Source organism: Pseudomonas spelaei, assembly GCF_009724245.1.
In the GTDB taxonomy this organism is placed as follows: domain Bacteria; phylum Pseudomonadota; class Gammaproteobacteria; order Pseudomonadales; family Pseudomonadaceae; genus Aquipseudomonas; species Aquipseudomonas spelaei.
This window is the reverse complement of the sequence record NZ_WNNK01000008.1, coordinates 1-56998: the sequence shown is the minus strand read 5'-3', so window position 1 is coordinate 56998 and position 56998 is coordinate 1. Positions and strand designations below refer to the sequence as shown.

At 59.2% G+C, this 56998-nt stretch carries 51 protein-coding genes and 1 pseudogene (1 of these 52 cut by a window edge); 29 read left to right on the top strand and 23 right to left on the bottom strand.

Going from position 1 to position 56998, the window contains the following annotated elements; translation table 11 throughout:
* Window positions 1-233: the 5' portion of an MFS transporter gene (locus GNF76_RS11360; protein ID WP_155583255.1), read on the bottom strand. The gene continues 964 nt to the left of window position 1, outside the view; only the first 233 of its 1197 coding nucleotides appear in the window; its start codon is at window positions 231-233; the stop codon falls past the left edge of the window.
* Between the two features lie 176 nt (window positions 234-409).
* Here GNF76_RS11360 and GNF76_RS11355 point away from each other — a divergent pair, with 176 nt between their 5' ends.
* On the top strand, window positions 410-1024 hold the full coding sequence (locus GNF76_RS11355) for a DUF5666 domain-containing protein (RefSeq protein ID WP_155583254.1): 615 nt from the start codon (window positions 410-412) through the stop codon (window positions 1022-1024).
* 133 nt (window positions 1025-1157) lie between these two features.
* Here GNF76_RS11355 and GNF76_RS11350 read toward each other — a convergent pair whose 3' ends face one another.
* The 8 genes from GNF76_RS11350 to gcl all read right to left on the bottom strand — a co-directional run bounded on the left by GNF76_RS11350 (window position 1158) and on the right by gcl (window position 10684).
* Entirely contained in the window at window positions 1158-2162 is a 1005-nt protein-coding gene (locus GNF76_RS11350) for a sulfate ABC transporter substrate-binding protein (protein WP_178123285.1), read from the bottom strand.
* 93 nt (window positions 2163-2255) lie between these two features.
* Entirely contained in the window at window positions 2256-3080 is an 825-nt protein-coding gene (locus GNF76_RS11345) for an ion transporter (protein WP_155583253.1), read from the bottom strand.
* A gap of 31 nt (window positions 3081-3111) precedes the next feature.
* Complete coding sequence (locus GNF76_RS11340) at window positions 3112-3987, bottom strand: urea transporter (protein WP_155583252.1); 876 nt, start codon at window positions 3985-3987, stop codon at window positions 3112-3114.
* A gap of 121 nt (window positions 3988-4108) precedes the next feature.
* Entirely contained in the window at window positions 4109-5524 is a 1416-nt protein-coding gene (gene pyk, locus GNF76_RS11335; protein ID WP_155583251.1) for a pyruvate kinase, read from the bottom strand.
* Entirely contained in the window at window positions 5514-6809 is a 1296-nt protein-coding gene (locus GNF76_RS11330) for a glycerate kinase type-2 family protein (RefSeq protein WP_155583250.1), read from the bottom strand. The genes pyk and GNF76_RS11330 overlap by 11 nt, the downstream gene beginning before the upstream one ends.
* 178 nt (window positions 6810-6987) lie before the next feature.
* Complete coding sequence (locus GNF76_RS11325; RefSeq protein WP_155583249.1) at window positions 6988-7878, bottom strand: 2-hydroxy-3-oxopropionate reductase; 891 nt, start codon at window positions 7876-7878, stop codon at window positions 6988-6990.
* 176 nt (window positions 7879-8054) lie between these two features.
* Window positions 8055-8837, bottom strand: a complete 783-nt coding sequence (gene hyi / locus GNF76_RS11320) for a hydroxypyruvate isomerase (RefSeq protein ID WP_155583248.1) — start codon at window positions 8835-8837, stop codon at window positions 8055-8057.
* 71 nt (window positions 8838-8908) lie between these two features.
* Window positions 8909-10684, bottom strand: a complete 1776-nt coding sequence (gcl, locus tag GNF76_RS11315) for a glyoxylate carboligase (RefSeq protein WP_155583247.1) — start codon at window positions 10682-10684, stop codon at window positions 8909-8911.
* Between the two features lie 268 nt (window positions 10685-10952).
* Here gcl and GNF76_RS11310 point away from each other — a divergent pair, with 268 nt between their 5' ends.
* A complete protein-coding gene (locus GNF76_RS11310; protein WP_155583246.1) occupies window positions 10953-11393 on the top strand; it encodes a GlcG/HbpS family heme-binding protein in 441 nt (146 codons plus the stop codon).
* 129 nt (window positions 11394-11522) lie between these two features.
* On the opposite strand, the gene GNF76_RS11305 is transcribed toward GNF76_RS11310, so the two are convergent.
* Complete coding sequence (locus GNF76_RS11305; RefSeq protein ID WP_155583245.1) at window positions 11523-11984, bottom strand: REP-associated tyrosine transposase; 462 nt, start codon at window positions 11982-11984, stop codon at window positions 11523-11525.
* Window positions 11985-12189: 205 nt separating this feature from the next.
* Window positions 12190-12795: a TetR/AcrR family transcriptional regulator gene (locus GNF76_RS11300; RefSeq protein WP_155583244.1), complete on the bottom strand. Its 606-nt coding sequence runs from the start codon at window positions 12793-12795 to the stop codon at window positions 12190-12192.
* 135 nt (window positions 12796-12930) lie between these two features.
* Here GNF76_RS11300 and GNF76_RS11295 point away from each other — a divergent pair, with 135 nt between their 5' ends.
* Window positions 12931-13845, top strand: coding sequence for a DUF808 domain-containing protein (locus GNF76_RS11295; RefSeq protein WP_155583243.1), 915 nt, complete (start codon window positions 12931-12933; stop codon window positions 13843-13845).
* A gap of 66 nt (window positions 13846-13911) precedes the next feature.
* Complete coding sequence (locus GNF76_RS11290) at window positions 13912-15921, top strand: FUSC family protein (RefSeq protein ID WP_155583242.1); 2010 nt, start codon at window positions 13912-13914, stop codon at window positions 15919-15921.
* 31 nt (window positions 15922-15952) lie between these two features.
* On the opposite strand, the gene GNF76_RS11285 is transcribed toward GNF76_RS11290, so the two are convergent.
* Entirely contained in the window at window positions 15953-16741 is a 789-nt protein-coding gene (locus GNF76_RS11285; protein ID WP_178123284.1) for an MlaA family lipoprotein, read from the bottom strand.
* Window positions 16734-18032 (bottom strand): serine/threonine protein kinase, encoded by a 1299-nt coding sequence (locus tag GNF76_RS11280; RefSeq protein WP_155583241.1) that lies wholly within the window; start codon window positions 18030-18032, stop codon window positions 16734-16736. Before GNF76_RS11280 ends, GNF76_RS11285 begins: the two co-directional genes overlap by 8 nt.
* A gap of 236 nt (window positions 18033-18268) precedes the next feature.
* On the opposite strand from GNF76_RS11280, the gene GNF76_RS11275 reads away from it, so the two are divergent.
* Window positions 18269-18637 carry a hypothetical protein gene (locus GNF76_RS11275; protein ID WP_155583240.1) on the top strand — a complete coding sequence of 123 codons (369 nt, stop codon included), beginning with the start codon at window positions 18269-18271 and terminating at the stop codon, window positions 18635-18637.
* A 60-nt stretch (window positions 18638-18697) separates the two neighbouring features.
* Here the strand turns inward: GNF76_RS11275 and GNF76_RS11270 are convergent, their stop codons facing one another.
* A complete protein-coding gene (locus GNF76_RS11270) occupies window positions 18698-20251 on the bottom strand; it encodes a glycoside hydrolase family 17 protein (RefSeq protein WP_155583239.1) in 1554 nt (517 codons plus the stop codon).
* Window positions 20252-20583: 332 nt separating this feature from the next.
* Between GNF76_RS11270 and GNF76_RS11265 the strand changes: the two genes are divergently transcribed.
* The 3 genes from GNF76_RS11265 (at window position 20584) to GNF76_RS11255 (ending at window position 23675) form a co-directional block, all read left to right on the top strand.
* Complete coding sequence (locus tag GNF76_RS11265; protein ID WP_155583238.1) at window positions 20584-21435, top strand: glycine betaine ABC transporter substrate-binding protein; 852 nt, start codon at window positions 20584-20586, stop codon at window positions 21433-21435.
* Between the two features lie 273 nt (window positions 21436-21708).
* Window positions 21709-22020: a DUF485 domain-containing protein gene (locus tag GNF76_RS11260; RefSeq protein WP_155583237.1), complete on the top strand. Its 312-nt coding sequence runs from the start codon at window positions 21709-21711 to the stop codon at window positions 22018-22020.
* Window positions 22017-23675 carry a cation acetate symporter gene (locus GNF76_RS11255; RefSeq protein ID WP_155583236.1) on the top strand — a complete coding sequence of 553 codons (1659 nt, stop codon included), beginning with the start codon at window positions 22017-22019 and terminating at the stop codon, window positions 23673-23675. The genes GNF76_RS11260 and GNF76_RS11255 overlap by 4 nt, the downstream gene beginning before the upstream one ends.
* A 273-nt stretch (window positions 23676-23948) precedes the next feature.
* Here the strand turns inward: GNF76_RS11255 and gltA are convergent, their stop codons facing one another.
* Window positions 23949-25238: a citrate synthase gene (gltA, locus tag GNF76_RS11250; RefSeq protein WP_110624989.1), complete on the bottom strand. Its 1290-nt coding sequence runs from the start codon at window positions 25236-25238 to the stop codon at window positions 23949-23951.
* Between the two features lie 364 nt (window positions 25239-25602).
* Between gltA and sdhC the strand changes: the two genes are divergently transcribed.
* The 11 genes from sdhC (at window position 25603) to GNF76_RS11195 (ending at window position 39742) form a co-directional block, all read left to right on the top strand.
* On the top strand, window positions 25603-25977 hold the full coding sequence (sdhC, locus tag GNF76_RS11245; protein ID WP_008433998.1) for a succinate dehydrogenase, cytochrome b556 subunit: 375 nt from the start codon (window positions 25603-25605) through the stop codon (window positions 25975-25977).
* Window positions 25971-26339: a succinate dehydrogenase, hydrophobic membrane anchor protein gene (sdhD, locus tag GNF76_RS11240; RefSeq protein ID WP_003210573.1), complete on the top strand. Its 369-nt coding sequence runs from the start codon at window positions 25971-25973 to the stop codon at window positions 26337-26339. The genes sdhC and sdhD overlap by 7 nt, the downstream gene beginning before the upstream one ends.
* A gap of 3 nt (window positions 26340-26342) precedes the next feature.
* Entirely contained in the window at window positions 26343-28118 is a 1776-nt protein-coding gene (sdhA, locus tag GNF76_RS11235) for a succinate dehydrogenase flavoprotein subunit (protein ID WP_155583235.1), read from the top strand.
* 11 nt (window positions 28119-28129) lie between these two features.
* On the top strand, window positions 28130-28834 hold the full coding sequence (locus GNF76_RS11230) for a succinate dehydrogenase iron-sulfur subunit (protein ID WP_155583234.1): 705 nt from the start codon (window positions 28130-28132) through the stop codon (window positions 28832-28834).
* A gap of 260 nt (window positions 28835-29094) precedes the next feature.
* The gene (locus GNF76_RS11225; RefSeq protein ID WP_155583233.1) at window positions 29095-31926 is read left to right on the top strand and encodes a 2-oxoglutarate dehydrogenase E1 component; all 2832 of its coding nucleotides are present in this window, start codon (window positions 29095-29097) and stop codon (window positions 31924-31926) included.
* Between the two features lie 44 nt (window positions 31927-31970).
* Window positions 31971-33197 (top strand): 2-oxoglutarate dehydrogenase complex dihydrolipoyllysine-residue succinyltransferase, encoded by a 1227-nt coding sequence (gene odhB, locus GNF76_RS11220; RefSeq protein WP_155583232.1) that lies wholly within the window; start codon window positions 31971-31973, stop codon window positions 33195-33197.
* A 95-nt stretch (window positions 33198-33292) separates the two neighbouring features.
* Window positions 33293-34729 carry a dihydrolipoyl dehydrogenase gene (gene lpdA, locus GNF76_RS11215; RefSeq protein WP_155583231.1) on the top strand — a complete coding sequence of 479 codons (1437 nt, stop codon included), beginning with the start codon at window positions 33293-33295 and terminating at the stop codon, window positions 34727-34729.
* 213 nt (window positions 34730-34942) lie between these two features.
* Complete coding sequence (gene sucC / locus GNF76_RS11210; RefSeq protein ID WP_155583230.1) at window positions 34943-36109, top strand: ADP-forming succinate--CoA ligase subunit beta; 1167 nt, start codon at window positions 34943-34945, stop codon at window positions 36107-36109.
* On the top strand, window positions 36109-36990 hold the full coding sequence (gene sucD, locus GNF76_RS11205) for a succinate--CoA ligase subunit alpha (RefSeq protein ID WP_010166265.1): 882 nt from the start codon (window positions 36109-36111) through the stop codon (window positions 36988-36990). The genes sucC and sucD overlap by 1 nt, the downstream gene beginning before the upstream one ends.
* Before the next feature lie 432 nt (window positions 36991-37422).
* Window positions 37423-38736, top strand: coding sequence for a branched-chain amino acid transport system II carrier protein (gene brnQ, locus GNF76_RS11200; RefSeq protein ID WP_155583229.1), 1314 nt, complete (start codon window positions 37423-37425; stop codon window positions 38734-38736).
* A 265-nt stretch (window positions 38737-39001) separates the two neighbouring features.
* Window positions 39002-39742, top strand: a complete 741-nt coding sequence (locus GNF76_RS11195; RefSeq protein WP_155583228.1) for a DUF599 domain-containing protein — start codon at window positions 39002-39004, stop codon at window positions 39740-39742.
* Between the two features lie 115 nt (window positions 39743-39857).
* Here the strand turns inward: GNF76_RS11195 and GNF76_RS11190 are convergent, their stop codons facing one another.
* A complete protein-coding gene (locus GNF76_RS11190) occupies window positions 39858-40109 on the bottom strand; it encodes a hypothetical protein (protein ID WP_155583227.1) in 252 nt (83 codons plus the stop codon).
* Window positions 40110-40266: 157 nt separating this feature from the next.
* Here GNF76_RS11190 and GNF76_RS11185 point away from each other — a divergent pair, with 157 nt between their 5' ends.
* From GNF76_RS11185 to GNF76_RS11170, 4 genes are all read left to right on the top strand, one after another.
* Window positions 40267-40743 (top strand): PaaI family thioesterase, encoded by a 477-nt coding sequence (locus GNF76_RS11185; RefSeq protein ID WP_155583226.1) that lies wholly within the window; start codon window positions 40267-40269, stop codon window positions 40741-40743.
* Window positions 40740-41192, top strand: a complete 453-nt coding sequence (locus GNF76_RS11180) for a PaaI family thioesterase (protein ID WP_155583225.1) — start codon at window positions 40740-40742, stop codon at window positions 41190-41192. The genes GNF76_RS11185 and GNF76_RS11180 overlap by 4 nt, the downstream gene beginning before the upstream one ends.
* An 89-nt stretch (window positions 41193-41281) precedes the next feature.
* Window positions 41282-43186 carry a molecular chaperone HtpG gene (htpG, locus tag GNF76_RS11175; protein ID WP_155583224.1) on the top strand — a complete coding sequence of 635 codons (1905 nt, stop codon included), beginning with the start codon at window positions 41282-41284 and terminating at the stop codon, window positions 43184-43186.
* 66 nt (window positions 43187-43252) lie between these two features.
* Window positions 43253-43981 (top strand): dienelactone hydrolase family protein, encoded by a 729-nt coding sequence (locus tag GNF76_RS11170; protein WP_155583223.1) that lies wholly within the window; start codon window positions 43253-43255, stop codon window positions 43979-43981.
* Between the two features lie 116 nt (window positions 43982-44097).
* Here GNF76_RS11170 and GNF76_RS11165 read toward each other — a convergent pair whose 3' ends face one another.
* Complete coding sequence (locus tag GNF76_RS11165; protein ID WP_155583222.1) at window positions 44098-44970, bottom strand: pirin family protein; 873 nt, start codon at window positions 44968-44970, stop codon at window positions 44098-44100.
* A gap of 62 nt (window positions 44971-45032) precedes the next feature.
* On the bottom strand, window positions 45033-45449 hold the full coding sequence (locus GNF76_RS11160) for an OsmC family protein (RefSeq protein WP_155583221.1): 417 nt from the start codon (window positions 45447-45449) through the stop codon (window positions 45033-45035).
* A 150-nt stretch (window positions 45450-45599) separates the two neighbouring features.
* Here GNF76_RS11160 and GNF76_RS11155 point away from each other — a divergent pair, with 150 nt between their 5' ends.
* The 3 genes and pseudogenes from GNF76_RS11155 (at window position 45600) to GNF76_RS29930 (ending at window position 47817) form a co-directional block, all read left to right on the top strand.
* A complete protein-coding gene (locus GNF76_RS11155; RefSeq protein WP_155583220.1) occupies window positions 45600-46064 on the top strand; it encodes a DUF3859 domain-containing protein in 465 nt (154 codons plus the stop codon).
* 127 nt (window positions 46065-46191) lie between these two features.
* Window positions 46192-46962: pseudogene (locus tag GNF76_RS29935) on the top strand (MCP four helix bundle domain-containing protein); the annotation flags it as partial.
* Window positions 46954-47817, top strand: a complete 864-nt coding sequence (locus GNF76_RS29930) for a methyl-accepting chemotaxis protein (RefSeq protein ID WP_425502831.1) — start codon at window positions 46954-46956, stop codon at window positions 47815-47817. The pseudogene GNF76_RS29935 and the gene GNF76_RS29930, both read left to right, overlap by 9 nt.
* Before the next feature lie 116 nt (window positions 47818-47933).
* Here GNF76_RS29930 and fabB read toward each other — a convergent pair whose 3' ends face one another.
* The 5 genes from fabB to GNF76_RS11125 all read right to left on the bottom strand — a co-directional run bounded on the left by fabB (window position 47934) and on the right by GNF76_RS11125 (window position 54878).
* A complete protein-coding gene (fabB, locus tag GNF76_RS11145; protein WP_155583218.1) occupies window positions 47934-49154 on the bottom strand; it encodes a beta-ketoacyl-ACP synthase I in 1221 nt (406 codons plus the stop codon).
* A gap of 11 nt (window positions 49155-49165) precedes the next feature.
* The gene (gene fabA / locus GNF76_RS11140; protein ID WP_003210552.1) at window positions 49166-49681 is read right to left on the bottom strand and encodes a 3-hydroxyacyl-[acyl-carrier-protein] dehydratase FabA; all 516 of its coding nucleotides are present in this window, start codon (window positions 49679-49681) and stop codon (window positions 49166-49168) included.
* A gap of 248 nt (window positions 49682-49929) precedes the next feature.
* Complete coding sequence (locus GNF76_RS11135; RefSeq protein WP_155583217.1) at window positions 49930-51831, bottom strand: ATP-binding protein; 1902 nt, start codon at window positions 51829-51831, stop codon at window positions 49930-49932.
* Entirely contained in the window at window positions 51828-52760 is a 933-nt protein-coding gene (locus tag GNF76_RS11130; RefSeq protein ID WP_246211897.1) for an ABC transporter substrate-binding protein, read from the bottom strand. The genes GNF76_RS11135 and GNF76_RS11130 overlap by 4 nt, the downstream gene beginning before the upstream one ends.
* Window positions 52761-54878, bottom strand: coding sequence for a TonB-dependent receptor domain-containing protein (locus GNF76_RS11125; RefSeq protein WP_178123283.1), 2118 nt, complete (start codon window positions 54876-54878; stop codon window positions 52761-52763). It abuts the gene before it with no gap.
* A 195-nt stretch (window positions 54879-55073) separates the two neighbouring features.
* Between GNF76_RS11125 and GNF76_RS11120 the strand changes: the two genes are divergently transcribed.
* From GNF76_RS11120 to sixA, 3 genes are read left to right on the top strand one after another with little or no spacing between them, the layout of a single operon-like run.
* Window positions 55074-56099 (top strand): NAD(P)H-dependent glycerol-3-phosphate dehydrogenase, encoded by a 1026-nt coding sequence (locus GNF76_RS11120; RefSeq protein WP_155583216.1) that lies wholly within the window; start codon window positions 55074-55076, stop codon window positions 56097-56099.
* A gap of 7 nt (window positions 56100-56106) precedes the next feature.
* Window positions 56107-56457: a DUF4389 domain-containing protein gene (locus GNF76_RS11115; protein ID WP_178123297.1), complete on the top strand. Its 351-nt coding sequence runs from the start codon at window positions 56107-56109 to the stop codon at window positions 56455-56457.
* Window positions 56454-56903 (top strand): phosphohistidine phosphatase SixA, encoded by a 450-nt coding sequence (gene sixA, locus GNF76_RS11110; protein ID WP_155583215.1) that lies wholly within the window; start codon window positions 56454-56456, stop codon window positions 56901-56903. The genes GNF76_RS11115 and sixA overlap by 4 nt, the downstream gene beginning before the upstream one ends.
* The last annotated feature ends 95 nt before the right edge of the window (window positions 56904-56998 follow it).

Below are 56998 nucleotides of genomic sequence, written 5' to 3'. Positions count from 1 at the left end.
TTTTCCAGCAAGTCACCCAACGGCACCAGGAAGAACAGGCCCAGGGCATAACCGATCTGCGTCAGGGACACGATCAAACTAGCCAAAGCCGGACTGATACCAATGTCCGGAGCGATCAGTTCGATGATTGGTTGTGCGTAATAGATGTTGGCGACGATGGCGCCGCAACAGAACGCAAACAGCATCACCATACCCCGGGTCATGGTGCTTGCAGCGTGAGGCGTAGCGTTCATGGCGTTCTCATAAAAAGCGGAAGATGGCGAGCGAGAGTAGAGACCAAACCCTGGAGGGAGTAGGCCGTTTACGGTGATAACACTCATGCCGGGCATTAATGACTGAAACGTTAACTTTCAAGCCGAGGCTCAATGATACATTCAGTCACAACTGCAAAAACAGGAAATCGACTGCCATGAAGATGACATTCAACACAATGCTCCTGGCCTCAAGCCTGGCCGCGTTCATGACCCTGGGCGTGGCCCAGGCTCAGGACGCCCCGCGTATCGGCGTGCGCGGCGCCATTACGGCAATGGACGGCGATGCCATGCACGTCAAGGTCAATAGCGGTGAAGACGTCACCGTGCACCTGACCAAGGACACCCAGGTCCGCGCCGTGACCCTGGCCAAAATCGAAGACATCAAGCCCGGCAGCTATATCGGCTCGGCGGCCATGCCTAACGCAGATGGCACCCTGACCGCGCTGGAAATTCATGTGTTCCCCCCCGCGATGGCGGGCACGGGTGATGGGCATCGGGCCTTCGACCTGAAAGAGGGCAGCAGTATGACCAACGGCACCGTGGGTGATCTGGTGATCAGCCATGGCCGGACCCTGACGGTCAAATACAAGGGGGGCGAGCAGAAAATCGTGGTGCCGGATGATGTGCCGATCGTCAACCTGGAACCAGGGGATCGCAGTTTGTTGAAGGCGGGAGTGAAGGTGGTGATGTTTGCGGCCAAGGGCGCTGATGGGACGATTACGGCCCAGGCGATTTCGGCAGGCAAGGATGGCGTGACACCGCCGATGTAACGGCAGAACACAGAAATAAATGTGGGAGCTGGCTTGCCTGCGATGCGAACAACTCGGTCTTTCAGTAAAGTCGAGGTGATGCCATCGCAGGCAAGCCAGCTCCCACACTGACCACATTCTTTCAGCTCAGGCTTTATTGCCCGGTGTAGATCTGGTCAAACACCCCGCCATCATTGAAGTGGGTCTTCTGCACGGTGCGCCAGTCACCAAAGGTCTTCTCTACCGACAGGAAGTCGACTTTCGGGAAACGGTCGGTGTACTTGGCCAGCACGGCCGGGTCACGTGGACGCAGGTAGTTGTTGGCAGCAATTTCCTGGCCTTCCGGCGACCACAGGTATTTCAGGTAGTCCTCGGCAGCTGCGCGGGTGCCTTTCTTGTCGACCACCTTATCGACCACCGACACCGGCGGTTCGGCTTCGGCGGAGACGCTTGGGTAGATCACTTCGAACTGATCACGGCCGAATTCACGGGCAATCATTTCCGCTTCGTTCTCAAAGGTCACCAGCACGTCGCCGATCTGGTTGGTCATGAAGGTGGTGGTGGCTGCACGGCCGCCGGTATCCAGCACGGGAGCCTGTTTGAACAGCTTGCCGACAAAGGCCTTGGCCTTGTTTTCGTCGCCGCCGTTCTTCAGCACGTAGCCCCAGGCTGACAGGTAGGTGTAGCGGCCGTTACCGGACGTCTTCGGGTTAGGCACGATGACTTGCACGCCATCCTTGAGCAGGTCCGGCCAGTCTTTGAGCGCCTTGGGGTTGCCCTTGCGCACGATGAATACGGTGGCCGAGGTGAACGGCGCACTGTTGTTCGGCAGGCGGGTGACCCAGTTGTCGGGCACCAGTTTGCCGTTGTCCACCAGGGCGTTGATGTCGGTGGCCATGTTCATGGTAATGACGTCAGCCGGCAGGCCGTCGATTACCGAGCGTGCCTGTTTACTGGAGCCGCCAAAGGACATCTGCAAGGTGAGCTTGTCGTCCGGGTGCTCGGCTGCCCAGTGCTTCTGGAAGGCGGCGTTGTAGTCTTTGTAGAAGTCACGCATCACGTCGTAGGAGACGTTGAGCAGGGTGGTCGGTGCGGCCTGGACGGCGCCAGCCAGGGCGAGGCCGGCGGTCAGAAGAGAGGCGCTAAGGAGTTTTTTCACTGCTCATTCCTTGTTGTTGGGTTACGTGAGGGCAATATGCCACCGACTATAGCTGTACCCGTTTAGTCGTTTAAAGATTAAAAAGAACTTTGCTTATTCCATTTTCTTGAAAAGCCCGTTGCCGCAGCGCGAACAAAATGCTGCATTCGGTTCATGGGTGTCTTTCTTGCACACCGGGCAGTCATGTTGCAGCAGTTCGCCGCGCATGGCGTTGGCCAGTTCGGCGGTGAAGATCCCGGTAGGCACGGCGATGATCGAGTAACCGGTGATCATCACCAGCGACGAAATCACCTGGCCTAGTGGGGTGACGGGCACGATGTCGCCAAAACCCACGGTGGTCAGGGTCACGATTGCCCAATAGATGCCCTTGGGGATGCTGGTAAAGCCATGTTCCGGGCCTTCGATCACGTACATCAACGTGCCGAACACCGTCACCAGGGTGCAGACGCTGAGCAGGAACACCACGATTTTCTGCTTGCTGCCCCGCAGCGCCGACATCAGGTAGTTGGCCTGTTTGAGGTACGGGCCGAGCTTGAGCACGCGGAAAATCCGCAGCATCCGGATGATACGGATGATCAGCAGGTACTGGGCATCGCTGTAATACAGCGCAAGGATCCCGGGGACGATGGCCAGCAGGTCCACCAGGCCATAAAAGCTGAAGGCATAGCGCAACGGCTTGGGCGAGCAATACAGCCGCAGCCCGTACTCGATGGCGAAGATGACGGTGAAGCCCCACTCGATGTAGGCCAGCACGTCGGCGTAGTTATCGTGGACCGACTGGATGCTGTCGAGGATCACGATCACCAGGCTTGCGAGGATGATCAGCAGCAGGGTGCTGTCGAAACGGCGGCCGGCCGGGGTGTCGCTTTGGAACACCATCACGTAGAGCCGTTCACGCCAATGTTTGTTGCTGTCCATGAAAATCGCCTGAACCGAAGATCCGGGAAGCCTAGGGGGATTCGAACGGGCTGTCCACGCTGGTCCGTTGCATCAGCCTGCGGCCGGTGTGGACGAGCCAGCAGGCAAGAATAAACGGTGCGGTCAGCGCGGGCAGATTCAGGGCGGCAAAACCAGGGGTGATGAGGATCGACAGCACGATGCCGATCAGCGGCAACCAGGGTCGGCGGCGGTACTGACAGAGGGCCAGGGCCGCCAGCGCCGGGTTATAGCTGTTCAGGCCGAGCAAGGCGCTGGCGGGTTCGCCCGATAGCAGGGCGATCAGTACGCCGAGGCTGGCACCGAGCAGTGCCCACAACGCGGCGCGGCGGTTGGCGAGGAACAGGCCGAGGGCGATCAACAGCCCGGCCAATGGATGGTCGAGCAGGATGACTTGCGCCAGTCCGGTGAATGGCGCACTGAGCAATGCCCAGGTGCCAGGTTCAATCGCTGCCAAAGCCGTTGCCGCAGGAGCGCCGAGCAGCAACCAGACCAATACGACAAAGGGCAAGGTATAGGCGGGCAGGTCATCGGGACGGGTGGCGCGTTTGAGCCATTGGCGGATGAGGATCGCACTGAGGCCGCCGCTGGCGAGAATCAACGGTGGCAACAGGGCGGACCAGGCGAAATGCTGGCTGATCAGCAAACCCAGCAGCACACCGTTGTAGCTGTAGAGCCCGGCCTGGCGCTCAGCCTTGGGATAACCCCGGCGCTGGGCCGTGAGCAGGCCGGCAACCCCGCCCAGCAGTGCGCCGCCGAGCAAGCCCGGGGCGCCTGTCAGGATGGCCAACAGGCAGAGCAGGCCGCACAGTGGGTGACGCTGGAGGAAGATTTGGCTGAAGCCGTTGAGCAAAGCTTCGGCCCAGTCGGGGCAGGATTGGTTGGGCATGATGGTGAGTCTGTGAGACCGAGTTGTCCCCAATCGCGGGCAAGCCCGGCTCCCACATTTTGATGTGTGAACCCAGTCAAATGTGGGAGCTGGCTTGCCTGCGATGAGGCCTGAACAGGCGCTAAATCAATGTCTCTATGCGCAACGAATTGGTCGACCCCGGCTGCCCAAACGGCACACCCGCTGTAATCACCAACGTATCCCCACGCTTCGCCATACCTTGGGCCTGGGCAATCTCCAGCGCGGTGGAACACACCTCGTCCACCTGCCGCAGCCGATCATTGACCACCGAATGCACACCCCACGCCACGCTCAAGCGACGCGCCGTCGACAGGTTCGGTGTCAGGTTGAGGATTGGCACCGACGGTCGTTCCCGTGCCGCTCGCAGGCTGGAGGCGCCGGACTCGCTGTAGTTCACCAGCACCGCCACCGGCAGAATGCTGCTGATACGACGGATCGCACAGCTGATGGCGTCGGACACCGTGGCCTCGGCCTTGGGTCGGCTGACATCGAGTTGGGTCTGGTAGTCCGGGCCACCCTCGACCTGGCGGATGATCTTGCTCATCATTTCCACTGCTTCCAACGGGTAATCCCCGGAAGCAGTTTCCGCCGACAGCATCACCGTGTCGGCGCCTTCGGCCACGGCGTTGGCCACGTCGGTGACTTCGGCACGGGTCGGGGCTGGCGAGAAACGCATGGACTCGAGCATCTGAGTCGCCACCACCACCGGTTTGCCCAACTGGCGGCAGGTGCTGATGATGTCTTTCTGGATCTGCGGCACGCTTTCGGCCGGAACCTCCACGCCGAGATCCCCTCTGGCGACCATGATCGCGTCGCTCAGTTCGGCGATTTGTTGCAGGTGTTGAACCGCCGAGGGCTTCTCGATCTTCGCCATCAAGAAGGCCTTGTCGCCGATCAATCCACGGGCCTCACGAATATCTTCCGGACGCTGCACAAATGACAGCGCCACCCAGTCCACGCCCAGCTCCAGGCCGAAGCTCAGGTCGCGACGGTCCTTGGCGGTCAGCGGGCTTAATTCCAGCAAGGCCTGGGGCACGTTCACCCCTTTGCGGTCCGACAGCTCGCCGCCGTTGAGCACCGTAGTGTCGATGGCGTCGGCATATTTGGTGATCACCCGCAGGCGCAACTTGCCGTCGTCCAGCAGCAGGTCCATGCCGGGTTCGAGGGCAGCGATGATTTCCGGGTGGGGCAGGTTGACCCGGCGCTGGTCGCCGGGTGTTTCGTCCAGATCCAGGCGCAGGGCCTGGCCACGAATCAGTTGCACCTTGCCGGCGGCAAAACGCCCGACCCGCAGCTTTGGCCCTTGCAGGTCCATCAAGATGCCGAGGGGGTAGTTGAGCTGTTTCTCCACCTCGCGAATCCATTGAAAGCGCTGGGCATGGTCGGCGTGTTCGCCATGGCTGAAGTTGAGGCGAAAGATGTTCACCCCGGCTTTTACCAGGTCGCGAATGTCTTCAAGGCTGTCGGTGGCCGGGCCCAGGGTGGCGAGGATTTTGACTTTCTTGTCAGGCGTCATGTTCAGGGGACTCTCTTTCAGGGCTCTCGAGGATCAGAATGGCGCGGAAGTCGTTGACGTTGGTACGGGTCGGCTCGGTGATGATCAACCCGTCGAGTGCGGCGAAGTAGCCGTAGCCATTGTTGTTGTCCAGCTCGTCGCTGGCCGACAGGCCAAGGGCTTCGGCACGGGCGTAGCTGGTTGGGGTCATGATTGCTCCGGCGTTGTCTTCGGAGCCGTCGATGCCGTCGGTATCACCGGCCAGGGCGTAGACGCCGGGCAGGCCCTTGAGGCTGTCGGTCAGGCTCAGCAGGAATTCGGCGTTACGCCCGCCACGGCCGTTGCCGCGCACGGTGACCGTGGTTTCGCCGCCGGACAGAATCACGCAAGGTGCCGCCAGAGGCTGGCCGTGCAGGATGATTTGCCGGGCAATACCGGCATGAACCTTGGCCACATCCCGGGCTTCACCTTCCAGGTCGCCGAGGATCAACGGGCTGAACCCGGCCTGGCGGACTTTGACCGCCACCGCCTCCAGAGACTGTTGCGGGCGGGCGATCAATTGGAAGTGACTGCGCGCCAGGCACGGGTCGCCGGGTTTGACGGTTTCCGATTCCGGGCTCTGCAACCAAGTGCGCACGGACGCGGGGATTTCGATCTGGTAGCGCTTGAGAATCGCCAGGGCTTGTTGCGAAGTGCTCGGGTCGCCGACGGTGGGACCGGAAGCGATGACCGTGGCCTGGTCGCCCGGCACGTCGGAAATCGCGTAGGTGTAGACCGTTGCCGGCCAGCAGGCCTTGGCCAGTCGACCCCCTTTGATTGCCGAGAGGTGCTTGCGCACGCAATTCATCTCGCCGATGGTGGCGCCGGATTTGAGCAGGGCTTTGTTGATGGCTTGCTTGTCGGCCAGGGTGATGCCTTGTGCCGGAAGGGCGAGCAGTGCAGAGCCACCGCCGGAGAGCAGGAAGATCACCCGGTCGTCTTCCTCAAGGTGGCTGATCAGCTCCAGTACACGCTTGGCGACGGCCAGGCCGGCAGCATCCGGTACCGGATGCGCGGCTTCGACCACTTCGATTTTCTTGCAGGGTGCGCCGTGGCCGTAGCGGGTGACCACCAGGCCTGAGACTTCGCCTTGCCAGGCGTTTTCCACCACTTGCGCCATGGCTGCTGCGGCTTTGCCGGCACCGATGACGATCACACGACCGGTACGGTCGGCGGGCAGATAAGGTTCGAGGACTTGCCGGGGGTGGGCGGCGTCGATGGCTGTGGCAAACAGCTCGCGAAGCAGGTGTTGCGGATCGACCGACATGAGCGGGCTCCCGGGGAATTCTTGTTATTAGGTTTCAGGCGTGGAACGCGATCAAAAATGTGGGAGCTGGCTTGCCTGCGATAGCGGTGTGTCAGGCAATGAAGGTGCATCTGGAAGACCGCTATCGCAGGCAAGCCAGCTCCCACACTTGACTGCATTTCAAGTCAGGAGCCGCGGATTACTTATCGCGAATCGAAAAATTCGCCATATGTTCCAGGCCCTTGATCAGCGCCGAGTGGTCCCAGTTACCGCCGCCCAGGCCTACGCAGGTGCTGAACACTTGCTGGGTGCCGGCGGTGTTCGGCAGGTTGATCCCCAGCTCCTTCGCACCGGCCAGGGCCAGGTTCAGATCCTTCTGGTGCAGGTTGATGCGGAAACCCGGGTCAAAGGTGCCCTTGATCATCCGCTCGCCATGCACTTCCAGGATTTTCGATGAGGCGAAGCCGCCCATCAGCGCCTCACGTACCTTGGCCGGGTCCGCGCCGTTTTTCGAGGCGAACAGCAGCGCTTCGGCCACCGCCTGGATGTTCAGCGCAACGATGATCTGGTTGGCCACTTTGGCGGTCTGGCCGTCGCCGTTGCCACCCACCAGCGTGATGTTCTTGCCCATGCTCTGGAACAGCGGCAGGGCACGTTCAAAGGTCTGTGGCTCGCCGCCGACCATGATGCTCAAGGTCCCGGCCTTGGCGCCGACTTCGCCACCGGACACCGGGGCGTCAAGATACTGCGCGCCGGTTGCGTTGATTTTGGCCGCAAAGGCCTTGGTGGCGGTAGGCGAGATCGAGCTCATGTCGATCACTACTTTGTTTGGCGACAGGCCGGCTGCAATGCCATCGGCGCGGAACAACACATCGTCGACCTGCGGGGTGTCAGGCACCATGACGATGATGAATTCGGCTTCCTGGGCCACCTGCTGCGGGTTGGCCAGGGCTACTGCGCCGGCAGCGACCAGTGCTTCTGACGCTTTGCCGTAGTGCTCGGACAGGAACAGTTGATGACCTGCCTTTTGCAGGTTCGCTGCCATGGGTTCACCCATGATGCCGGTGCCGATAAATCCGATTTTAGCCATGAAGAAATCCTCTTGTTTTTAGGTGTGCAGACCTGGCACGGCCTGCTGAACACAGGAGATCCAAATGTGGGAGCGGGCTTGCTCGCGAATGCGGTCTGACATTCAGAATTGATGTCGACTGATGCACGGCTTTCGCGAGCAAGCCCGCTCCCACATTGGTTCCTGTGTTTGTTCAATTAGATGGCATTGTGGCTTTTCATCCAGCCCAACCCGGCTTCGGTGGTGGTCAGTGGCTTGTACTCACACCCAACCCAACCCTGATAACCAATGCGGTCCAAGTGTTCGAACAGGAAGCGGTAGTTGATCTCACCAGTACCCGGCTCATTACGCCCAGGGTTGTCCGCCAACTGGATATGGTTGATCTCACCCAGGTGCGCCGCCATGGTCCGGGCCAGGTCGCCTTCCATGATTTGCATGTGATAGATGTCGTATTGCAGGAACAGGTTGGCGCTGCCCACCTGCTCGCGAATCGACAGGGCTTGCGCCGTGTTGTTGAGGTAGAAACCTGGGATGTCGCGGGTGTTGATGGCTTCCATCACCAGCTTGATGCCCACCGCTTGCAGCTTGTCGGCGGCGTATTTGAGGTTGGCGACGAAGGTTTTTTCCAGGGTGGCCTCGTCCACGCCTGGTGGACGGATACCCGCCAGGCAGTTGATCTGGGTATTGCCCAGCACTTGGGCGTAGGCGATGGCCAGGTTCACACCGGCACGGAATTCCTCGACCCGATCCGGGTGGCAGGCCAGGCCGCGTTCACCCTTGGCCCAGTCACTGGCCGGCAGGTTGAACAGTACTTGAGTCAGGCCGTTGGCATCGAGTTGTGCCTTGATCTCGGCAGAGCTGAATTCGTAGGGAAACAGGTATTCCACACCAGTGAAGCCGGCGTCGGCGGCAGCTTTGAAACGGGCAAGGAAGTCCTGTTCAGTGAACAGCATGGACAGGTTGGCAGCAAAACGCGGCATGGGAGTCTCCTCAAAAGCGCCAGCGTTCCCGCGCGTTGCGCGGGAACGCATACTCTTTAATCAAGCATCATTTAATCGAGCAGCGAAATCGCGGTGGGGGCGTCGTTACCCACCAGCGCCAGGTCTTCGAACTCGTTGACGGCGTTGATCTCGGTGCCCATGGAAATATTGGTCACCCGCTCCAGAATAATCTCAACGATCACCGGGACCTTGAACTCTTCCATCATTTCCTGGGCACGGCGCAAGGCCGGCTGGATCTGATCCGGCTCGAAAACGCGCAGGGCCTTGCAACCCAGGCCTTCAGCGACGGCTATGTGGTCGACGCCATAACCGTTGAGTTCCGGGGCATTGAGGTTATCGAAGGACAGCTGCACGCAGTAGTCCATCTCAAAACCGCGTTGCGCCTGGCGAATCAGCCCCAGGTAGGAGTTGTTCACCACCACGTGGATGTACGGCAGCTTGAACTGCGCGCCCACGGCCAACTCTTCGATCATGAACTGGAAATCATAGTCGCCAGACAGCGCGACAACCTTGCGCGTCGGGTCGGCCTTGACCACACCGAGTGCTGCCGGAATGGTCCAGCCCAACGGGCCAGCCTGGCCGCAGTTGATCCAGTGCCGCGGCTTGTAGACGTGCAGGAATTGCGCGCCGGCAATCTGCGACAGGCCGATAGTGCTGACGTAGCAGGTGTCTTTGCCGAACACCTGGTTCATCTCTTCGTACACCCGTTGCGGTTTGACCGGCACGTTGTCGAAGTGGGTCTTGCGGTGCAGGGTGGCCTTGCGCTGCTGGCAATCGTTGAGCCAGGCGCTGCGGTCCTTGAGCTTGCCGGCAGCTTTCCACTCGCGGGCCACTTCAATGAACATCGTCAGGGCTGCTCCGGCGTCGGAGACAATGCCCAGGTCCGGGGTAAACACGCGGCCGATTTGCGTCGGCTCGATGTCGACGTGGATGAACTTGCGGCCAGCGGTGTAGACATCTACCGAACCGGTGTGACGGTTGGCCCAGCGGTTACCAATGCCCAGCACCACGTCCGATTTGAGCATCGTCGCGTTGCCATAACGGTGGGAGGTTTGCAGGCCAACCATGCCCACCATCAGCGGGTGATCGTCGGGGATAGTGCCCCAGCCCATCAGGGTCGGGATCACCGGTATACCGGTCAGTTCGGCAAACTCCACCAGCAACTCGCTGGCGTCGGCATTGATCACGCCACCACCGCTGACCAGCAGTGGGCGCTCGGCCTGGTCCAGCAGGGCCAGGGCTTTTTCCACCTGGATGCGGGTGGCCAGCGGTTTGGCCAGAGGCAGAGGCTGATAGGCGTCGATATCGAATTCGATCTCGGCCATTTGCACGTCGAATGGCAAATCGATCAGCACTGGGCCGGGACGGCCGGAACGCATTTCATAAAAGGCTTTCTGGAACGCGTAGGGCACTTGGCCGGGTTCCATCACCATGGTCGCCCACTTGGTCACCGGCTTGACGATGCTGGTGATGTCGACGGCCTGGAAGTCTTCCTTGTGCATCCGGGCCCGCGGCGCCTGGCCGGTAATGCACAGGATCGGGATCGAGTCGGCCCAGGCGCTGTACAGGCCCGTGACCATATCGGTACCGGCCGGGCCGGAAGTCCCGATGCACACACCGATATTGCCGGCCTTGGTGCGGGTGTAACCCTCGGCCATGTGCGAAGCGCCTTCAACGTGGCGAGCAAGGACGTGATCGATGCCACCGACCTTCTGCAAGGCCGAATACAGCGGGTTGATCGCGGCGCCCGGGATGCCGAAGGCGGTGTCGACCCCTTCACGGCGCATCACCAGAACGGCGGCTTCGATTGCTCTCATTTTGCTCATGGTTTTGGTGCCTCTTGCGTTTTGTAATTGTATACAAGTGGTGTTGCGTCGAAGTGTATTCACGGCGAGCTGCACAGGTCAATCCATTTTCTTCGTTGGCCTATGCGTTCGTCGGAAGCCTTTTAGACGGGATTATTTAGACGTGTGGCGTGTGTGTTTCGAAATATTGTATACAAAAAATAAATCTATTGTGTTCTATTTGTTTTATCCGGCTTCTGATCAATCAGAGCCCCACGGCTTTCTCAATAACAAGATAAGGACGGCACCCATGAGCGCTTTAACCTTGAAAGTCGCAGTTAACCTGGCCAGCCAGGCCATCGCCGCAGGTCGCACGATTTCGGCGGCACCGCTGACCATTGCGGTACTCGACAGCGGCGGGCACTTGATCACGTTGCAGCGCGAAGACGGCGCCAGTCTGCTGCGCCCGCAAATCGCCATTGGCAAGGCCTGGGGCGCGATAGCCCTGGGTAAGGGGTCACGGCTGTTGGCGCTGGATGCGCAGCAGCGGCCGGCGTTTATCGCGGCGTTGAACAGCCTGGGGCAGGGCAGCGTGGTGCCGGCGCCGGGTGGGGTACTGATTCGGGATCAGGATGGGAAGGTGCTGGGGGCGATCGGGATCAGCGGGGATACATCGGACATTGACGAGCAGTGTGCGATCAGCGCGATTGAAGGGCAGGGGTTGTTGGCGGATGCGGGGGTGTCTGCTTGATGTGAGGTGATTGGTCGATAGCTATCGCGGGCAAGCCCGCTCCCACACTGTCTTGCGTCGGGCTTGTTTTGTGAATGACATAGGACTCCTGTGGGAGCGGGCTTGCCCGCGATGGCGGCGACTCGTTCTTCAGTCAAGCCAGATTGCATCCCACAGTGGATAGTCGCCGTATTTCTTTACAAGACCGGCTCTCAAGGGGTTGGCAACGATGTACCGAGCGATACCCTCAAGGCTTTCTTCCCGACGCACGGCATGATCATGAAAGCCTGGTTGCCAAAGACGCCCTTGGCGTCCGGCAACAGCATTAATGATTCGAGTGCTTTTGGATTTGACCTGGCGCATCAAATCGGCCAAAGAGCCATTTTCAAGTGATATCAGCCAATGGAAATGATCAGGCATCACTACCCAGGCCAGTGATATTGCCAGCCCTTGGTTTTGGGCCATTCTGAATTGCTGTACCACCAGCCGGCCTAGTTTGAAGTCGCTGAATATCGGCTCGCGATGAAGTGTGTTGCTGGTCAGAAGATAAATTTGGTTGGGTTCGTTGTAGCGGCCTGTGCGCAGACGGTTTGATGCAGGTAGATCAGGCATTCCATTGCCCCTTTGCAGAATGAGTTCTGAAAGGCTAGTCCGGATGATTTCAGAAACAGGGCAGGCTTTTGGCAGGATGTGTCTGGAAGATAGCTATCGCGGGCAAGCCCGCTCCCACATTGGGCTGATGGTGTTCATACAATCTGTGTCCGGTACAAGTCCAGTGTGGGAGCTGGCTTGCCTGCGATGGCCACACCACGGTCCATCAGTCCGGCTCACATCCCTTGAGCACCAACCGAATAATCGTCTGCGCCGCCGCCTCGTAGTCGGCCTCATCCAGCTTGGCCTTGCCCGTTATCGCCGAAATCTGCCAATCAAAATCAGCATACGTCTGCGTCGCCGCCCAGATGCTGAACATCAGGTGATTGGGATCAATTGCCGCAATCAGCCCTTTATCCACCCAGCTCTGGATGCAATCGATGTTGTGTTTGGCCTGGGCGTTGAGTTGCTCGACCTGCTCGGGGCTCAGGTGCGGGGCGCCGTGCATGATTTCGCTGGCGAACACTTTGGAGGCGAAGGGCAGGTCGCGGGAGATGCAGATTTTCGAGCGGATGTACCCGCTCAGTACCTCCTTGGGATCGCCGTCGGGATTGAATGGCGTGGAGGCTGCCAGGATCGGCTCGATGATGCTTTCGAGCACCTCGCGGTAGAGGTTGTCCTTGGACTTGAAGTAGTAGTAGACGTTGGGCTTGGGCAGCCCGGCCTTGGCGGCGATGTCGCTGGTTTTGGTCGCGGCGAAGCCCTTGTCGGCAAACTCCTCACTGGCAGCCCGCAGGATCAGTTCTTTGTTGCGCTCGCGAATGGTGCTCATGGACCAGATGATTCCTTGCCGAGACAGGCGGTTGCGCATGGTAGCACCGGCCATCCGCGGGTCTCAAGAATGTGTCCGAAAAGCCTTGCGCCGCGCTATGCTCGTCAGTCTCTCACTCTCAAGGACATCTGATTCATGGCAGGAAGCAGTTTGCTGGTGCTGATTGACGACATTGCGGCAGTGCTGGATGACGTCGCGCTGATGACCAAAATGGCCGCCAAGAAAACCGCCGGCGTGCTCGGCGACGACTTGGCGCTCAATGCCCAGCAAGTCTCCGGTGTGCGCGCCGAACGAGAGATTCCGGTGGTCTGGGCGGTAGCCAAGGGCTCGTTCCTCAACAAGCTGATCCTGGTGCCCGCTGCTTTGCTGATCAGTGCTTTCGCCCCGTGGGCGGTGACGCCGTTGCTGATGCTGGGTGGCGCGTACTTGTGTTTCGAAGGCTTCGAAAAGCTGGCGCACAAATTCCTTCACAGCAAGGCCGAAGACCAGGCCGGGCATACCCAGTTGGTCGAGGCTGTAGCGGACCCGGCGACGGACTTGGTGGCTTTTGAGAAGGACAAGATCAAAGGCGCGATCCGTACCGACTTCATTCTCTCGGCAGAAATCATCGCCATCACTCTGGGTACCGTGGCCGATGTGCCGTTGATGCAACAGGTGATCGTGCTGTCGGGCATTGCCATTGTCATGACCATCGGCGTCTATGGTTTGGTGGCCGGTATCGTCAAGCTGGATGACCTTGGTCTGTGGCTGACGCAGAAGCCTGGGCAAATGGCGCGCAGCATCGGCGGCGGAATTTTGCGGACAGCCCCGTACATGATGAAAAGCCTGTCGGTGATCGGGACGGCGGCGATGTTCCTGGTGGGCGGTGGAATTCTGACCCACGGTGTGCCGGTGGTGCATCACTGGATCGAGACCGTGAGTCAAAGCGCTGGTGGCCTGGCGTGGTTGCTGCCGAGCGTGCTCAACGCGGTAGCGGGGATTATTGCCGGAGCAGTGGTGTTGGCGGTGGTATTACTGTTCAGCAAAGTGTGGCGCACCGCCAAAGGCTAGGATTGGCATTCAACGCAAATATAGATACGATACTAATCATTAGCTTGCTATCTATGTGTTCGTTGAATGAAACCGCTCACCTTTCAACTCCCTGATTTCTGGCAAGCCACCCTCGCGCCCTCGCGTAGCGATCTGTTGTTTGCCCTGCGCAACATCATCGCCGGCGGGGTCGCGTTGTATCTGGCCTTTTGCTTCGACCTGGAGCAGCCGCAATGGGCCTTGACCACCGTATTTATCGTCGGCCAGTCCACCAGCGGCATGGTGCTGGCCAAGGGCGCCTATCGACTGGTGGGCACTTTGGTGGGGGCTGTGGCATCCGTCGCCATGGTCGCGGTCTTCGGTCAGGCACCGCTGTTGTTCCTGCTGTGCATGGCGCTGTGGCTGGCGTTCTGCACCACCGGCGCCTCATTGCTGCGTAATCACACTTCTTATGGTTTTGTGCTGGCGGGTTATACCGCCGCAATCATTGCGCTGCCCGCCACCTCGGCGCCGTTGACGGTGTTCGATCAGGCGTCTGCCCGTTGTCTGGAGATCGGCCTGGGGCTCGTCTGTGCCTCGGTGGCGAGCACGGTGTTGTGGCCGCGGCATGTAGAGCGGGCGCTGGCCGCACAAGGCCGGGCCGCTTGGCTGGCGGGAATGCGTGCGGCGGCTTCGGAGCTGTTGGGCACTGATCAACGTAAAGGTTTATTGGAGGCCTTGGGGCGGCTCGTGGCGGTGGACACCCAGCGCGATCACGCCTGGTTCGAAGGCCCCAAGGGGCGCCGTCGCTCCCAGGCGTTGCGGGTGCTTAGCCGCGACTTGCTCAGTTTGCTGCGCGCGGCGCGCGGGGTGGCGCGGCAACGGTTGATGCTCGATGAGACGGCACGGGTTCTACCGTTGGTGGAAGAGGTGGCCGCCACCTTGCAGCAAGAACGACACCAGGATCTGCCTGACCTGGCTCGTCGCCTTGGCCTGGCGCTGGAGGATCCGGCCCTGAGTCAGGAGGCGCACTTTTGCCTGATGCAATTGGCGCAGGTGCTGCGTTTGATCGATCAAGGTGCCCTGACGTTGGTGGACGTTGAGCAGGGCAGGGTGCCATCGGGGGCGCCGGGGGCAATGTCCTGGCACCGGGATATTGAACAGGGCCTGCTTGGCGGCTTGCGCAGTGCCTTGGCGTTTCTGGCTGTTGCGGCCTTTTGGATTTTTACCGCCTGGCCATCGGGGCTGGGCGCGGTGTCGATTTGCGGCGTGGTCCTGAGCCTGTTTGCAGCGCGGGAAGATCCCTCGGCGTCCAGCCTGAACTTCTTCAAGGGCATCGCTTTATCGGTCCCGGTGGCCGCTGTTGTGCGCTTCGGCCTACTGCCCGGTTTTGATGCGTTTCCGTTGCTGTGCCTGGGGCTGGGTGTGCCGCTGTTTTTCGCCTCGCTGTGCATGAGTCGCGTCAAACTGGCAGCCACGGCCTCGGCGTTCTGCATCTTCTTCGTTAACAACGTCGGGCCCAGCAACCTGATGACCTATGACTTCGCGGCCTTTCTCAATAAAGCCATCGCGACGCTGGTGGGGGTCGGTATTGCGGTGGTGGTGTTCCGTCTGATCCAGCTCAGGCCGGGTGAACACCATTATCGGCGGATGTTCAAGGCGTCACTGTTTGACCTCGCGCAACTGACCGTGCGCCCATTGGAGCAGGTCGAAAGCTGGTTTGGCGGGCGCATGGCAGACCGCTTGATTCGCCTGTCGCGCTACAGCGAAACCTTACCGTCCGAGCGCCACGCCCATTGGGATAACGGGTTGTTGGGGTTGGATCTTGGGGATGAGTTACTGGAGCTGCGGGCGTGCCTGGCGAGCAGTCAGGGCGGGTTGGCGGTTGCGCGTGATCACTATTTGCGGGGCTTGGCGGCTGCCCTCAAACAGGGTGGGCCGACGTTGGCGAGCGTATCGGTGATGGATGGGTCGAGCGTGGCGTTGCTCAAGGCACTTGAGCAGCCTTCCAGATTGCCGGAGCCGGAAAGGGAGATGGCGAGGGCGGCGATCCTGCAATTGCAGTTCACCTGGCAGCAGTGGTGTCGACGGGGAACTGATTTGAACCCCGGTCGGTAGGAGCCGGCAAGCCAGCTCCTACCGCACAGGGTTACTCGGCAATCTGCAACTTGCGCGACTCGGTATACACGTACCGCACCTTTTCATACTCGAACGGCGAGTTCATCTGGCCATAGCGGAAGCTGGTCTGGTAGCGCTTGTCGACAGCGCGCAGGGCCCAGATTTCCGGGTGGTTTTCGCTGACCTTGGACACGTTGAGGAAGTTGATCTGGGATTCGGCTGTGTAGTCGACGGCCAGGCCGGCGGTGTCCCGCAGGTTGGAAGGGCCGAAGATCGGCAGCACCAGGTAGGCGCCGCCCGGCACGCCGTAGAAGCCCAGGGTCTGACCGAAGTCTTCGCTCTGGCGCGGCAGGCCCATGGCGGTAGCCGGGTCCCACAGGCCGGCGATGCCGATGGTGGTATTAAGCAGCAGGCGTCCGGTGGTTTCCAGGGAGCGGTGACCCTTGAGCTGCAGCAGGCTGTTCACCAGGTTGGGCACGTCGCCCAGGTTGTTGAAGAAGTTGCTCACGCCGGTGCGCAGGAAGCTTGGGGTCACATAGCGGTAACCGTCGACCACCGGCAGGAAGACCCATTGGTCAAACCGATAGTTGAAGTGATAGACCCGACGGTTCCACGATTCCAGCGGGTCGTAAATGTTGAGGGCGGTGAGGGTCGAACGTTCGAATTCACGCTGGTCCAGGCCCGGGTTGAATTTGAGTTTGCTCAGTGGCTCCTTGAAACCGTCGGAGTCCACCACCGTCGGCGCGTGGGCCTTGCTGTTATCGGCATTGGCCACACCGGCGCAGAGTAACGCAGCGATAAGCAGGAGATATTTAGCCACGGAAGAACTCCAGCATGGCGTCGGCGTTGACGCGGTAGTTGAGGTTGCCGCAATGGCCGCCCAGGGGGTAGACGGTCAAGCGATCGCCGAAGGTTTTACGCAGGAAACCGAGGTCGCCAGGGCCGAGGATCACGTCGTCGGCGTTGTGCATGACCGCGATTTTCGGGCTGTCGTGCAGGTAGTCCTTGAGGGCATAGAGGCTGACCTGATCAATCAACTGCAACAGGCTGCCGCCGTCGGAGCGGGCACGCCACATCGGGATCACTTGTTCGGTGAGGTAGCAGTCGAAGTCGCATTGCAGCGCACGTTTGAGGAACGGCGTGAGGCTGGTGCCTTCGGTGATCGGGTATTTCGGCGGGGTGATCAGGCCGCGACGGTTGATCAGGTCCGAGGTGAAGGCAATGTCGGCCGCCGAGAAGCGGAACGAGGTGCCGATCAGCATGGCCATCTGTTCGTTGGTCAGGTGTTCCTTGGAGTTCTGGAAGTCGTAGAGCAGGGCGTCGTTAAGGTCGATATAGCCCTTTTGCTGGAAGTAGCGGGTCAGCTTGTTCAACACCAACTCATAGAAAGTGGTGCTGTTGTTGATGCCCTTGACCTCGGTTTGCACCAGCTTGTCGAGATTGGTGATCGAGGTGTAGAGGTTGACCGGCGGGTTGAGCAGCAGCACTTTCTTGAAGTTGAAACTGCGCCGGGTTTCGTCCAGCTTACTGACGAAGGCCGCGTCCAGTGCACCGAGGCTGTAGCCGGTCAGATAGAAATCGGTGACCGGCAGCGTCGCGTTTTGCGCACGCACGGCCTGCATCACGCGGTACATGTCCTCGGCATCTTCCGAGGTCACGCCCGGGGTGGCGAAGCGCGACGCGGCGCTGATGAAGTCAAAGCTGGTGGGCGATGACAGCTGCACCACGTGGTAGCCGGCCTTGTAATAGAGCTTTTTCAGGTACTCGTTGATGGTGCTGTCAAAGCGCGCGCCGGTACCGGAGATCAGAAAGATCAGCGGTGCGGCGTGGTCCTGCTTGGCGATGCGGTAGGTGAGTTTCTTCACCGCCCAGAAATTGTCCGGCAGGCTGAATTGGCGCTCCGGGCGCATGGTCAGGCTGTAGTCGGACTGATTGATCTCGTCATCGCTCGGCAGTTCCGGCCGAAGATTGGGTGGGGTAGTGGCGATGGTCGCTTCAAACGGATTGGTCAAAGGGTAGCCATAGCTGGCTTGGTCGACGTCGACCGCCAGTGCTGACGCACTCAAAAAAAGGCCGCCCAACAGGGCCGCACAGCGCAAGGAACGGAGCATGACTAAATCCCTAAGAGGAAAACGTACTGAATGAAGTTCGCAGGCTATGACCACCGCGTTGCCACCGAAGTGCCAGCGCTCGGCACGAAAAGTCGGAAATAACCGCAGGAATCAGGGTAATAGTAGCCAGACGATACACTTTGGCACGCATTGATGAACAGTTATCTGCGTACAAGCCTTGCCAACGGCCACCGGGGGATTAAGCTGGGCGCCGTTTTCGCCTATCGGAGTGCCCCATGTCCCGCCGTTTGCCGCTGATCCTGCTGCTCATTGCCTTACCGTTGTGGTTGGCCGCCAGTTATGGCGCGCGTTACGGCTTTATGGAGGATGGCCAGTGGGTTGGCCTCTGTGCTGATGAGGCCAGCCGCTGGGAATGTCAGGTGCGCTCGAACCTGGGGCTGATGATTCACTTCAAGGTGATGGGGTGGGCAGCTTTGGTGACGTCGGTACTGGCGTTTTTTGTGCCGGGACGAGCTGGGTGGGCGTTGGCGGTATTGGGGTTGGTGTTCGGGTTTCCGGCGTTGGCGTTGTACAACACCACGTTTGCGGTGTTTGCCGTGGTGATTGCCGGGTTGCGGTTGGTCAGGGCGCCTCGGGTCACCTGATTTCTATGAGCCTGTAGCCGCAGCCTCGTACCTCGGCAGCGGCTACAGGTTTGCGGTGTCCTAGGTCTTGCGGACCCGCAAGCACCGCCACAACGCTGCAACCATCAACACGCTCACCAGCGCCCAACCCAGGGCCTGTTGGTTCATCAAGCCTTCGCTGTACAGCTGCGGCGCAATGCCGGCACCGATGATGAAGGTCAGCAAGGCGATCTCCCGACGAGGACCGATGACCGGGCGTACCAGGTACACAAGCGCCGGCAGCAACAGCGCTGCGCTCGGGAAGCTGCGATAACGCGGATCAAACACCAGCGCCAGCATCATTACCGCGCCAGCAAATCCGGCCACGGCCACCAGCCAGCCGGCGCGTTGCTCAAGCCAGTTGAAACTGCGTTCGCGCCAGCCTTCTCGGGCACTCAGGGCCAGGGCGGCATGCGCCAGCACCAAAAGATTCAAGACCACCAGTAAGCCGGCCCAGACCCATTCGTCGGTAAAGCGCGCCGTCACCCGGGTCAATTCAGCCCAGGTGCCAATCGAGCAGGCCGCAACCGCGCCAAGCAATGGCAAGAGCAGGGCGGTACGGGTGCTGCGAACACGACCGCCGAGCAGCAGTGTGCCCAGCAGGATAATCCCGCCAACCCCCAGCCATGTCGGCCAGTACGGCACGTTGGTCACAGGCCCGGCCAGCACGCCCTTGTCCTGGCGATCCGCATCAAACAAGCCCCAGTAGCCGCCAACGGCACCTTCACTGGCGCGTTTCCACGGTTGGTCGAAGGCTTCGATCAGGTTGTAGTGCCAGCCGTTCTGTTCGGCCATTTCCACAAAACCACGGATGAACTTGGCTTCGTTGACGCGACTCGGCACGGCAGTTTCGCGCTGGCGGCCTTCGCTCGGCCAGCCGGTCTCACCGATCATGATGTCTTTGGGGGCAAATTGGTTGCCAAAGGTCTGGCGAATGTCACCTACATGCTTGAGGGCCTTGTCGATCCCTGCGGGGTCATTTTCCCAATACGGCAGCAGGTGAATGGTCAGGAAGTCCACCGCCGGGGCGATTTGCGGGTGTTGCAGCCAGAACTCCCAAACGTCGGCATAGGTGACGGGCTGTTTGATATGGCTTTTGACCTGATGGATCAACTTCACCAACTGCGTGGCGGTGATTTCCTTGCGCAGCAGGGTTTCGTTGCCGACGATCACCGAGGTCACGACGTCGGGGTTGGCGTTGGCCGAGGCGATCAATGCATCGATTTCCTTGGCGGTGTCCACCGGATTGCTGTTGACCCAGGCGCCGATCATCAGCTTCAGGCCGTGCTTGCGTGCCAGGTCCGGCAGGGCTTCGAGGCCGGTCATGGAGTAGGTGCGAATGCACTCAAAGCGGGTAGACAGCAACGCCAGGTCGGCGTCCATGCGTTCGGGGCGCAGTTTGAACGGCTGGTCGAAGGGCGATTGATCCTTGTCGAAGGGCGTGTAGGACGCGCATTGCAGCTTGTGCGTGGCACTGGCCACATCGGGCAGCACCACCGGCTGGCCGAGGCCATACCAGTAACCGCCGAGGGCAAACAGGCTGAGGATCAGGGCGAATAAATAAGGCAGCACAGGAAAGCGGGCAGTCGCGGGCATGGTCAGGCCGTCTGGGGGAGCAAAGCCGCGCATCTTACCTGTATTTGGCGCCTCCCAGTGGGCCCGCATGATTTTGACATGCAAAGTTCGGGCGGGATTGGCGCAAGAACGCCCACAAAGGTTATGGATGGCGATGTGATGTCGTTTCCTGCTTACCTGAGGTCGTAGTCAGAGCAGGTCCGCTCCGGCAGCAGGTTGATGATCGAAGCGTCAGCACTCCACTGATGTCGCCAGAGCATGATCGATGCGCGTGAAGGGGGCGCGGTGCACCATATAACAATAGGTTGACGTCGCTCGGCATCCGTCGGGCGCAGCACTTTCGGGGAAGCACTATGAAGATGCGACGACTCTTGGGCGCAGCTGCCACTTTGGTAGTTGCGATGGGCTCCACACTGGCCAGCGCCGACAGCAAAACCCTGAGCATCGGCTATGTGGATGGCTGGTCGGACAGTGTCGCCACCACCCACGTGGCGGCAGAAGTGATCAAGGAAAAACTCGGCTACGACGTCAAGCTGCAAGCCGTCGCCACCGGGATCATGTGGCAGGGCGTGGCCACCGGCAAGCTCGACGCGATGCTCTCGGCGTGGCTGCCGGTGACTCACGGTGAGTATTGGGCCAAGAACAAGGACAAGGTGGTCGACTACGGCCCCAACTTCAAGGACGCCAAGATCGGCCTGATCGTGCCGGAGTACGTCAAGGCCAAGTCCATTGAAGACCTCAAGACTGACACCACCTTCAAGAACAAGATCGTCGGTATCGATGCCGGTTCAGGCGTGATGCTCAAGACTGACGAAGCCATCAAGGCCTATGGCCTGGACTACAAGCTGCAAGCCAGTTCGGGCGCCGCGATGATCGCCGAGCTGACCCGTGCCGAAGACAAACAGGAGTCCATTGCGGTCACCGGTTGGGTGCCACACTGGATGTTCGCCAAGTGGAAACTGCGTTTCCTTGACGACCCAAAAGGAATTTATGGTGCGGCTGAAACCGTCAACAGCATCGGCAGTAAAGGCCTGGAGAAGAAGGCGCCGGAAGTGGCGGCTTTCCTGAAGAAGTTCCAATGGGCCTCCAAGGACGAAATCGGCGAAGTCATGTTGGCAATCCAGGAGGGTGCCAAGCCTGATGCAGCGGCCAAGGATTGGGTCGCCAAGCACCCTGAGCGTGTGGCCGAATGGACCGCTAAATAAACCCTTTGTGGGAGCCGGCTTGTGTGGGAGCTGGCTTGCCTGCGATGCAGACGCCTCGGTATTTCAGATGCGCCGAGGTGATCCAGTCGCGGGCAAGCCCGGCTCCCACAAAATCCCGGTTCCCACGCTATCTCACCTCAGCAATGGGGCCTGCGTCCTCCAAATCCCTCGCTACACTCCTTCTAATACTAAGGTCGTCTGGAACCTGTTCCGCAGCCGCATACAGTGGATACGTTCCAATAATAAAAAAGCTGTGCTGCGAGGATAAAAACAATGAACGACAGCATTTACCTCAAGATTCAAGACAGCCCGCGTTTCAAGGAGCTGGTGAGTAAAAGGGAAAGATTCGCCTGGATTCTCTCGGCGATCATGCTTGGGCTGTACTCCGGATTCATCCTTCTGATTGCCTATGGGCCACAAATACTGGGGGCCAAGCTGAGCCCCGGTTCGTCCATTACCTGGGGAATTCCGATCGGAGTCGGGCTGATTGTTTCAGCCTTTATCCTGACTGCAATCTATGTACGACGTGCCAACGGCGAATTTGACGACCTGAACAATGCGATTCTCAAGGAGGCTGCGCAATGATCCGTCGTCTATTGGCAGTATTGGGCATCATGGCCTTCGCTCCCGCCGTCTGGGCGGCTGATGCGTTGACCGGCGAAGTGCATAAACAACCGCTGAATATTGCAGCGATCCTGATGTTCGTCGCCTTCGTCGGCGCCACCTTGTGCATTACCTACTGGGCCTCCAAGCGCAACAAGTCGGCGGCCGACTACTATGCGGCGGGCGGCAAGATCACCGGGTTCCAGAACGGTTTGGCGATTGCCGGTGACTACATGTCGGCGGCGTCCTTCCTGGGGATTTCCGCGCTGGTGTTCACCTCTGGCTACGACGGCCTGATCTACTCGATCGGCTTCCTGGTGGGCTGGCCGATCATTCTGTTCCTGATCGCCGAGCGCCTGCGTAACCTAGGTAAATATACGTTTGCCGACGTGGCGTCCTATCGCCTTGGGCAGACCCAGATTCGCAGCCTGTCGGCGTGTGGGTCGCTGGTGGTGGTGGCGTTCTACCTGATCGCGCAGATGGTAGGCGCAGGCAAGCTGATCCAACTGCTGTTCGGCCTGGATTACCATGTTGCGGTGATTCTGGTCGGTATCCTGATGTGCCTCTATGTGTTGTTCGGCGGCATGCTGGCAACCACCTGGGTGCAGATCATCAAGGCAGTGCTGCTGTTGTCCGGTGCCTCGTTCATGGCGCTGATGGTGATGAAGCACGTCAACTTTGACTTCAACATGCTGTTTGCCGAGGCGATCAAGGTTCACCCTAAAGGTGAGGCGATCATGAGCCCGGGCGGCCTGGTGAAAGATCCGATTTCGGCGTTCTCCCTTGGCCTGGCACTGATGTTCGGTACCGCCGGCCTGCCGCACATCCTGATGCGCTTCTTCACCGTGAGTGATGCGAAAGAAGCCCGCAAGAGCGTGCTGTATGCCACAGGCTTCATCGGTTATTTCTACATTCTGACCTTCATCATCGGCTTCGGCGCGATTCTGCTGGTGAGCACCAATCCGGCGTTCAAGGACGCTGCAGGTGCCTTGCTGGGCGGTAACAACATGGCGGCGGTGCATTTGGCCAACGCGGTGGGCGGCAGTATTTTCCTGGGCTTCATCTCGGCCGTGGCCTTCGCCACCATCCTCGCGGTGGTTGCCGGCTTGACCCTGGCCGGTGCTTCGGCGGTGTCCCATGACCTGTATGCCAGCGTTATCAAGAAGGGCAAGGCCAACGAGAAGGATGAGATTCGCGTCTCGAAGATCACCACCATCGCCTTGGCGGTGCTGGCCATTGGTCTGGGGATCCTGTTCGAAAGCCAGAACATCGCGTTCATGGTCGGCCTGGCGTTCTCCATTGCGGCGAGCTGTAACTTCCCGGTGCTGCTGCTTTCCATGTACTGGAAAAATCTCACCACCCGCGGTGCGATGATTGGCGGCTGGTTGGGCTTGATCAGTGCCGTTGGCCTGATGATCCTTGGTCCAACCATCTGGGTCTCGATACTGCACCATGAGAAAGCCATCTTCCCTTACGAGTACCCGGCGCTGTTCTCGATGATCATTGCGTTCATCGGCATCTGGTTCTTCTCCATCACCGACAAGTCGGCGGCGGCAGAGAAGGAGCGTGCGCTGTACTTCCCGCAGTTTGTGCGTTCGCAGACGGGTCTGGGGGCGAGTGGGGCGGTTTCTCACTAAGGTTGTATCGAGGTAGCTACCTATAGAAATGCCCCGGTCGAGAGACCGGGGCATTTTTTATGGCCTGAAACTATGTGTTGCTAGTGCTGCCGCCATCGCAGGCAAGCCAGCTCCCACGGTTGGCCGGGTACACCCGGTGCGGCGCGGTCGAGTGTGGGAGCTGGCTTGCCTGCGATGGCGTCAAAGCAGACGCCGCAAGCCTCACTGCCCGGCACAAACAAATACGGCCTCCATATAGGAGGCCGTATTCAGTGCAACCAGGCAGCTAACTGCTTACTTGCGATCTTCCAGCTTGGTAATGTCACGCGACTCGTAGCCGGTGTACAGCTGGCGCGGGCGGCCAATCTTGTACGGGCTGGAGAGCATTTCTTTCCAGTGGGAGATCCAGCCCACGGTCCGCGCCAGGGCGAAGATCACGGTGAACATGCTGGTTGGAATGCCGATCGCCTTGAGGATGATCCCCGAGTAGAAGTCGACGTTCGGGTACAGCGAGCGTTCGATGAAGTACGGGTCGGTCAGGGCGATCTCTTCCAGGCGCATGGCCAGTTCGAGTTGCGGATCGTTCTTGATGCCCAGTTCCTTCAACACTTCGTCGCAGGTCTTCTTCATCACGGTGGCACGCGGGTCGCGGTTCTTGTAGACCCGGTGACCAAAGCCCATCAACTTGAACGGATCGTTCTTGTCCTTGGCCTTGGCGATGAACGTGTCGATGTTCGAGACATCGCCGATTTCATCGAGCATGGTCAGCACGGCTTCGTTCGCACCGCCGTGGGCAGGGCCCCACAGTGCGGCGATACCGGCGGCGATACAGGCGAACGGGTTGGCACCCGAAGAGCCTGCCAGGCGTACGGTAGACGTCGAGGCATTCTGTTCGTGGTCGGCGTGGAGGATGAAGATCTTGTCCATCGCGGCGGCCAGCACCGGGCTGATCGGTTTGATCTCGCACGGGGTGTTGAACATCATGTGCAGGAAGTTTTCCGCGTACGTCAGGTCGTTGCGCGGGTACATCATGGGTTGACCCATGGAGTACTTGTAAACCATTGCGGCCAGGGTCGGCATCTTGGCAACCAGGCGGATCGCGGAAATTTCGCGATGCTGCGGGTTATTGATGTCCAGGGAGTCGTGATAGAAGGCCGACAGGGCGCCGACTACGCCGCACATGACGGCCATCGGGTGGGCGTCGCGACGGAAGCCGTTGAAGAAGGTCTTCAACTGCTCGTGAACCATGGTGTGGTTCTTCACGGTGCTGACGAACTGGGCTTTCTGCTCGGCTGTTGGCAATTCGCCATTAAGCAGCAGGTAGCAGGTTTCCAGGTAGTCCGACTTCTCGGCCAGTTGCTCGATCGGGTAGCCGCGATGCAGCAAAATGCCGTTGTCGCCGTCGATATAGGTGATCTTCGACTCGCAAGAGGCGGTCGACATGAAGCCTGGGTCGAATGTGAAACGGCCCGTGGCCGTCAGGCCCCGTACGTCAATAACATCGGGACCAACGGTGCCGGTTAAAATGGGCAGCTCGACGGGGGCTGCGCCCTCGATGATCAACTGCGCTTTTTTGTCAGCCATGTGGCCTCCTATTTATGCTTCAAATCATCAGACAGACCCCCCACGCAGGGCCCGCACCACTATAGTGAGATAAATTCAGATGTCAATTTGCCTAAAGTCTTGCTCCAGAAGGCTTTAACCGTACTTTTTCCTCGAAATTGCCTGCCATTTACGCCTTTTATCCCGCCAGCGCAATCAGCTATTAGGGTGAGGAGCGCGCGTTGTCATTAGTTGCCTAACTGTCTATACTCGGCCACCGACCGCCAAGGGCTTTTGGGCTTGCTTTCATTGGGGGTCGCACTCCCTGGGTGGTGCTTACCTGACCAGTGCACTCCCCAACAACTTTGCCCTGATTGTTAGGGGCTCTTCAGTGTGAAAAAAAGCCGTGAATAGCCAACGACCTGTAAACCTAGACCTAAGGACCATCAAACTCCCCATCACCGGCGTAACGTCATTCCTGCACCGTGTTTCCGGCATCATCCTGTTTCTTGGCCTGGGCATCATGCTTTATGCATTGAGCAAATCCCTGGGTTCGGAAGAAGGCTACGCCGAGGTGAAGGCATGTCTGACCAGTCCGCTGGCCAAGTTCGTGGCGTGGGGCCTCCTGTCCGCTCTGCTGTATCACCTGGTGGCCGGTATTCGCCACTTGATCATGGACATGGGTATCGGTGAGACGCTGGAAGGCGGCAAGCTGGGCTCGAAAATCGTCATCGCCATTTCCGTGGTGTTGATCGTTCTGGCGGGAGTTTGGATATGGTAACCAGCGTTACGAACCTGTCGCGTTCGGGCCTCTATGACTGGATGGCGCAACGTGTGTCTGCGGTTGTTCTCGCGGCTTATTTCATTTTCCTGATCGGGTACCTCGCTGCGAACCCTGGCATTGGCTACGCCCAATGGCACGGCCTGTTCGCTCACAACGGGATGCGTATCTTCAGTCTGCTGGCCCTTGTAGCCCTGGGCGCTCACGCCTGGGTTGGCATGTGGACCATCGCGACCGACTACCTGACGCCGATGGCGCTGGGCAAGTCCGCGACTGCCGTACGTTTTCTCTTCCAGGCAGTATGCGGCGTCGCGATGTTCGCTTACTTCGTCTGGGGTGTGCAGATTCTTTGGGGTATCTGATTCATGGCTAACACAGTTAATACGCTTTCATTCGACGCCATCATCATTGGCGGCGGCGGTGCCGGCATGCGCGCTGCGCTGCAACTGGCCCAGGGCGGTCACAAGACTGCCGTGATCACCAAGGTGTTCCCGACCCGTTCCCACACCGTTTCGGCCCAGGGTGGCATCACTTGCGCCATCGCCTCCGCCGATCCAAACGATGACTGGCGCTGGCACATGTACGATACCGTCAAGGGTTCCGACTATATCGGTGACCAGGACGCTATCGAATACATGTGCTCCGTAGGTCCGGAAGCGGTCTTCGAGCTGGAACACATGGGTCTGCCGTTCTCCCGTACCGAACAGGGCCGCATCTACCAGCGTCCGTTCGGCGGTCAGTCGAAAGACTTCGGTAAGGGCGGCCAGGCCGCTCGTACCTGCGCTGCAGCCGACCGTACCGGTCACGCGCTGCTGCACACCCTGTACCAGGCCAACCTCAAGGCCGGTACCGTATTCCTCAACGAATACTACGGTGTTGACCTGGTCAAGAACGAAGACGGCGCCTTTGTCGGCATGATCGTCATCTGTATCGAAACCGGCGAAACCTCCTATGTACGTGCCAACGCCACTGTGTTGGCGACCGGCGGTGCAGGCCGTATCTACTCGTCCACCACCAACGCCTTGATCAACACCGGTGACGGTATCGGCATGGCCCTGCGTGCAGGCGTTCCGGTACAAGACATCGAAATGTGGCAGTTCCACCCGACCGGCATCGCCGGCGCTGGTGTACTGGTCACCGAAGGTTGCCGTGGTGAAGGTGGTTACCTGATCAACAAGAACGGCGAGCGTTTCATGGAGCGTTATGCTCCGAACGCCAAAGACCTTGCCGGTCGTGATGTTGTGGCCCGTTCCATGGTTAAAGAGATCATCGCCGGTAACGGCTGTGGTCCTGATGGCGACCACGTGATGCTGAAGCTCGATCACCTCGGTGAAGAAGTGCTGCACAGCCGTCTGCCAGGCATCATGGAGCTGTCCAAGACGTTTGCTCACGTTGACCCGGCTGTTGCGCCGATTCCGGTTGTTCCAACCTGCCACTATATGATGGGCGGCGTTGCCACCAACATTCATGGCCAGGCGATCACCCAGGACGCCGAAGGCGTTGACCAGATCATCCCAGGTCTGTTCGCGGTAGGTGAAGTGGCGTGCGTATCGGTTCACGGTGCCAACCGTCTGGGCGGCAACTCGCTGCTCGACCTGGTGGTATTCGGTCGTGCCGCCGGCCTGTTCCTGGAGCAGACCCTGAAGGAAGGCGTTGATTACGCCCGTCCACGCCAGTCCGACATCGACGCTGCCCTGGCACGTCTGGATGGCCTGAACTCGCGTACCGACGGCGAAGACGTTGCTTCCCTGCGCAAAGAACTGCAAAGCTGCATGCAGAACTACTTCGGTGTGTTCCGTACCGGCGAATACATGCAGAAAGGTATCGCCCAGCTGGCTGACCTGCGTAAGCGCATTGCCAACGTCAAGATCAACGATAAGAGCCAGGCGTTCAACACCGCTCGTATCGAAGCCCTTGAGCTGCAAAACCTGCTGGAAGTGGCCGAAGCAACTGCCATCGCCGCAGAAGTTCGCAAAGAGTCCCGCGGCGCCCACGCCCGTGAAGACTTCGAAGAGCGCGACGACGTTAACTGGCTGTGCCACACCCTGTACTTCCCTGGTGACAAGCGCGTGGCCAAGCGTGCCGTGAACTTCTCGCCAAAAACAGTCCCGACCTTTGAACCAATGATTCGGACTTATTAAGGGTGGCCGATATGTTGAAAGTCAGTGTTTATCGCTACAACCCTGATCAGGACGCCGCGCCGTTCATGCAGGAATTCCAGGTCAATACCGGTGGTAAAGACCTGATGGTCCTGGACGTGCTGGCCTTGGTCAAAGAGCAGGACGAAGGTTTTTCCTATCGTCGCTCTTGCCGTGAAGGTGTCTGCGGTTCCGACGGCATGAACATCAACGGCAAAAACGGCCTGGCGTGCATCACGCCGCTGTCCGCCGTGGTCAAGGGCAACAAGCTGATCGTTCGTCCGCTGCCAGGTTTGCCGGTTATCCGTGACCTGGTCGTCGATATGAGCATCTTCTACAAGCAATACGAGAAGGTTAAGCCATTCCTGCAGAACGACACGCCGGCTCCGGCCATCGAACGTCTGCAGACCCCGGAAGAACGCGAAAAGCTCGACGGTCTGTACGAGTGCATCCTGTGCGCTTGCTGCTCGACTTCCTGCCCGTCCTTCTGGTGGAACCCGGACAAGTTCCTGGGTCCAGCTGCCCTGCTGCAAGCGTACCGCTTCCTGGCAGACAGCCGTGACACCAAGACTGCCGAGCGTCTGGCTTCACTGGATGACCCGTTCAGCGTATTCCGCTGCCGCGGGATCATGAACTGCGTCAACGTATGTCCTAAAGGCCTGAACCCGACTAAGGCCATTGGTCACGTACGTAGCATGCTGCTGCAAAGCGGCGTGTAACTGACGTTGTAGCAAAGCAGGACCGTTGTGCCCGTAGATGCTGCGGCGCAGGCTTCAACCGGCGCCGTAGTTTTAACCTGAGCAGCGACTTACAAAGCCGCAGCTCTTATTTTGAAGAAATGAGACAAGCAGGGGCATCCGGGTTGGTACCCGGACTATCAGCGTGATCCTAAGTGGCTTGTTTTGGTCGCTGCACTCGGACTTTGCAAGCAGACTCGGTGTCTTCGCCGGTGGTGTCCCCTAACCGAGGGTGACCAAGCATGCAAGAAAGCGTGATGCAGCGCATGTGGAACAGCGGCTATCTTTCAGGTGGTAACGCTGCCTATGTGGAAGAGCTTTATGAGCTCTACCTGCACGACCCTAACGCTGTGCCAGAAGAATGGCGCACCAAATTTCAGACGTTGCCCTCTGACGGCAACGCTGCCACCGATGTATCGCACGCTACGATTCGCGATCAGTTCGTGCTGCTGGCAAAGAACCAGCGCCGCGCCCAACCGGTTTCCGCCGGGAGCGTGAGCAGTGAGCACGAGAAGAAGCAAGTTGAAGTACTGCGACTGATCCAGGCCTACCGTATGCGTGGCCACCAGGCAGCCCAGCTTGACCCGCTGGGGCTGTGGCAGCGTCCTGCACCTGCAGACCTGTCGATCAATCATTACGGCTTGACCAATGCCGATCTTGATACGACCTTCCGTGCCGGCGACCTGTTCATCGGCAAAGAGGAAGCGAGCCTACGCGAAATTCACGAAGTGTTGCAGCAGACATATTGCCGCACCATCGGCGCTGAATTTACGCATATCACCGATTCCGAGCAGCGCCACTGGTTCCAGCATCGCCTGGAAGGCGTGCGTGGCCGTCCGGTATTGTCTGCCGATGTGCGCAGCCACTTGCTCGAACGCGTGACCGCAGCGGAAGGCCTGGAAAAATACCTGGGTACCAAATACCCGGGCACCAAGCGTTTCGGTCTGGAAGGCGGCGAGAGCCTGATTCCAATGCTCGACGAGCTGATCCAGCGTTCCGGTTCCTACGGCACCAAGGAAATCGTCATCGGCATGGCCCACCGTGGTCGTCTGAACGTACTGGTCAACACCTTCGGCAAGAACCCGCGCGACCTGTTCGACGAGTTCGAAGGCAAGAAAAAGGTCGAACTGGGTTCCGGTGACGTTAAATACCACCAGGGCTTTTCGTCCAACGTGATGACCACAGGCGGCGAAGTCCACCTGGCCATGGCGTTCAACCCGTCCCACCTGGAAATCGTTTCTCCAGTGGTCGAGGGTTCGGTGCGTGCCCGTCAGGATCGTCGTAACGATCTGACCGGTGAAAAAGTGCTGCCGATTTCCATCCACGGTGACGCGGCATTTGCCGGTCAAGGCGTGGTCATGGAAACCTTCCAGATGTCGCAGACCCGCGGCTTCAAGACCGGCGGTACGGTTCACATCGTCATCAACAACCAGGTTGGCTTCACCATCAGCAACCCGGAAGACTCGCGTTCGACCGAGTACGCAACTGACGTCGCTAAAATGATCCAGGCGCCGATCCTCCATGTGAATGGTGATGATCCGGAAGCCGTATTGTTCGTGACCCAACTGGCTATCGACTACCGCATGCAGTTCAAGCGTGATGTGGTAATCGACCTGGTTTGCTACCGTCGTCGCGGTCACAACGAAGCGGATGAGCCTAGCGGCACCCAACCGTTGATGTACCAGCAGATCACCAAGCAGCGCACTACCCGTGAGCTGTACGCCGAAAGCCTGACCAAGGCCGGTGTGGTGGACGACGCTCGCGTTCAAGCGAAGATCGACGAATACCGTAACGCGCTGGACAACGGTCTGCATGTAGTGAAAAGCCTGGTCAAGGAACCGAACAAAGAACTGTTCGTTGACTGGCGTCCGTACCTGGGCCACGCCTGGACTGCGCGTCACGACACCACGTTTGATCTGAAGACCCTGCAGGAACTGTCCGCCAAGCTGCTGGAAATTCCAGACGGTTTCGTGGTGCAGCGCCAGGTTGCGAAGATCTACGAAGACCGTCAGAAAATGCAAGCCGGCGGCCTGCCGATCAACTGGGGTTATGCCGAAACCATGGCATACGCGACCCTGGCGTTCGAAGGTCACCCGATCCGCATGACCGGCCAGGACATTGGCCGTGGTACGTTCTCGCACCGTCACGCGGTATTGCACAACCAGAAAGACGCGGGCACCTACATCCCGCTGCAACACCTGTACAAGGGCCAGCCACGTTTCGACCTGTACGATTCGTTCCTGTCCGAAGAAGCCGTACTGGCGTTCGAATACGGTTACTCGACCACCACGCCTGAGGCGCTGGTGATCTGGGAAGCCCAGTTCGGCGACTTCGCCAACGGTGCGCAGGTGGTTATCGACCAGTTCATCACCAGCGGTGAGCACAAGTGGGGCCGTCTGTGCGGTCTGACCATGTTGCTGCCTCACGGTTATGAAGGTCAGGGTCCGGAGCACTCCTCGGCCCGTCTGGAGCGTTACCTGCAGCTGTGCGCCGAGCACAACATTCAGGTGTGCGTGCCGACTACCCCGGCCCAGATCTACCACTTGCTGCGTCGCCAGGTGATTCGTCCCCTGCGCAAGCCACTGGTAGTCCTGACTCCGAAATCGCTGTTGCGTCACAAATTGGCCATCTCGACCCTGGAAGATCTGGCTGAAGGTTCGTTCCAGACCGTTATTCCGGAAATCGATGCGCTTGACCCGAAAAAGGTCACCCGTCTCGTGCTGTGTAGCGGCAAGGTCTACTACGACCTGCTGGAAAAACGCCGTGCCGAAGGTCGTGACGACATCGCCATCGTGCGTCTTGAGCAGCTGTACCCATTCCCTGAGGACGACTTGATTGAAGTCCTGGCGCCTTATTCCAACCTCAAACACATCGTTTGGTGTCAGGAAGAGCCGATGAACCAGGGTGCCTGGTACTGCAGCCAGCATCACATGCGCCGCATCGTGGGTGGTCACAACAAGTCTCTCGTACTTGAGTACGCGGGCCGTGACGCCTCTGCTGCACCTGCTTGTGGTTATGCATCGATGCACGCCGAACAGCAGGAAAAACTGCTGAAAGATGCTTTCACTGTTTAACGCCTTCGCGCTGACTGAAACCGAATTTTAAGGACCTACAGACAATGGCTATCGAAATCAAAGCCCCCTCATTCCCGGAATCGGTTGCCGATGGCACCGTTGCCACCTGGCACAAGAAACCAGGCGAGGCCGTCAAGCGTGACGACCTGATCGTCGACATCGAGACCGACAAAGTCGTACTCGAAGTGTTGGCCGAAGCCGATGGCGTGCTGGGCGCAATCGTTGCTGAAGAGGGCGCTACCGTCCTGTCCAACCAGGTACTGGGCTCGATCGAAGAGGGCGGTGCTGCTGCCGCTGCTCCAGCCGCCGCTGCTGCACCGGCTGCTGCTTCTGCTCCAGCCGCCGCTCCGGCTGCTGCCGACGAAGATGCTATCGCCGCGCCTGCTGCTCGCAAGCTGGCCGAAGAAAACGGTATCAACCTGGCTTCCGTCAAAGGCACCGGCAAAGACGGCCGTGTGACCAAGGAAGACGTGGTGGCTGCTGTTGAGGCCAAGAAAGCCGCTCCGGCCGCCGCACCTGCCAAGGCTGCTGCCCCGGCTGCCGCTGCTCCTGTGTTCGCTGTTGGCGACCGCACCGAGAAGCGCGTACCGATGACCCGCGTTCGCGCCACCGTGGCCAAGCGTCTGGTTGAAGCACAGTCGAACATGGCGATGCTGACCACCTTCAACGAAGTTGACATGACCGAAGTCATGGCCCTGCGTTCGAAGTACAAGGACCTGTTCGAGAAGTCCCACAACGGCGTACGCCTGGGCTTCATGTCGTTCTTCGTGAAAGCGGCCACCGAAGCGCTGAAACGCTTCCCGGCAGTCAACGCTTCCATCGACGGCAGCGACATCGTGTACCACGGTTATGCAGACGTCGGCGTTGCCGTGTCCAGCGACCGTGGCCTGGTGGTACCGGTTCTGCGTAACGCTGAGCTGATGAGCCTGGCTGAAATCGAGGGTGGCATCGCCAACTTCGGCAAGAAAGCCCGTGACGGCAAGCTGACCATCGATGAGATGACCGGTGGTACCTTCACCATCACCAACGGTGGTACTTTCGGTTCGATGATGTCGACCCCGATCGTCAACCCGCCACAAGCCGCGATCCTGGGCATGCACAACATTCTGCAGCGTCCTATGGCGATCAACGGTCAAGTGGTCATCCGTCCGATGATGTACCTGGCGCTGTCCTACGATCACCGCCTGATCGATGGTAAAGAAGCCGTGACTTTCCTGGTGACCATCAAGAACCTGCTGGAAGACCCGGCTCGTCTGCTGCTGGATATCTGATAAAGCGGCGGTGAGCCGTACTTTCCGGGTTGCTGCAAGGCAGTCCGGAGTGCGGCTCACGGCTTGAAGCTTTTTGCTAAAGAGGATTTTTTTTCATGTCGCAGAAATTTGACGTTGTAGTGATTGGTGCAGGCCCTGGCGGCTACGTTGCCGCCATCAAGGCCGCACAACTGGGCCTCTCGACTGCTTGCATCGAAAAATACACTGACAAGGAAGGCAAACTGGCGTTGGGCGGTACTTGCCTGAACGTTGGCTGCATTCCTTCCAAGGCGCTGCTGGACAGCTCCTGGAAATTCCACGAAGCCCAGGACGGTTTTGCCATCCACGGCATCAACCACGCTGGCGTGACCATGGACGTGCCAGCAATGGTCGGCCGCAAGGCCAACATCGTCAAAGGTCTGACCTCCGGCGTTGCCACCCTGTTCAAGGCCAATGGCGTCACTTCCCTGCAAGGTCACGGCAAACTGCTGGCCGGCAAGAAAGTTGAAATCACCAAGCCTGACGGTTCGGTAGAGATCATCGAAGCCGAGAACGTGATCCTGGCTCCAGGTTCGCGTCCAATCGACATTCCACCGGCTCCAGTGGACAACAACGTTATCGTTGATTCCACCGGTGCCCTGGAATTCCAATCGGTTCCAAAACGTCTGGGCGTGATCGGCGCTGGCGTGATCGGTCTGGAACTGGGTTCGGTGTGGTCCCGTCTGGGCGCTCAAGTGACTGTGCTGGAAGCCCTGGACACGTTCCTGCTGGCTGCCGACACCGCGGTGTCCAAAGAAGCGCTGAAGACCCTGACCAAACAAGGTCTGGACATCAAGCTGGGTGCTCGCGTAACCGGTTCCAAGGTCAATGGCGAAGAAGTCGTCGTGACCTACACCGACAAGGATGGCGAACAGACCATCACTTTCGACAAGCTGATCGTAGCCGTTGGTCGCCGTCCGGTGACCACTGATCTGTTGGCTTCCGACAGCGGCGTGAACCTCGACGAGCGCGGTTTCGTGCACGTTGACGATCATTGCGCGACTACCGTGCCGGGCGTCTACGCCATTGGCGACGTGGTTCGCGGCATGATGCTGGCGCACAAGGCTTCCGAAGAAGGCATCATGGTTGTCGAGCGCATCAAGGGTCACAAGACCCAGATGAACTACGACCTGATCCCATCGGTCATCTACACCCACCCGGAAATCGCATGGGTCGGCAAGAACGAACAGCAGTTGAAAGCTGAAGGCGTTGACGTTAACGTCGGCACCTTCCCGTTTGCTGCTTCCGGCCGTGCCATGGCAGCCAACGACACCGGTGGTTTTGTCAAAGTCATCGCTGATGCCAAGACTGACCGCGTATTGGGCGTCCACGTGATTGGCCCAGGCGCCGCAGAACTGGTTCAGCAGGGCGCAATCGGTATGGAGTTCGGCACCAGTGCCGAGGACATCGGCATGATGGTCTTCTCCCATCCGACGCTGTCCGAAGCGCTGCACGAAGCCGCGTTGGCAGTGAATGGCCATGCCATCCACATCGCCAACAAGAAAAAGCGCTAAGCGAGATAATAAGAAACCACGGCGGTTGCCCGTCGTGAGCCTTGTGCGCAAGACTCACCGCGGAATATCCGCTGGACGCAGTCTTGCGCAGTTTCACCGCCCAGGGCCTACGCCTTTGGTGGTTTGACTGTGCAAGCAGCAGTCACAGGTGGCGCGGCACTCATAAAGAGCGCAGCGCCGAATGCGCAGTACCTAACGAAGACGGTAATAAGCATGAATCTTCACGAGTATCAGGGTAAGCAGCTGTTCGCTGAATACGGCCTGCCAGTATCCAAGGGTTACGCAGTAGACACCCCGGAAGCAGCAGCAGAAGCTTGCGACAAAATCGGTGGCACCGAGTGGGTTGTCAAAGCCCAGGTCCACGCTGGTGGTCGCGGTAAAGCGGGCGGCGTTAAGCTGGTTCGCAGCAAAGAAGACGCCAAGGCCTTCGCACAGCAGTGGCTGGGCAAGCGTCTGGTGACTTACCAGACTGATGCCAATGGCCAGCCAGTCACCAAGATCCTGGTTGAATCGTGCACTGATATCGCTAAAGAGCTGTACCTGGGCGCTGTCGTTGACCGTTCGAGCCGTCGCATCGTGTTCATGGCTTCCACCGAAGGTGGCGTGGACATCGAGAAGATCGCTCACGAAACGCCTGAGAAAATTCTCAAGGCCACTATCGATCCACTGGTTGGCGCTCAGCCATTCCAGGGTCGCGAGTTGGCGTTCCAGCTGGGCCTGGAAGGCAAGCAAGTGACTCAGTTCGCCAAGATCTTCGTAGGTCTGGCCAAACTGTTCCAGGATCACGATCTGGCCCTGCTGGAAGTGAACCCGCTGGTGATCAAGGCTGACGGCGATCTGCATTGCCTTGATGCCAAGATCAACATCGACGCCAACGCCATGTACCGTCAGCCTAAGCTGAAGACTTTCCACGATCCGTCGCAAGACGATCCGCGCGAAGCGCACGCTGCCAAGTTCGAACTGAACTACGTAGCGCTGGAAGGTAACATCGGTTGCATGGTCAACGGTGCTGGCCTGGCCATGGGTACCATGGACATCGTCAACCTGCATGGCGGCAAACCAGCCAACTTCCTCGACGTGGGCGGCGGTGCTACCAAAGAACGCGTTACTGAAGCGTTCAAGATCATCCTGTCCGACTCCAACGTCGCTGCAGTACTGGTCAACATCTTCGGCGGCATCGTTCGTTGCGACATGATTGCCGAAGGCATCATCGGTGCAGTGAAAGAAGTCGGCGTTAAAATCCCGGTTGTTGTTCGCCTTGAAGGCAACAACGCTGAGCTGGGCGCTAAAGTACTGGCAGAAAGCGGTTTGAACATCATCGCTGCTACCAGCCTGACCGACGCTGCTCAACAAGTTGTCAAAGCTGCGGAGGGCAAATAATGAGCGTCCTGATCAATAAAGACACCAAAGTTATCTGCCAGGGTATTACCGGTTCGCAAGGTAGTTTCCACACCCAGCAAGCCATTGAATACGGCACCAAGATGGTCGGTGGCGTTACGCCTGGTAAAGGCGGCACCGAGCACCTGGGTCTGCCAGTGTTCAACACCGTGAAAGATGCTGTAGCTGCCACTGGTGCCACTGCCAGCGTGATCTACGTTCCAGCTCCTTTCTGCAAGGACTCGATCCTGGAAGCAGCATTCGGCGGCATCAAGCTGATCGTGTGCATCACCGAAGGCATTCCTACCCTGGATATGCTGGACGCGAAGGTCAAGTGCGACGAGCTGGGTGTTACCCTGATCGGCCCTAACTGCCCAGGCGTGATCACTCCAGGCGAATGCAAGATCGGCATCATGCCAGGTCACATTCACTTGCCAGGTAAAGTCGGTATCGTTTCGCGTTCCGGCACCCTGACCTACGAAGCTGTGAAGCAGACGACTGACGCCGGTTTCGGTCAGTCGACTTGCGTCGGCATCGGCGGTGACCCGATCCCAGGCTCGAACTTCATCGACATCCTGAAATTGTTCCAGGAAGACCCGAAGACCGAAGCGATCGTGATGATCGGTGAGATCGGCGGTTCGGCTGAAGAAGAAGCGGCTGCCTACATCAAGGCACACGTGACCAAGCCGGTTGTTTCCTACATCGCTGGTGTGACTGCCCCTGCTGGCAAGCGCATGGGCCATGCTGGTGCAATCATCTCTGGCGGCAAAGGCACTGCAGACGAGAAGTTTGCTGCCCTGGAAGACGCAGGCGTTAAAACCGTGCGTTCGCTGGCAGACATCGGCAAGGCTTTGTCCGAGCTGACCGGTTGGGCCGTCAAGTAAGCCTCGCGCTTAGCTGACGCTTCACCCACACAAAGGCCACCTTCGGGTGGCCTTTGTGCATTCTGGGGATTGCCCAACAGTTTGAATGCCTCTGGTCAAATGTGGGAGCTGGCTTGCCTGCGATGGCGTCTTTTCAGTCGCCATTGTGCTGGCTGATCTATCGCTATCGCAGGCAAGCCAGCTCCCACCTGTGAATGTATTGCCAATTTAAGTATGAAAACGCGACATATAAATGTCGCTTATCGGACAGTTCGCCCTGCAACAGTGCGTTTGTCAGGCAAATTCGTTAGGCTACCCGCCTCTTTATGCGTCCGCAGCCCACAAGGTCGTGGCGCGCTAGACCGGTCAGTCCCCATCCGGCCTGACAGTATTTCCCTCATCCATAGGGAAGCCCTCTCTAAATTCCGATTCAGTAGTGTGGTATTTCCTCAAATGAAAGTGTTGAAAAGCCAGGATATCCTGGCGTTGGGCTTTATGACTTTTGCCCTGTTCGTGGGCGCCGGTAACATCATCTTCCCGCCGATCGTCGGTTTGCAGTCCGGGCCTCATGTCTGGATGGCGGCGCTGGGCTTCCTGATTACCGCTGTTGGCCTGCCCGTGGTCACCGTGGTTGCGCTGGCCAAGGTCGGTGGCGGCATGGACGCGCTGAGCAGCCCCATCGGCAAGATCGCCGGTGGTTTACTGGCTGCGGCTGCGTACCTGGCGGTAGGCCCGTTGTTCGCGACTCCGCGTACCGCGACGGTCTCCTTTGAAGTAGGCCTGGCACCGCTGACCGGTGAAAGCCCGCTGGCGCTGTTCCTCTACAGCTCGGTGTACTTCCTGCTGGTGTTCTTCATTTCCCTGTACCCGGGCCGTCTGCTGGACACCGTGGGCCGCTTCCTGGCGCCACTGAAGATCATTGCCCTGGCGGTGCTGGGCATCGCTGCGTTTGCCTTGCCGGCCGGTGATGTGGGCGTCGCTACCCCTGAGTATGTGGCTGCACCGTTCTCCCAGGGTTTCATCAATGGTTACCTGACCATGGATACCTTGGGCGCCCTGGTGTTCGGCATTGTCATTGTCAACGCCATTCGCTCCCGTGGCGTTGAGTCGCCGCAACTGATCACCCGCTACGCGATCATCGCCGGGCTGATTGCCGGCGTGGGCCTGGCGCTGGTGTACGTCAGTCTGTTCCGCCTGGGTTCTGGCAGCCATGAAGTGGCTGCCGGTGCTGCCAACGGCGCAGCGGTGTTGCATGCCTATGTGCAACACACCTTCGGTTCCTTGGGCAGCGGCTTCCTGGCGGTGCTGATTTCCTTGGCGTGTCTGGTGACAGCGGTTGGCCTGACCTGTGCCTGCGCCGAGTATTTCAGCCGCGTACTGCCGTTGTCCTACAAGACTCTGGTGGTGATCCTGGCGGTATTCTCGCTGGTGGTGTCCAACCTGGGCCTGACCAAGTTGATTGCGTTCTCGATCCCGGTACTGACCGCGATCTACCCTCCGTGCATCGTTCTGGTGGCCCTGAGTTTCTGCAAGGATTTCTGGCAGGAGCAGGGGCGGATCGTGGGACCGGTGATGCTGGTGTCGTTCATCTTTGGCTGCATTGACGCGTTGAAGGGTGCAGGCCTGGCGGATTGGATGCCATCGCAGTTGGCCCACCTGCCGCTGAGCGAGCAGGGCCTGGCGTGGCTCGTTCCCTCGGTGATGACCCTGGTCGTGGCGGTGGCTGTCGACCGTATGTTAGGCAAGCGTAGCGAGGCCATCGCCTAAAGCGCTTGGTCATACGCTGACATCGAAATGCCCCGTATCAAACGATACGGGGCATTTTTTATGGGCGACGCGCAGTGTCTTTTTCCCTGAGCTAGCGTCGAAGGGATTACGACATTCCTATGTTGGAACCCGATCAGTGTGGGAGCTGGCTTGCCTGCGATAGCGGTGGGTCAGCTGGCACAATAGCGACTGAAAAGACGCCATCGCAGGCAAGCCAGCTCCCACATTGACCGAGTCATAAAACCCTCCGTGTAAAAGGACCCGCATGTCGTTCGTCGAAGCCAATCTGATCCACTTGCTCGCCGCCCTCTGGTTTGTCATCTGCTGGGGCGGTTACACCCGCTATGCCAGCTGGAAAGCCCGTGATACTGCGTGCCTGGCCAGTGTGCTGCACCTGTATCGCGAGGATTGGATGCGTCGCATGCTACTGCGGGACAACCGCATCGCCGATGCCAGTGTGATCGGTAACCTGGAGCGCAACGCGTCGTTCTTCGCCTCCAGCACCCTGATTATTCTCGCCGGTATTCTCACCGTGTTGGGGGCATCGGAGCGGGCGGTGTCGTTGCTGGCAGACATTCCCATGGTGCAGCAAGCGTCCCAGGGTATGTCGGAGATCAAGTTGCTGTGCCTGGCCCTGGTGTTTGTTTACGCGTTCTTCACCTTCAGTTGGTGCATGCGTCAGTACAACTTTGCGGCAGTGTTGGTGGGGTCGGCACCGATGGTCGGTGAGCGGCATGTCTCCGAGCAGGAGCGCAAAGCGTTTGCTTCCCGGGCTGCGCGGGTGATTTCGATGGCCGCCAACCAGTTCAACTTTGGCCTGCGATCCTATTATTTCGGCATGACCATGCTGGCCTGGTTTGTCAGCCCTTGGTTATTCATGTTGATGAGCACTGGGGTTGTGTTGGTGTTATATCGACGGGAATTTCATTCCGATGTGCTGGACGTAATGGTCTATACCCCGACTGAGGCACCCTTGCCTGAGTTGAATAAGGAGCCGACTTTGTAAGCCTTGCGTGTTCGTTATCCTTTGAATAAATACGCCAGACAAAGTAAAGCCCGCTACTTGAGCGGGCTTTCTTTTGCAACAAGGTTGTTAAACCTCAGCGGTCAAGTCGTCAGACTCAAGAACCGGTTGCAGGTGTGGCAGGTGCTGCTTCTTTTACTGCTGCTTCGTTCGATTCTTGCTGGGCTTTGGCAGCATCAGCGTTTTCTTTTGCAGCTTCGTTCACTTTATCCTGAGCTTCGCTCATTTTCTGTTGAGCTTGTTCAGCGTGTTGGTTGGCATCCTGAGCTTTGTCCTCGGATTTTTTATCGCAGGCAGCGAGGCCCAGAGCGGCGGCCAACATCAAGGAAATAGCTAAAGTCTTGCGCATGGGGTGTTTCTCCTTATTGAAGATATCTACTGGCCTTTCGAGCCTGTGGTGAGCGCTTAGTTCCTTTAATCCCACAGATATATAAGCGTTTTCGTCATGGAACTTTCATCCGGGATTACAACTCATCCAGATTAACACTAATAAGAGTCGCTATCGAATGACCGAAAACCTTCTTTTAGAGCGTGCTACGCGCTTTGTCTCAGCGTTGCGCCACTGCCAGGTACTGGGAATCCAGGTTCACGACGCCAGCGGGGAGGGCATGACGCTGGTCCTGCCGTACAACCAAAATATTGTGGGTGATCCACAGACCGGTGTGATCCATGGTGGCGCCTTGACCTCGTTGATGGACACAGCCTGTGGCATGGCCACCTTGTGTGTGTTGCCGGAGTTCGAGGTCTGCCCGACCCTGGACTTGCGCATCGACTACATGCACCCCGCCGAACCCCACAAGCCGGTGTTTGGCTTTGCCCAATGCTATCGGGTGACCACGGACGTGATCTTCACCCGTGGTTTTGCCTATCAAGATGATCCGCAACAACCGATTGCTCACGTGGTGGGCACATTCATGCGCATGGGCAAACGGCTCAAGGGCACGCGAGGACTGGGCAGCGCTATCAAGGGAGAGCAGGCATGACGCATCAATTCAGAAGCCGCCTGGAGCAGGCCCACAGGCGCGGTGACTACACGGCGTTGCTTGAGCTGATTCCCTATGCCCGGCTGATCGGTATCGAATGCACTCGCCTGGGGGATGAATTGCTGTTCCGTATGCCTGCCAACAAGGACAACATTGGTAACCCCATATTGCCGGCGATCCACGGCGGAGTGATCGCAGGCTTTATGGAATTGTCGGCGGCGCTGCATTTACTGGTGTTTACGGGCGCGCCAGGGGTTCCCAAAATCATCGACTTTTCCCTGGATTACCTGCGGGCCGGGCAGTTTCGCGACACTTACGCCAAATGCCAGGTATGGCGCCAGGGGCGGCGCGTGGCTAACGTGGCGATCACTGCCTGGCAAAGCACCCAGGCCGAGCCCATTGCCACTGCTCGGGCCCATTTCAAAATCCAGGAGCATGCTCGCCCTTGAAATCCTGGTCTTAGCCCCCAACTTTGATGACAACCCGCCGCCAACCCTCAAGGGCGCGGCCACTGCCATCCAATTGGAGTTTGATGACCATGAGTGTGGAAACTCAAAAGGAAACCCTGGGCTTCCAGACCGAGGTGAAGCAACTGCTGCACCTCATGATCCATTCGCTGTATTCCAACAAGGAAATCTTCCTTCGCGAATTGATCTCGAACGCCTCTGACGCTGTCGACAAATTACGTTTCGAAGCCCTGTCCAAGCCTGAGTTGCTGGAAGGTGGCGCGGAACTGAAGATCCGTGTGAGCTACGACAAAGACGCGAAAACCGTCACCCTCGAAGACAACGGTATCGGCATGAGCCGCGACGATGTGATCACCCACTTGGGGACCATCGCCAAATCCGGCACCGCTGATTTCATGAAAAACCTGTCGGGCGACCAGAAGAAAGATTCGCACCTGATCGGCCAGTTCGGCGTGGGCTTCTACTCGGCCTTCATCGTTGCCGACCAGGTTGAAGTGTTCAGCCGCCGTGCCGGCCTCGCGGCGAGCGAAGGTGTGCACTGGTCTTCCAAAGGCGAGGGCGAGTTTGAAGTCGCTACCGTTGAAAAGGCTGACCGTGGTACCCGCATCGTGCTGCACCTGAAATCCGGTGAAGACGAGTTCGCCGATGGCTGGCGTCTGCGCAACATCATCAAGAAGTACTCCGACCATATCGCTCTGCCGATCGAGTTGCCGAAAGAACAAACCGCGGCTGAAGGCGAAGACGCGCCAGCCCAGGAATGGGAAGTGGTCAACCGCGCCAGCGCCCTGTGGACGCGTCCTCGTACCGAAGTCAAAGACGAGGAATACCAGGAGTTCTACAAGCACATCGCCCACGACTACGAGAACCCGCTGAGCTGGAGCCACAACAAGGTCGAAGGCAAGCTGGAATACAGCTCGCTGCTCTACGTACCGGCCCGTGCTCCGTTCGATCTGTACCAGCGTGAAGCGCCGAAAGGCCTGAAGCTCTACGTGCAGCGCGTGTTTGTGATGGATCAGGCGGAATCATTCCTGCCGCTGTACCTGCGTTTCATCAAAGGCGTGGTCGACTCTAACGACCTGTCGCTGAACGTGTCGCGGGAAATCCTGCAGAAAGACCCGATCATCGATTCCATGAAGTCGGCGCTGACCAAACGCGTCCTCGACATGCTGGAAAAACTGGCGAAGAACGAGCCTGAGCAATACAAGGGCTTCTGGAAGAACTTCGGCCAGGTCATGAAAGAAGGTCCGGCGGAAGATTTTGCCAACAAGGAAAAAATCGCCGGCCTGCTGCGTTTTGCGTCCACCTTGGGTGATGACGGCGAGCAAGTCGTGTCCCTGGCCGAATACCTGGCCCGCGCCAAGGAAGGTCAGGACAAGATTTACTACCTCACCGGTGAAACCTACGCTCAGGTCAAGAACAGCCCGCACCTGGAAGTCTTCCGCAAGAAAGGCATCGAAGTGCTGCTGCTCACTGATCGCATCGACGAGTGGCTGATGAGCTACCTCAGCGAGTTCGACGGCAAGACCTTTGTCGACGTGGCACGTGGTGATCTGGACCTGGGTAACCTGGATTCGGAAGAAGACAAGAAAGCCGCCGAGGAAGTGGCCAAGGCCAAAGAAGGCCTGGTTGAGCGGATCAAGACTGCCTTGGGCGATGCCGTCAGCGAAGTGCGGGTTTCCCACCGTCTGACCGACTCCCCGGCAATCCTGGCCATCGGTGAGCAGGACCTGGGCATGCAGATGCGTCAGATCCTGGAAGCCAGCGGTCAGAAGGTTCCGGACTCCAAGCCGATCTTCGAATTCAACCCGGCTCACCCGTTGATCGAGAAACTCGACGGCGAGCAGAGCGAAGAGCGTTTTGGCGACCTGTCGCACATCCTCTTCGACCAGGCAGCCCTGGCTGCCGGCGACAGCTTGAAAGACCCGGCCGCTTATGTGCGTCGGCTGAACAAGTTGTTGGTTGAACTGTCGGTTTAACACCGTTGTAGAAAAACCCGCTTCGGCGGGTTTTTTCGTTCTAGTGCTACTCAACTGGAGTAAATGATGAGCCAAGTCACTGTGCGTTCCGTGGTCTATCAGATTGATGGCCAATCTTATGAAAGCCGCCTGGCCTTTGATGCCAGCCATAAAGGTCCGTTGCCAGGGTTGTTGATGGCGCCGAACTGGATGGGTGTCAGTGCAGGTGCCGAGGACATTGCCAAGGCCGTGGCTGGTAAGGGCTACGTGGTGCTGATCGCCGACTTGTACGGGCAGCGTGTTCGCCCCTCCAATGGCGACGAAGCCGGCGCGGCGATGATGCCGTTGAAGAATGACCGGGCATTGTTGAACAAGCGCATGAACGCGGCGCTTGAGCAGTTGCAGAGCCAGACCGAAGCGGCGGTTGATACGTCGAAACTGGCGACCTTTGGCTTCTGCTTCGGTGGTTGCTGCTCCCTGGAGCTGGCCCGTACAGGCGCGCCACTGAAGGCAGCCGTGTCGTTCCACGGAACCCTCGATACACCCAACCCGGCGGATGCGAAGAACATCAAGGGTTCAGTACTGGTGTTGCATGGCGCTTCCGATCCTCTGGTGCCGAAAGAGCAACTGCCGGCGTTTGAGGATGAAATGAATGCAGCCGGTGTGGATTGGCAGTTGCTCAGCTACGGCGGCGCGGTGCATTCCTTTACCGACCCGCATGCCAATGTGCCGGGCAAGATGATGTATGACGCGAAGACTGCTGGCCGGGCCTTTGTGTCGATGCATAACTTGCTGGATGAAGTGTTCAAGGGTTGATAACCCGGTTACCTGGGCCGGCCCCATCGCGGGCAAGCCCGGCTCCCACAGTTGATCACCTTCCCCTGTGGGAGCCGGGCTTGCCCGCGATGGCTATCTGGCAGGCAAAACCTTTCTTAAGCCTTGCTACCCGGCAACTCAATCCGCTCACTTTCCCCCGGCACCGTCGGCCAATCCCCGGCCGCCCAACGCCGCCGAGCCTGGTCGATCAATAGCGGATCACTGGCGACAAAATTCCAATTGATCCGCCTCGGCCCATCCAGCGGCGCACCGCCAAATATCACCACATGGCAATCGGTTTCAGCAAACAGCGCGATGCTCTGGCCTGCCGGCAGAATTGCCAGGCTACGGACCTCCAGCGGCTCACCATCGAGTTGCGCATCACCTTCCAGCACATATACCGCGCGTTCCTGATGCTCATCAGGGATCAACAACGTCGTCGCCGTCTGCATCTCTATCTCGGCATACAGCGTCGGTGACAGCACCGGTACCGGCGACTCCAGGCAAAAGCCGCTGCCGGCGATCAGGCGAATCCTCACCCCCAGGTTGTCACTCACCGGCAGGCTCGCAGCGGGATGATGGCTGTAGTGCCCGGGGCCTTGTTCCTGCTCCTTGGGCGAGGCCAACCACACCTGCAGCCCATGCAGGTTGAAGCCACTGGCCTTGAGCGCTTCTGGCGAGCGTTCGACGTGGGCGATGGCACCACCTGCGGTCATCCAGCTGACGTCCCCGGCCTTGACCAGTTGGTCGGAGCCCAGGCTGTCCTTGTGCAGGAGTTCGCCTTCAAACAGGTAGGTCAGGGTGGACAGGCCGATATGGGGATGCTGGCGGATGTTCATGCCGGTACCCGGCGCGTAGCGGGTTTCGAGCATATGGTCGAAGAACACGAACGGTCCGACGCTGCGGCATTCCCTTGAAGGCAGCGGGCGCAGGATAGGTTGGCCTTCGACATCTTCGGCGCGAGGGCGGATCACGGTCACAGTGGTCATGGTACGTCCCAATCTGAGCGGGTTAGGCCTGGGAGCATAACCCGCTCGATGGGAGGTTGCCGCTATTGACTGAAGGCGCCTTCCGAAAGGCGAGTCTCGATAGTGACTTCAGCGGTGGTCATCAGCTTGTGTACCGGGCAGCGGTCGGCCACACGGTGCAACTCATCGCGTTGGGCATCGGTCAACACGCCCTTGAGGGTCAGCTTGACGTTGAGCTTGTATTTGCCTTTCTGCTCTTCGCTGCTGTCATGGGTGACTTCAACGGTAACGCCCGTCAGCGGAATGTCCTTTTTCTGCGCGTAGAGCTTGAGAGTCAAGGCCTTGCACGAAGCAAGGGCTGCATCGAAGTAATCGTGAGGCGAGGGCGCCGAGTCGTCGCCACCGAGGCTCTTGGGCAGGTCGGTAAACAGCTCGTGTTTATTGACATGAACGCTGTGGCGGAAGTTTTCGTTGTTCAGCGTGTTGACGGTAACAGGCATGGAGAACCTCACAAGGTGGCAGGACAGGAGTGATGCAGTTATAGAGCATGCTGGCACGTTGGTGTTCCCCTGATTTTCTTCTATTGAATTTGTCATTCTCCTGTCACGCCGGCGTCATAAGCTCCCGCCATCTCAAACAAGGAGCGAACTATGCACTTCACCCGTTCAGGCGCCCTGGTGGCGCTGATGATGATCAGCGGCCTGGCCAGTGCCGAAGTCCGTATCGATGGCCCGGTGGAATACGGTGTGTTTGATGGTCCGAACGCCGAGCTGCAATCGGGGGAGCGCGTGCTGCGTCGCAGCAACGAACACATCCAGGCTACCCAGGCAGTTCCGGCCAAGCTGGGTACCAAGTTCGGCTTGCGTTATCAGTTGGTCGGGAAGGTCGCCGAAGACACCCCTCTGACGTTGCTCTACCTCACCCCCGGCATCCGCACTCCAGACGGTATTCGTCACGACAAATTTGAAGTGACGCAGAAACTGGTGCCCGGCGCGCCCCAGGACGTGATGGCCTATGAGTTCACCGAACGCCACGAAGTGGTACCGGGGGAATGGCGTTTCATGGTGTTCCAGGGTGATCGTCTGTTGACCCAAAAGAACTTTACCGTTCGCTAATCCCCGGGCCGGGCGATGAGAAGGCATTTTGATATCGCTTTTTCGTCTTACATAAAACGGACAAGGCGCCGATACCTTTCAAGAGCCTCGCTGCAGGTGATGCAGCGCTTTTGGAAGGAGCCGAAGCATGAGTATCAGAAGTCTCAATATCGCCCCCCGAGCAGGTCTGGGGTTTGGTCTGCTGGCGTTGATGGTGTTTGCCCTGGGAGGCTTTGCCTTGCTGCAGATGGGCAATATGCGCCAGCAGTCGGATCAGGTGGAAAACAACTGGTTGCCCAGCGTGATGGCGGTCGGCGAGATGAATCAGGACCTGTTGCGCGTCCGTGCCCTGACCTTGCGGCTGTTGCTCAATCGCGATCCCCAGGCGCTGGCGCAGAATGAACAGAAAATCACCGACATAAAAAACGGGTTGCATCACGCTCAGTCGCTGTATGAAGGGCTGATCGTCCTGCCTGAGGAGACGGTGCTGTTCGACCGCTTTAAAACCGAGCAGCAGCACTACTTGCAGCGTCAGGAGCAAGTCATGGCATTTTCCCGACAAAACCAGTTGGGCGACGCCATCAAGGTGGTCAATGGCGAGATGAATCAACTGGCTGATGCGATGGCCGGTACCCTCCATGAGTTGGTCATTCTCAACAAGGTCAATGCTAACCAGGCGGCGACTCTCGCCCAGAGTGTGTTCAGCCGCTCCCGAACCTGGGTGATCGGCATGATTGCGGTGACGGCCCTGATCACCATCGGGCTGGCCTTGCTATTAACCCGCAGCATCGTACTGCCACTGTCCCAGTCGTTGAAAGTGGCCCAAGGCGTGGCCAGCGGCGATTTGACGGGTGAGATCACCGTCAGTGGCAAGGATGAGCCGGCGCGCTTGCAGCAGGCGCTCAAAAGCATGCAGGAAAGCCTGCGGGAAACTATCCGGCGCATTTCCGATTCCTCCAGCCAACTGGCATCGGCGTCTGAAGAGCTCAGTTGCGTCACCGAAGACGCCACCCGTGGCCTGCATCAGCAAAGCCAGGAGATCGAACAGGCCGCCACGGCGGTCAATCAGATGACGGTGGCGGTGGAAGAGGTCGCGAGCAATGCAGTGGCGACCTCGCAGGCATCCCGGGAGTCTGATCGCATTGCCCAGCACGGTCGTGAACAGGTGCACCAGACCGTGTTATCCATCGAGTCCCTGGCTGAGGATGTGACGGCCAATGCGACGCAGGTCGAGGACTTGGCGCAAAAAGTCTATGGCATCAGCAAGGTGCTGGATGTGATTCGCTCGATTGCCGACCAAACCAACCTGCTGGCCCTGAACGCGGCCATTGAAGCGGCGCGTGCGGGTGATGCCGGGCGTGGTTTTGCGGTGGTGGCGGATGAAGTCCGGGCTTTGGCCCATCGCACCCAGCAGTCGACCCAGGAAATCGAACAGATGATCAGCGGGATCCAACAGGGCACAGATCAGGCGGTCAGTTCGATGCAACAGAGCAATACTCGGGCGCGTTCGACGCTGGATGTGGCCAAGGCGGCCGGCACGGCGCTGGAGGAGATTGCTTCGGCATTTACGCTGATCAACGAGCGTAATCTGGTGATCGCCAGTGCTTCGGAAGAGCAGGCGGCGGTGGCCAGGGAGGTGGACCGTAATTTGATGAATATCCGCGATTTGGCGCAGCAGACATCGGCGGGGGCGACGCAGACCAGTGCGGCGAGTCAGGAGTTGTCGCGGTTGGCGGTGGATCTTAATACGATGGTGGCGCGGTTTTCGGTGTAGGGCTTGAAATCGAGTTGGCCCATTCGCGAGCAAGCCCGCTCCCACATTTCGACCATGTACACGGTCAAGTGTGGGAGCGGGCTTGCTCGCGAAGCAGGCGACTCGGTTTGCGAGGCTTACTTGCCCTGCCAGCGTTTCAGCACCAGGGTGGCATTGGTGCCACCGAAGCCGAAGCTGTTGCTCATCACGGTGTTGATGGTTGCATCTTCACGGGTCTTGGTCAGGATCGGCATGTCAGCCACTTCCGGATCCAGTTCCTCGATGTTGGCAGAACCTGCCATGAAGTTGCCTTCCATCATCAACAGGCAGTAGATCGCTTCGTGAACGCCCGCGGCGCCCAGGGAGTGACCCGACAGGCTCTTGGTAGAGCTGATCGCCGGTGCCTTGTCGCCGAATACCGCACGTACGCCTTCCATTTCCTTGGAGTCGCCGACCGGAGTCGAGGTGCCGTGGGTGTTCAGGTAGTCGATCGGGCCGTCAACGGTGGCCATGGCCATCTGCATGCAGCGGATCGCGCCTTCGCCGCTTGGCGCAACCATGTCGTAGCCGTCGGAAGTAGCACCGTAGCCGACGATTTCCGCGTAGATCTTCGCGCCACGGGCCAGAGCGTGTTCCAGCTCCTCGACCACCACCATGCCGCCACCGCCGGCGATGACGAAACCGTCACGCTTGGCGTCGTAGGCGCGGGAGGCTTTCTCCGGGGTTTCGTTGTACTGAGTGGACAGGGCGCCCATGGCGTCGAACAGGAACGATTGGCTCCAATGTTCTTCTTCACCACCACCCGCGAACACGATGTCCTGCTTGCCCAACTGGATCTGCTCGACCGCAGTACCGATGCAGTGAGCACTGGTGGCGCAAGCGGAGGAGATCGAGTAGTTCACGCCCTTGATCTTGAACGGCGTGGCCAGGCAGGCGGAAACGGTGCTGCCCATGGTCCGCGTGACACGGTACGGGCCAACGCGCTTGACGCCTTTCTCGCGCAGGATGTCCAGCGCTTCCATCTGGTTCAAGGTCGACGCGCCGCCGGAGCCGGCGATCAGGCCGGTACGCGGGTTGGACACCTGGTCGTCGGTCAGACCGGAATCAGCGATCGCGTCCTTCATGGCCAGGTAGGCGTAGGCGGCTGCGTGGCCGACGAAGCGATAGATCTTGCGATCGATCAGCTCTTCGAGGGGCAGGTCGATGGAGCCGGAAACCTGGCTACGCAGACCCATTTCGGCATATTCCGGGTTGAATCGGATGCCAGGGCGACTTGCACGCAGGTTAGCGGAGACGGTCTCTTTGTCATTGCCCAGGCACGAAACGATGCCCAGACCAGTGATAACGACGCGGCGCATGCGGATAACCCTTAAAAGTTGTCAGTGGAAGTGAATACGCCGACCCGAAGGCCTTCGGCAGTATAAATCTCGCGACCGTCGACAGTCACCGAACCATCGGCAATGGCCAGGTTCAGCTTGCCCTTGAGGACGCGCTTGATTTGAATGTTGTAAGTGACTTTCTTGGCGGTCGGCAAGACCTGGCCAAAGAACTTCACTTCGCCCGAACCCAGGGCCCGGCCACGCCCCGGCAAGCCTTGCCAGCCGAGGTAGAAACCGACCAACTGCCACATGGCGTCGAGGCCCAGGCAGCCCGGCATTACCGGATCGCCTTCGAAATGGCAGGCGAAAAACCACAGGTCAGGGGTGATATCCAGCTCGGCGACCAATTCACCTTTGCCGTACTTGCCACCCTCTTCGCTGATATGGGTGATGCGATCCACCATCAGCATGTTCGGGGCGGGCAGTTGCGCGTTACCTGGGCCGAACAGCTCACCGCGACTGCAGCGCAGCAGATCTTCCCGAGTAAAGGCGTTTTGTTTGGTCATGCGAGCTCCTCAATAGTCCCATGCGGCAGGGTAGGGCAAATCTTCCCGACCGACTGAAGCGTTCATGCCTCACATCGGCAGCCTACACATAGACTATTGCGTTGTAGTGAAAGTCACAGCGTCAAGGACATGAATGTACACTTGTGCACTGAAATTATAAACCGGGCCGATTTACAGGCCCGTTCGGGTGCCTAAGACTGCCGCACTTTCGCCTTTCACGCCAGTCGCAGTTGGCCGATGGTGCCCATCTACTGAACCCAGCGTTGTAGGATTTGCTGCAAATCCGTACGTTTGAACGGCTTTGCCAGGTAGTCGTTCATTCCCGCGGCCAGACAGGCTTCGCGGTCGCCCTGCAAGGCGTTGGCGGTCAGGGCGATGATCGGCAGATCGGCGCAGCCGGGCAGTTGGCGAATCTGCCGGGTGGCTTCGTAACCGTCGATCAATGGCAGCCGGCAATCCATCAGGATTGCGGTAAAAATCAGGCTTTCGGCACTGCGAATCGCCTCGGCGCCGTCGGTGGCGATGCTGACTTCGAACCCCAGGCTGCGCAGCATGGCTTCAACTACCGTGCGGTTGACCGGGTTGTCTTCCACCAGCAAGACATTACGTCCCTCGCCTGCGCTGGTTTTGCCCTGGGCATCCGGCGCGATGACCGGCAGGCTTTGCTGGTAGATCGCCAGTGGGATTTCCAGAGTAAACACCGAACCCTGGCCTTCTTTGCTCTGGGCGCGCAAGGTGCCGCCCATCCGCTCGGCCAGGGTACGTGCGATGGGCAAGCCCAAGCCGGTGCCGCCGTAGCGTCTTGAGATGGAACTGTCAGCCTGTTGAAACGCGTCGAACATCAACTCCAGGCGTTCGGCCGAGATGCCTATCCCGCTGTCACGCACGGTGCAGGTGAACCACAACAGTTCATGGTCAAGCGTCTGCCAGTGGGGCTCGACGGTGACGGTGCCACGTTCTGTAAACTTGAGCGCATTACCGATCAGGTTTACCAGAATCTGCCGGATCCGCGTCGGGTCACCGCGGACCTGCAACGAATCCATGCCTCGCGGTATCGACAACTCCAACACCAGCCCACGTTGCAGGGCGCTGTGCTGGAAGGCCTGGGCACAACTGTTGATCAACTCGACCAGATTGAACGGGATGTGCTCAAGCTCCAGGGCCGCGCGCTCGATGCGCGAGAAGTCGAGAATGTCGTTGATGACTTTGAGCAGGTGTTCGGTGGACTCGGAGGCCAGCGCCGCATATTCGGTCTGCTCCTCGGTCATGTCGGTGGTTTCCAGCAGTTGCAGCATGCCCAGTACGCCGTTCATCGGGGTGCGCAGTTCGTGGCTCATCATCGCCAGGAAATCCGACTTGGCATTGTTTGCCCGCTCGGCTTCTTCGCGAGTCTGGATCAACTGGGCCATGGCCTGATGCTGTTCGCGGCTGGCCTGGTTGAGGCCTTCGGCGAGGTTGTTAATGTGGCGGGAGAGGTCGCCCAGTTCCGAGTCATCGACGATCGGTAGTGGCGTTTTATAGTCACCCTGTTGGATGGCCTTGACCGCATGGCCCATGGCGCTGATCGGTTGCGACAGGCTGGCGGCCAGGCGCCGTGCCAGCAAAAAGGTAAAGAGCAGGGCAAACAACGCGAGGATTCCGGCCTTGAACAGAATTTCCTGCTGGCGCTGGCTGAAGGCATCGTTTGACATACCGACGATGACCCGGCCCAGGTAGTCCGCCCGAGGTGCCTTGGGCTGCGCGCTGCTGTCCTGGAAGAAGTCATTACCCAACTGGATATGCTGCAAGCGTATCGGCGCCTGGAACACTTTCACCGACAGCGAGCGGTCGTGTTTTTCCGAGGGTTGCTCGACGTAGACCAGAATGTTTTCGGTGCTGTCCTGGATTTCCAGGAAGCGCACATGGGGCGTGGCCAGGGTGGCCCGCAACAGGCTTTCCAGTACGTCGTTGTTGCCGGAGATCACGCCGTACTCGGTGGCCGGGGCCAGTTGGTTGGCGATCAGTTGGCCGGTGTGGTCGAGTTCCTGGCGCAGGTCCTGAATCCGTACGAAGGTGAAGAAACTGATCAGCAGCAGCGTCAGTAACAAGGCTGGGCCCAGGGTGATGATCTGGGTTCGGGTACTAATGTCCCAACGGCGACGGAAGGTCATGGACGTTTTTCTCCTTCGGTCAATCGGACTGCAACAGCGGCTTCATCCACCTGTTCGATCCCCAGTGAGCGTGCGACTTGTGGATTGCCTACGACTTTGAAGTGTTCCGGGTACAGCGAGCGTGGCCAGCTGGACGGTGAGTGATCCAGCAGGCGGTCGAGTACGGCCAGCCAATCGCTTTGATCGCTGTAGGTGCTGGCCAGGCTGCCGGCCTTGACGAAGCCTGCGTTGGGCCCGATCAACGGCAACTGTCTGGCGTAACTGCTCAGCAGCAGGTTTTTTGCGGTTTTCGGGTTATACAACTGGGGGTCGTCCAGTCCCAACAGCACATCGCTGTTCTTGAACAGGGTTTGCAGCGGGCGGCTGTCATTAATGTTGTCCCAGGGTTGGGAGACGATTTCCAGGCCCATGGACGTGGCGTGCTGGCGTAGTTCGTGGAGCAGAAAGTCACTCTCGATGCCGTATAGGACACCGATGCGCCGCGCCTGGGGCAGGATATCGGCGATCAGGCGTAGCTGACGCTCCAGCGGCGGGTCGCTCCACAACAGGCTGATCCTTGGTGGCACGCCATGCCCCAAATGTTGGCGGGCTTGCAGGCGGCTGATGCGCAGCACCAGGGTCGGCGGGCCCTGATTGTCCTGCAAGCGCCAGTCGAGGCTTTTCAGGTCCAGCAGGATCAGGCGAGTAGCGCTCGGCAAGTGACCTGGCGCGGGAAGGTCACTGAGCGGTGTGAACGTGACGCGGTCTTCCGGGCGTTGCTGGCCCAGGGCCTGGACGAAAGCCTGTACGCCGGGACCATCCTCGGCGGCGGTCAGCAGAATCTCGGCCGCCCAGGTCGGTGTGGCGAACAGCAGGCTGGCGAGCAACAGGCAGCGTCGCCAGACGCAGGCGGTAAAGAGGTGGGTCATCCGTGACGAAGGGCGGCTCATCTAGAACTCTAACTCCGCACTGAAGTAGAGCACGTGGCGCTGGTCGTAGTTGTTGTCGGCCCAGGTGGTGGGCTGGTTATCGAGCCGTTGCTGCAACATGCCGGCCAGCTCCAGGTTGGCTTTGCCCAAGGCAATGCGCTTGGCCACCCGCATATCGACCCGTTCGAAGCGATATTGGTTGAGGGCATCGTCGCCATAATAGAACAGCGCACTGGACCAGCCTTGACCCCACTCGCGCAGCCAGCCGGCGGAGCCACTGTTGCGGGCGGTTTGCTGTTGGTCGAGAGGGTTGGTGGCGCTGGCATCGACATACGCATAGGTCAGGCGCAGTCGGTCTGCGGCGTTTACGCGCCAGTCGAGCTGGGTTTCGGTGCCGGTAAAGCGTGAGCTGTTGGCGTTGCTGGCGATGTACTGGTTGTTGCGCAGTGGCTCGCTGATCATGTCGGTGATTTCGTCATAGAACAGTTTCACGTCGACGTTCAGCCCGATGTCGGCAAAAAAGCCGTTGTAGCCCAATTCTCGCGAGCGCATCAGCTCCTTGTCGAGATTGCCCGGGCCGCGGGTCTTGACGAAGTATTGGCCAGAATTCTGTCCGTAGGCCGGCGAGCTGAGATTGGTAACCCGGTAGCTCCAGTTGACGTTGTTCTCGAACATGTCCGGCGAGCGGATGGCTTCGGAATACACCGCCCGCAGGCCGTGGCGCGGGTTGATCAGGTAGTTGACGGCAACCCTGGGCGTCAGGGAGTTGCCGCTCAGTCGCGTGTCCTCGAACATCGCACCACCCTGCAGCAGCCAGTGCTCGCTGGCCCGCCATTCCAGGTGGCCGAACAGGCGCCAGGTGTTGTCGTCCAGGGTGCCGTTGAAGTAGGTGTCGGAGTCGGCGCGGTCATAGCGGTAATTCATGCCGCTGACCAGGCGCAGGCTGTCGGTCAGGCTGAGGGTGTCTTGCAGTTCCAGGTCGTAGCGGCTTTCCCGGGTGCTTTGGTCGATGTTGCCGCAGACGCTGTCTTTACCGCCACCGTTTCTCCATTGGTCCAGCACCTGGTTTGCCAGGGCCTGTTCGGCAGCGCTTCCCGGCGGTGCGCTGGTGTAGTTATCCATGTGCCGCGCCAGTTTCTCGGCGTAGTTTGAATTGAGTTGCCAGAGTTGGGTCAGTTCCGGGCTGAACGAGACCTTGGCGTCGCAGGCTTTCCAGATCTGCCGGCGATCCCACTGCTGGGCCGAGCCTTGGATATAAAGGCTGTGTTCGGGACTGAAGTCGAAGTTCCAGCGCAGCGAGCCGGCATAGTCCTTGGCGGTGACGTCGGAATTGGTGCCGCCTTCGGTAATCCCGTCGAATACCGGCTTGTAGGTGTAAGGGCGCTGGTTGCTCCCTTCCTTGGCATTGAATTGCCAGTCGATGCTCTGTTGCTGGTTCAGGGTTTGGCTGACTGCAAGGCTGAAGCGGTTCAGACGTCGGCTGTCGCGCCGGTCGGCGCCGAGCTCATTAGTGTCAAAACCATCATCCTGCTGCCCGGAAACCGACAGCCGCAGGTTGCCGGTTTCCCAGCCCATGCCCTGGCTGGCGTAGTAGTCATTGATTCCCCGTTCACCCCGGGTGACCTTCATCCGTGTGCCTTGGCTGTTGGCTGGCGAGCGGGTGAGGATGTTGACCACCGCCATCAGCGCGTTGGCGCCGTAGCTGACGGTGTTGGGCCCCCGGAATACCTCGATGCGCTCAATGTCTTCCATGGCTACCGGGATGTCGCTCCAGTCCACGGTGGCCAGGCCGGCACGGTACACCGAGCGGCCGTCGATCAGCACCTGCATGCGCCGCGCGTCACTGGCGTTGGTACCGTGGTAGTTGACCGCCGCCTGGTTGCCGGAGGTGTAACCGACCATCATCCCGGGTACCAGCCGCAGCAATTCAGCGATATCCCGCGCGCCGCTGGCCTTGATCAGTTCGCTGTCGATCACCGTCATGCTGCCGGGCACCGCTGCGGCTGACTGCTTGAGTCGGGTCGCGGTCAACACCTGCGGCAGCGGCTGGCTGTCGAGGAACAGATCATCGGCCAGCAATGGCCCGCTGAACAACAGCGCCAGAACGAGGTATGAACGAGGAGGAGGGCCCAAATACACGGCACGGCCTTGATAATATCGAATAGCCGCCCATGTTAACTGAGGCGGGGGCTTTTGCCAGTCGGGGTCCTTGCAATTACCTCATGCAAACACGCCACTTTCCGACAAACGCAGGAATTTACGCGGGGGCTGGCCGCAGGCGGGTCGCCCCGTATAATGCCGCCATCGCCACTGGTATGGATTAACGGATTGCATATGACTGAACAGCGCCCTATTGCGGTCCTGGGAGGCGGAAGTTTTGGTACCGCCGTGGCTAATCTGCTGGCTGAAAACGGCCACCGGGTACTCCAGTGGATGCGTGATCCCGAACAGGCCGAGGCCATTCGGGTCAATCGTGAAAACCCTCGTTACCTTAAAGGCATCAAGATTCACCCGGCGGTCGAGCCTGTCACCGACCTGTTGGCGACCTTGACGGCCTGCGACCTGTGCTTCGTTGCCCTGCCGTCCAGCGCCCTGCGTTCGGTGCTGGCGCCTCACGCCGAGCGTCTGGCCGGCAAGCAACTGGTCAGCCTGACCAAGGGCATCGAGGCCCACACCTTCAAGCTGATGAGCGAAATCCTTGCAGAAATCGCCCCCCAGGCCCGTATCGGCGTGCTGTCCGGGCCTAACCTGGCGCGGGAAGTGGCGGAGCATGCCTTGACCGCCACGGTGGTGGCCAGCGAGGACGAGGCGCTCTGTGAACGGGTTCAGGAAGTGCTGCATGGCCGTACTTTCCGGGTCTATGCCAGTGCCGACCGCTTCGGTGTGGAGCTGGGCGGGGCGCTGAAAAACGTTTACGCGATCATCGCCGGCATGGCTGTGGCCCTGGGCATGGGGGAGAACACCAAGAGCATGCTGATCACTCGCGCGCTGGCGGAAATGACCCGGTTTGCGGTCAATCAAGGTGCTAACCCAATGACCTTCCTGGGCTTGGCCGGGGTCGGAGACCTGATCGTCACGTGTTCATCACCGAAAAGCCGTAACTATCAGGTCGGCTTCGCCTTGGGCCAGGGCCTGAGCCTGGAAGACGCCGTGACGCGCCTGGGGGAAGTGGCCGAAGGGGTCAACACCCTGAAAGTGCTGAAGGCCAAGGCTCAGGAAGTCGGGGTCTATATGCCGCTGGTCGCCGGCTTGCACGCGATCCTGTTTGAAGGGCGCACCTTGAATCAGGTGATCGAGTTGCTGATGCGTGCCGAGCCGAAAACCGATGTCGACTTTATTTCCACCAGTGGTTTCAACTGAGGAACGCCTGATGAACGATCCGAAAGCAGCACCCAAGTATGAGTCCATTGTTTTGCGTGTCCTGTGGATGCTGGTGTTTGCCCTGGTGTGGCAAGTGGCGCAGTTTCTCCTGGGGGCTCTGGTGGTGGTGCAACTGATTTACCGTCTGGTTTACGGTGCGCCGAACCTTGGCCTGATGAACTTCGGTGACAGCCTCAGCCAGTTCCTCGCGCAGATCGGCCGTTTTGGTAGCTTCCACAGTGAGCAAAAACCCTGGCCGTTCGCCGACTGGCCAACCCCGCGCGCGCCGGAAGGCGAAGCCGCCCACAGCGTGCCACCGGCGCCGCATCCGGTGCGTGATGAGGAACCCAAGCTATGAAGGTGTGGGTGTTGCGTCACGGCGAAGCCGAAGGGCATGCCCGCACGGATGCTGAGCGCAACCTTACCGAGCATGGTCGTGCAGAAGTGCTGCGCAGTGCGGCTCATCTGATTGGCCAGCCGATCAAGGCAATTATCGCCAGCCCTTATGTGCGGGCGCAGCAGACGGCGCAGTTGGTGCGTGAGGCGTTGGGGTTTGAGCCGCAGATTCGCACGGTGGCCTGGTTGACGCCTGAGAGCAGTCCACTGGAGGTGTTGGGTCACCTTGAGACTGATGACACGGTGCTATTGGTCAGTCATCAGCCGCTGGTGGGGAGTTTGATCAGCTTTATGCAGCATGGTCATTTGCGTCAGCCGCAGCCGATGAGCACTGCGAGTTTGGCGGAGCTGGAGGGGGATTTTCCGTTGGCGGGGTTGATGAGCCTCAATAGTGTCAAGAATCTGTAGAAGACACGTTGGTTCAGGCTCGGTTGGGTTGGGGGGCATATCCGTTGCTGCGGTAACGGCCGCTTAGGGTTCCGCCCTTACGGCGGGTCACTTTG

Coding starts and splice junctions, on each gene's coding strand:
- GNF76_RS11355 (WP_155583254.1), top strand. CDS start 410: ATGAAGATGACATTCAACACAATGCTCCTGGCCTCAAGCCTGGCCGCG.
- GNF76_RS11345 (WP_155583253.1), bottom strand. CDS start 3,080: ATGGACAGCAACAAACATTGGCGTGAACGGCTCTACGTGATGGTGTTC.
- GNF76_RS11340 (WP_155583252.1), bottom strand. CDS start 3,987: ATGCCCAACCAATCCTGCCCCGACTGGGCCGAAGCTTTGCTCAACGGC.
- pyk (WP_155583251.1), bottom strand. CDS start 5,524: ATGACGCCTGACAAGAAAGTCAAAATCCTCGCCACCCTGGGCCCGGCC.
- GNF76_RS11330 (WP_155583250.1), bottom strand. CDS start 6,809: ATGTCGGTCGATCCGCAACACCTGCTTCGCGAGCTGTTTGCCACAGCC.
- GNF76_RS11325 (WP_155583249.1), bottom strand. CDS start 7,878: ATGGCTAAAATCGGATTTATCGGCACCGGCATCATGGGTGAACCCATG.
- hyi (WP_155583248.1), bottom strand. CDS start 8,837: ATGCCGCGTTTTGCTGCCAACCTGTCCATGCTGTTCACTGAACAGGAC.
- gcl (WP_155583247.1), bottom strand. CDS start 10,684: ATGAGCAAAATGAGAGCAATCGAAGCCGCCGTTCTGGTGATGCGCCGT.
- GNF76_RS11310 (WP_155583246.1), top strand. CDS start 10,953: ATGAGCGCTTTAACCTTGAAAGTCGCAGTTAACCTGGCCAGCCAGGCC.
- GNF76_RS11305 (WP_155583245.1), bottom strand. CDS start 11,984: ATGCCTGATCTACCTGCATCAAACCGTCTGCGCACAGGCCGCTACAAC.
- GNF76_RS11300 (WP_155583244.1), bottom strand. CDS start 12,795: ATGAGCACCATTCGCGAGCGCAACAAAGAACTGATCCTGCGGGCTGCC.
- GNF76_RS11295 (WP_155583243.1), top strand. CDS start 12,931: ATGGCAGGAAGCAGTTTGCTGGTGCTGATTGACGACATTGCGGCAGTG.
- GNF76_RS11290 (WP_155583242.1), top strand. CDS start 13,912: ATGAAACCGCTCACCTTTCAACTCCCTGATTTCTGGCAAGCCACCCTC.
- GNF76_RS11280 (WP_155583241.1), bottom strand. CDS start 18,032: ATGCTCCGTTCCTTGCGCTGTGCGGCCCTGTTGGGCGGCCTTTTTTTG.
- GNF76_RS11275 (WP_155583240.1), top strand. CDS start 18,269: ATGTCCCGCCGTTTGCCGCTGATCCTGCTGCTCATTGCCTTACCGTTG.
- GNF76_RS11270 (WP_155583239.1), bottom strand. CDS start 20,251: ATGCCCGCGACTGCCCGCTTTCCTGTGCTGCCTTATTTATTCGCCCTG.
- GNF76_RS11265 (WP_155583238.1), top strand. CDS start 20,584: ATGAAGATGCGACGACTCTTGGGCGCAGCTGCCACTTTGGTAGTTGCG.
- GNF76_RS11260 (WP_155583237.1), top strand. CDS start 21,709: ATGAACGACAGCATTTACCTCAAGATTCAAGACAGCCCGCGTTTCAAG.
- GNF76_RS11255 (WP_155583236.1), top strand. CDS start 22,017: ATGATCCGTCGTCTATTGGCAGTATTGGGCATCATGGCCTTCGCTCCC.
- gltA (WP_110624989.1), bottom strand. CDS start 25,238: ATGGCTGACAAAAAAGCGCAGTTGATCATCGAGGGCGCAGCCCCCGTC.
- sdhD (WP_003210573.1), top strand. CDS start 25,971: ATGGTAACCAGCGTTACGAACCTGTCGCGTTCGGGCCTCTATGACTGG.
- sdhA (WP_155583235.1), top strand. CDS start 26,343: ATGGCTAACACAGTTAATACGCTTTCATTCGACGCCATCATCATTGGC.
- GNF76_RS11230 (WP_155583234.1), top strand. CDS start 28,130: ATGTTGAAAGTCAGTGTTTATCGCTACAACCCTGATCAGGACGCCGCG.
- GNF76_RS11225 (WP_155583233.1), top strand. CDS start 29,095: ATGCAAGAAAGCGTGATGCAGCGCATGTGGAACAGCGGCTATCTTTCA.
- odhB (WP_155583232.1), top strand. CDS start 31,971: ATGGCTATCGAAATCAAAGCCCCCTCATTCCCGGAATCGGTTGCCGAT.
- lpdA (WP_155583231.1), top strand. CDS start 33,293: ATGTCGCAGAAATTTGACGTTGTAGTGATTGGTGCAGGCCCTGGCGGC.
- sucC (WP_155583230.1), top strand. CDS start 34,943: ATGAATCTTCACGAGTATCAGGGTAAGCAGCTGTTCGCTGAATACGGC.
- sucD (WP_010166265.1), top strand. CDS start 36,109: ATGAGCGTCCTGATCAATAAAGACACCAAAGTTATCTGCCAGGGTATT.
- brnQ (WP_155583229.1), top strand. CDS start 37,423: ATGAAAGTGTTGAAAAGCCAGGATATCCTGGCGTTGGGCTTTATGACT.
- GNF76_RS11195 (WP_155583228.1), top strand. CDS start 39,002: ATGTCGTTCGTCGAAGCCAATCTGATCCACTTGCTCGCCGCCCTCTGG.
- GNF76_RS11190 (WP_155583227.1), bottom strand. CDS start 40,109: ATGCGCAAGACTTTAGCTATTTCCTTGATGTTGGCCGCCGCTCTGGGC.
- GNF76_RS11185 (WP_155583226.1), top strand. CDS start 40,267: ATGACCGAAAACCTTCTTTTAGAGCGTGCTACGCGCTTTGTCTCAGCG.
- GNF76_RS11180 (WP_155583225.1), top strand. CDS start 40,740: ATGACGCATCAATTCAGAAGCCGCCTGGAGCAGGCCCACAGGCGCGGT.
- htpG (WP_155583224.1), top strand. CDS start 41,282: ATGAGTGTGGAAACTCAAAAGGAAACCCTGGGCTTCCAGACCGAGGTG.
- GNF76_RS11170 (WP_155583223.1), top strand. CDS start 43,253: ATGAGCCAAGTCACTGTGCGTTCCGTGGTCTATCAGATTGATGGCCAA.
- GNF76_RS11165 (WP_155583222.1), bottom strand. CDS start 44,970: ATGACCACTGTGACCGTGATCCGCCCTCGCGCCGAAGATGTCGAAGGC.
- GNF76_RS11160 (WP_155583221.1), bottom strand. CDS start 45,449: ATGCCTGTTACCGTCAACACGCTGAACAACGAAAACTTCCGCCACAGC.
- GNF76_RS11155 (WP_155583220.1), top strand. CDS start 45,600: ATGCACTTCACCCGTTCAGGCGCCCTGGTGGCGCTGATGATGATCAGC.
- GNF76_RS29930 (WP_425502831.1), top strand. CDS start 46,954: ATGCAGGAAAGCCTGCGGGAAACTATCCGGCGCATTTCCGATTCCTCC.
- fabB (WP_155583218.1), bottom strand. CDS start 49,154: ATGCGCCGCGTCGTTATCACTGGTCTGGGCATCGTTTCGTGCCTGGGC.
- fabA (WP_003210552.1), bottom strand. CDS start 49,681: ATGACCAAACAAAACGCCTTTACTCGGGAAGATCTGCTGCGCTGCAGT.
- GNF76_RS11135 (WP_155583217.1), bottom strand. CDS start 51,831: ATGACCTTCCGTCGCCGTTGGGACATTAGTACCCGAACCCAGATCATC.
- GNF76_RS11130 (WP_246211897.1), bottom strand. CDS start 52,760: ATGAGCCGCCCTTCGTCACGGATGACCCACCTCTTTACCGCCTGCGTC.
- GNF76_RS11120 (WP_155583216.1), top strand. CDS start 55,074: ATGACTGAACAGCGCCCTATTGCGGTCCTGGGAGGCGGAAGTTTTGGT.
- sixA (WP_155583215.1), top strand. CDS start 56,454: ATGAAGGTGTGGGTGTTGCGTCACGGCGAAGCCGAAGGGCATGCCCGC.